A 54773-nucleotide genomic window follows, 5' to 3' on the forward strand; every position below is an offset into this window, starting at 1 on the left:
GCTCCGCCACGAAGCTGCGCAGCGGCGCGACGCTCTTCTCCAGCGACGGGCCGGTGACCAGCGACCCTGCCGCCTCGGGATCGAGACGTGCGCGCAGCTCGTCCCAGAAGCGGTCGTCGCTCCAGTCCTCGACGCGTTCGGTCGACGGCACCTGCAGGTAGTAGCGGCTGCGCGTCGCCGACCGCATGCTGCACAGGCTGAAGCCGCGCGCGTGGCGGCTGTAGATCAGTTCCTCGGACACGGGCGGCGTGTCGCTCAGCAGGCCGAGCCAGCCGAACGGATAGACCTTCTCGTAAAGCTGGATCGCGCCCGCGGGCACGCTGGCGCGGCAGACGCCGTGGAAGCCGTCGCAGCCGGCGATGAAGTCGGCCGTGATCTCCATCGGCTCGCCGCGGACGATGCAATGCGCGCGGGGCGTCGAGGTGTCGAAACCGTCGATGCGGACGTCCGCCGCCTCGTACAACGTGATCAGGCCGGCCGCCGAGCGCGCGCTCATCAAGTCGCGGGTCACCTCGGTCTGCCCGTACACCAACACCGTCCGACCGCCGGCGAGCGCGCGCAGGTCGATGCGATGCCGCACGCCGCCGACCGCCAACTCGAAGCCGTCGTGCACCAGGCCCTCCGCCCGCATCCGTTGACCGACACCGGCCTCGTCCATCAGGTCGGCCGTGCCCTGTTCGAGCACGCCGGCCCGGATGCGCGACAGCACGTGTTCGTCGCTCTGGCGTTCGACGATGACGGTGTCGAGGCCGGCGCGGTGCAGCAATTGGCCGAGCAGCAGTCCCGCCGGTCCGGCGCCGACGATGAGCACCTGGGTGCGTAAGGTCTTCATGGCACGGAGCCTAGGGTTCGAGCGTCCGGCGGTGAATGGACGACTCCGGCTTGCACTTGCACAATCCGAACCCATGGTTACCGACCCCGTGTCTCGTCGATCGTCCCGTCGTCAGGGGCCGACGCCGGTGTACTCCCTCTACGGCGAGGACGGCCGATCGCCGGCCCTGGATGGACTGCATCTGGAGTCGATCGCCGACCGCAGCCGCTTGCACAATTGGGAGATCCAGCCCCATCGCCACGGCGCACTGGTGCAGCTGCTGCTGATCGAACGCGGACGCGTCACCGTCCGCATGGATGACGAGGAGCGCGTGCTGCGTGCGCCGGCGCTGGTCTGGGTACCGGCGTTGGCGGTGCACGGCTTCCGCTTCGCGCCGGAGACGGAAGGTCTGGTGGTCACGCTGGACCAGGGTCGCCTGCGGGACCTGCTCGACCATCTGCCCGAGCTGCTGGAGAGCCTGTCCGAGCCGCGGCTGGTCGCACTCGATCGCGGCGCGACGGTGACGCGCGCGTTGTTCGCCGTGGGCCACGGCCTGCGGGAGGACTACGCGGGCGCCGGTGCCTGGCGGGCTCCGGCGCTGGATCACGCGGTCGCCTTGCTGGCGACGCAGGCCGCGCGCTTCGGAGCGTCGGATGGGGCATCACACGGGAACGCGCACGCGCCCGGAGACGGCCGCGCGCTGCAACACCTGACCCGCTACCGCGACCAGGTGGAGCGCCACTTCCGCCGCCAGCCCGCAGTGGCAGCACTCGCCGAGCCGCTGGGCATCACGCCGACGCAACTCAACCGCCTGTGCCGGCGGCATCTGCAGTGCTCAGCGCTGGCGGTGCTGCACCAGCGTGTCCTGCTCGAGGCCAAACGCGAGCTCGGCTACACCAACCTGATGGTGCGTCAGATCGCCGACGGACTCGGTTTCGCCGACCCGGCGTACTTCACGCGGTTCTTCCTGCGGCACACGGGGAAGTCGCCGAGCGCATGGCGGGAGGCGCGTCCAGGATACTGATCCGGGCGTTACAGCGCCTGGCTCCACCGCACCTGCACGAAGTTCTGTCCCGGGTTCGGCCGCGCGATGTTGCCGTTGGAGAAGTGCTGGAAGCGCAGCGACCATTCGCCGGCCTTCGGTCCGAAGAGCAGTCCGCCGACGGCGAGGTGGTCGCCGAAATTGAACGCGGTGCTGAAGCGTTTCTCGGTCGTGTGGAACACCGGCGAGACGATGTTCAGGCCGATGCCGGCCTCGACGTGGAAGCGGCTCTCGCCGGGCCAGGTCAGCCGCAGCGCGGGCGTGAGCCCCACGTGCCAGTAGGCCTTGTGGTCGTAGCGTGCGTCGCGGTCGAGGTACCAGCGACCGACCTGCGAGGTCGTGACGATGTTCAGCGTCTTGTCGCCCCAGTGGCGTTCGAAGCCGGTCAGCCAGGCCAGGCCGGCGTCGATCGACTGCACCTTGTCATAGGCGCCGACCTGCAGGAAGAAGCGGTTGGGTCGCCACGACGAGTTGTCGGAGGCGTTGTCCTGCGCATGCGCGGACAGCGCGGGCAGGACAGTGAGCGCGGAGATCAGCGCGGCGAGCGCCAGCCGCGGTGCGCGTCGGCGCACCGCGATGAGGGTCAGGTCATTCATGTTGTCGGACTCCTAGAAGTCCGACATCGGCAACGGCCGTGCCTATCCGGCTTGCAGTCGCGATCACCAGGCCCGTTGTGCGGGCCCGGTCAGCGGGTCTGGTTCGCGGGCCGGTTTAAAGGCCGAGCTCGCTCAGGCCCGCATGATCGTCCGGACGCCGTCCCAGCGGCCAATGGAACTTGCGGTCCGCGGCCTTGATCGGCTGGTCGTTGATGCTGGCGTGGCGGTGCGTCATCAGGCCCTGCGCGTCGAACTCCCAGTTCTCGTTGCCGTGGCTGCGGAACCAGTTGCCGGCGTCGTCATGCCACTCGTAGACGAAGCGCACGGCGATGCGGTTGCCTTCGAAAGCCCACAGCTCCTTGATCAGGCGGTAGTCCAGCTCGCGGGTCCACTTGCGTTCCAGCAGCGCCTGCGCTTCGGCCCGGCCTTGCGGGAACTCGGCCCGGTTGCGCCACTTGGTATCCGGGCTGTAGGCCAGCACGATGCGCGCCGGGTCGCGGCTGTTCCAGCCGTCCTCGGCCAGGCGGATCTTCTGGATCGCGGTCTCGCGGGTGAACGGGGGCAGGGGCGGGCGGGTGTCCATGGTCGGGGTCCTTTCGTCGAAGGAAGGTCGGTAAAGACCGGGCTGCCGATCGATCGAGGAATGGAACGGCCGACCGGTACATGTAGACAAGTCTGTCTACTTCGGTCGGATTCTGGCGGATGTAGACAGGTCTGTCTACAATGATCGGATGGACGACACCAACGGCAGCGTGGACATCGGCGAGCTGCCCGCCCGCGAGCGCATCCTGCGCACCGCCCACGACCTGTTCTATGCCGAGGGCATCCGCGCCACCGGCATCGACCGCGTGATCGCCGCATCGGGCGTCACCAAGGTCACCTTCTACCGGCACTTCCCGAGCAAGAACGACCTGATCCTGGCCTACCTCGAACTGCGGCACGGGCGGTGGATGGATTGGTTCAATGGCGCGCTCGAGCGCCATGGCGGCGCTGCGAAGGGCGCTGGCGCGCTGGTGCCGACGATGGCCGAGTGGTTCGGCGGTCAGGCGCTGGGGGAGTTCCGCGGGTGCGCCTTCCTGAACGGCGTCGGCGAGATGGGGCCGGCATTGCCGGAAATCGTCGAGGTCACGCGACGCCACAAGCAGGACATGACCGACGCGATCGCCGGGTTGCTGCCCGCATCGCGGCAGCGCAGGAAGATCGCCGCGGCCTTGTCCGTCGCGGTCGACGGGGCGATCGTGCAGGCGCAGTACGCGCCGGATCCTGCGCCGGTGCTGAAGAGCCTGCAGATGGTGGTGGACCTGGCGGCCGGCAGCGGCGTCTGACCCGGCAGCGTCCGATCCGGCCTCGGCGTGCGGGCCTCGCCCGCCGCGCCCCACTTCGAGGGGAAACGCGGAAGCGTCGAGGCAAACCCGCGCCTACGCTCCATCGGCCGCGGGTGTCCATCAGCTTGCCAGGGGCGCGCCGCGTCGGACAACTCAACCTCGAAGGAGACCGCGATGGACCGACGTTCCCTGCTCAACACTTCGGCCGCGATGGCTGCTGGCGCCGTGGCTGGCTGCGCATTGCCCGGCCAGGCCGACACGACGGCCGCGGCGGCGAAGACGCCGTTCGCCGTCCCCCAGACGACGATCCCCATCGTCGGCAGCGACCAGCGTTTCCCGGTGCGCCGCATCTACTGCATTGGCCGCAACTACGCGGCGCATGCGCGCGAGATGGGCAGCGACCCCACGCGCGAGCCGCCATTCTTCTTCCAGAAGCCGGCCGACGCGATCCAGAACGTCGCGCCGGGCACCGTCGCCGATCACCCCTACCCGACGCTGACGAAGAACTACCACTACGAATGCGAACTGGTGGCCGCGCTGAGCAGGGGCGGCCGGGACATCCCGACGGAGCAGGCGCTCGACCTCGTGTTCGGCTATGCGATCGGCCTGGACACGACGCGCCGCGACCTGCAGCGCGGCATGGGCGACCAGAAGAAGCCGTGGGAGATCGGCAAGAGCTTCGACCAGTCGGCGCCCATCGGTCCGATCCATCCGGTCGCGCGGCTGGGTGGTCATCCGTCCAAGGGGGCGATCTGGCTCAAGGTCAACGGCCAGACCAAGCAGGACGCGGACCTCGGCCAGATGATCTGGAGCGTCGCCGAGCAGATCGCGCAGTTGTCGCGGGCCTTCGAACTCAAGCCGGGCGACATCATCTACAGCGGCACGCCGGAGAACGTGGGCCCGGTCGTCAAGGGCGACGTCATCGACTGCCACATCGACGGCCTGCCCAACCTGGGCCTCCGGATCGTCTGAAGCGCTACCTCCGAGGAGGGGTTGCCTCATTCCGCAGCATTGCAAGCAATTCCCTGCCGCGACAAGCACTTGCAGCATCCTTGCCCGGGCAGCCAACAGACTTGTCCACAGAGGTCGTGGACAGTCTGGCCACCCGGTGCACAACCGGTGGGCACTGTGAGCAACTGCGGGGAGGGAACGAACTTTGCTCACCGTACCTGGCGGCGGCGTCAAGGCCGTCCGGTCGCCAACCGCCCACGCTTCCAGGGTGCCTTGTTTTGGAGCACTGAAAGCTTTTGCTTTATAAAACAACAGCTTGAATCGCCCCTGCAGAGGCAGCCAACAGACTTTTCCACAGTTCGCAGGGACAGTCTGACGGCTCGCGAAACGGGAATCGGATAGCCCGTTCGGATCGATGCCTCATTTCGCGGCACTGAAATGAATTCCGTGAGGAATCAACGGCTTGCAGCATCCCTGCCCGTTGAGCCAACAGAGTTGTCCACAGAAGCCGTGGACAGTGTCAGGGCAGCGAGGCGGGGAGGGTGAGCCGGGCTTCGAGTCCCCCGTCGGTCCTGTTGTGGAGGGACAGGCGTCCCCCCATGGCGGTAGCCAATTGCAACGCGATCGCCAGACCCAGGCCGGTGCCGCCGGTGTCGCGGTTGCGTGAGGTCTCCAGCCGGTGGAACGGTTTGAAGACGGCCTGCAGCTGCGCTTCGGGAATGCCGGGTCCCCGGTCCAGCACCGCGATCGTCAGGCGAGGGGTCGGGTCTTGCGCGCCGCTGCGCGTCACCCGGATCTCCGCCTGGCCGCCGAACGCCAGGGCGTTGTCGACCAGGTTGACCAGGATGCGCCTCAGCGCCTGCGGCTGCGCCATGATCGGCGACCCGGCTTGGCCGGAGAGCGTCACCGCCTCGCCGGCGTCCTCGTAGTCCCCGACGATGCTCGCCAGCAGCGCATCGGCGTCCAGCCGCGCCGGCACCTCCGAGGTGCCGTGCAGCGTGCGCGCGTAGGTCACCCCTTCGCGGACCAGCACATGCATCGCGTTGAGGTCGTGGTGGAACTTGCCGCGCAGCGCCTCGTCGCTCATCAGGTCGGCACGCAGGCGCATGCGGGTGATCGGCGTCTGCAGGTCGTGCGAGATCGCGGCCAGGATCTCCACCCGTTCCGCCGTGTAGCCGGCGATGCGCTGCTGCATCGCGTTGAAGGCGCGCGCGGCGTGGGCGACTTCGGCCGGGCCCTCCTCGGGGATCAGCGTCGGCGACAGGTCCGGACCGAGGTCGTCCGCGGCCGCCGCGAGCGTCTTCAGCGGACGCGTCACCAGTCGCACCACCATCCAGCTGCACACCGCCAGCACGATGAGCTGCGCGCCCAGCACCCACATCACCCACTCGGGGATGGGCATGTCGACGCGTTGCGCGTGCACCGTCACCGCCGAGCCGTCGTTGAGACGCACCAGCAGTTGATAGCGCCTGGCGCCGAGCTGCACGGCGCGTTCGATGCGGAAGGGCTGCATCGCCTGCGTCAGCGCGTCGACGAACGGGCCGTTGAAGTCGTTCCGTTGCACCGGTCCGGCCTGGGGATCGATCTCGTCGGCGAGCGCGAAGCGGTAGTTCGGTCGCTCCAGGCGCTTCAGCCAGGCGCCGCGTTCGGCGACCGGCAATCGGTCCAGCACGGCGATCCCGGTGGCGATGTCGCGCTCCACGCCCGACATCATCAGCGTGCGCAAGGCCATCGAGCGCTCCTGCCGGATCGCGACGTAGGCCATCGCCTGCGCGATCGCGATGCCGAACACCATCAGCCAGAACACGCGCGCGAAGAGCGTGCGCGGCCCGAAGCGACGCGGCGATGCGGACGAGCGGCTCATGCGCCCTCGGCCGCCAGCGCGCGCTGGAGGAAGTCCAGGCGGTCCTGGCCCCAGAACAGCTCACCGTCGATGACGTAGCTCGGCGCGCCGAACAGGGCTGCGTCGATCGCGCGCTGCGTGTTGGCGTCGTACTGCGCGCCGATGTCGTCGGCGGTGGAACGGACCAGGCGCTCGGCAGCCAATCCTTGTTCGCCGAGGATCGCGGTCAGCGTGGCGTCGTCGGCGATGTCGCGCTGCTGCTCCCAGACTGCGCGCAGCAGCGCGCCGGTCAGGCGCATCGCCGCTTCCGCGCCGTCGGCCTGGTCGACCGCGATGATCAAGCGCGCGGCCTTGTGCGGCTGGACCGGGAAGCAGGCCGGCTCGACGTTCATCGGCAGCCCGAGGTGCTGCGAGAAGCGCCGCAGCTCCAGCAGGCGATAGGCCTGACGCTGCGGGGGACGCTGCGCCAGGGGCAGCCCGCCGGAGACGGCGAACAGCTTGATCAGGTCGATCGGGATCAGCCGCACGGTGGCGCCGGCCTCGCGCGCGATGGCGTCGAAGCGCTCGTGGCCGAGATAGGTCCAGGGGCTGATCGGGGCGAAGAAGTAATCGATGACGCGGCTCACGAGGGTCTCCGAAGCGGGGGAGGGCGGCGAAGGCCGCAGGCCGGTTTATAGGTCCGGGCGCCGCGCTTGTGGGCGCCTTTGTATTGGCGTGTATCCGTGTCCCGCACCGGAGACACAACATTGCCTGTCCGTAACCCTGGCGGGGGCGTCGCCGGTACATTGCGCCCATGCAGACCACCGCGCCCACCCAGGATCATGTGCTGATCGTCGACGACGACCGCGAGATCCGCGAATTGCTCTCCACCTACCTGACCCGCAACGGCCTGAAGGTGACGGCCGTGCCGACCGGGCGGCACATGCGCATCGCGATGGAGACCGGCACGCCGGTGGACCTGGTCATCCTGGACCTGATGCTGCCGGGCGAGGACGGCCTGTCGCTGTGCCGCGACCTGCGGGCGGGCAAGCACAAGGCGACGCCGGTGATCATGCTGACGGCGCGCGGCGATGAAGCCGATCGCATCCTCGGCCTGGAGATGGGCGCCGACGACTACCTGGCCAAGCCGTTCGCGGCGCGCGAACTGCTGGCGCGGATCAAGTCGGTGCTGCGGCGCGCGCGCATGCTGCCGCCCAACATGCGCTCGACCGACGAGTCGCCGCGGCTGGCCTTCGGCGAGTGGGTGCTCGACACCATCGAGCGTCATCTGGTCGACCAGCAGGGGACGGTGGTGCCGCTCAGCGGCGCGGAGTACCGGCTGCTGCGCGTGTTCCTCGACCATCCGCAGCGGGTGCTGAGCCGCGATCAGCTGCTCAGTCTCACGCAGGGCCGCGAGGCCGAGCTCTTCGAGCGCTCGATCGACCTGCTGGTCAGCCGCATCCGGCAGCGGCTGCGCGACGACGCGCGCGAGCCGAAGTACCTCAAGACCGTGCGCAGCGAAGGCTACGTCCTGTCGATGGCAGTAGAGGGCCGCGACTGAGCGTCGCGCCCTCACCATCGATCAACCCTGCTGCTTCAGCAACGCCTGGATCTGCGCTTCGGTCTGCTGGTACGCACCTTCTCCGAAGTGCGTGTAGACGATCTTCCCCTGCTTGTCGACGAGGTACAGCGCCGGCCAGTAGCGGTTGCTGTAGCTCTTCCAGGTCTTGAAGTCGTTGTCCTGCGCGACGGCGTGGCGGATGCCCAGACGGGCGATCGCGTCCTTGAGTCCGGCGGTGGAACGCTCCTCGTCGTACTCCGGCGAATGCACGCCGACGACCACCAGGCCCTGGTCCTTGTACTTCTCGTGCCAGGCCTTCACGTAGGGCAGCTGGTTCAGACAGTTGACGCAGGTGTAGGTCCAGAAGTCCACCAGCACGACCTTGCCGCGCAGCTCGTCGATCTTCAGCGGCGGGCTGTTGATCCAGTGGTCGATGCCAGTGAACGCCGGTGCCGGTTTCCCGGCCATGCCGGTGCTGCCGAAGAGCGAGGCCGCCGCCGCGTCCGAGGCCATCGGCGGCAGCGCGAGCACCACGGCCGCCACGGCGGAAGCGCCGGCGATCAGCAGCGGGAAGAGGGCGCGTCGGGTGGTCGGTGACATCGGGGATCCTTTCCATTCCTGCAGCGGTCTGCTGCGATGGAACGGATTCTTCGAGGACCGGCCGATCCGCGATACGGGTTTCGTATGCCTGTGTATCCCGCCTGGGAAGGAAAGACGATCCGATGCTCAGCGCAACAGGTGCAGCGTGATGCCCGTCAGCTCGCGCTTGAACCGCGCCGGATCGTCCGGCAGCGTCGAGACCGTGCGCATCACATGCGCATAGGCCACCGTCTTGCTGATGCCGTTCATCAGCACCGAGAACAGCAGCGCCGGCTCGCAGCGGTGCAGCTCGCCGGCGTCCATCGCATCGCTGAACAGCGGCAGGCAGACATCGTGGAAGGGTCGCACGATCGCGTCGACCAGCACGTTGAGCCGCTCGCCTTCCTCGGTCGCGGCGGTCGAGAAGAAGATGCCGATGTCCGGGTGCTCGAACACGCGGTCGATGAACGACAGCATGCACTGCTCGACGCGCTGCCGCGGCCCCAGCGCGACGTCGGTGCGCAAGGCGAGGGCCGTCTGCAGCATCGGGTCCATCAGCACCTTGATCTGCTCGACCACCGCCAGCCACAGCGCTTCCTTCGATCCGAAGTGATGCGCGATCAGCGCCGGGTCCACGTCGGCCTGGCGCGCGATCTCGCGCACGCTGGCGGCTTCGTAGCCGCGCAGCGCGAAGATCCGCCGGGCCGTGCGCAGCAGGTTGTCCGCGCCTTGTGCACAGTCCGCGCTCGGCCGCCCGCGCCTTCGCGGCGCCCCGCCCGCCTTCGGGGTTTTGTTCATCGAGCGCCCCGCCTTTGCTATATTCATCACGCGTTGAATTATTTCAGGCTTTGACCCGGGATTGTCCGGCGGATGAGAAAGGCGGTATCGCATGTACAGGGATCTCGCAAGCGATCCGTCCCGGGACGGCTGGCTGCGCACGGTGGCGTGGCTGGGGAACGGCGGCGTGCCCGATGCGCCCCGGCCCGCCGCCCCCCGGCAGCTCAAGGCCGCGCCCACCATCCACGTGCTCGATCGACCGACGCCGCGGACGGCGGCCATCTCCTGGTCCGACCCGGGCGCCTGCCACTACGGTTATCAGATCTGGGACATGGTGCCGTCCAAGCGCGACGGTGTCTGCGTGCTCACCGGTTCCACCATCCGCATCGGTGAAATGATCTACACGCCGCGCGTCGATGAACCGTCGCCCATCAATGCCGGCGAGATGATCGCGGCCGCATACGTCGACGCCTGAAGCCGACGCCGGAAGGAGCGCCCACGCCGTGCGTCTCAGGCGGCGCAGCGACCGATCCACGCCAGCACGCCGTCGAGCGTGCGGAACTCGTCGGCGGAGCGCGCCGGAATCGCCGGATGGCGCTGCTGCCAGAGCTTCGCGAGCGCCTGGCCGCCGCCGATCTCCAGCACACAGGACGGCCCGCGCGCGGCGAGCTGATCCATGACCTCATCCCATCGCACCGTGTGGTCGATCTGATGCGCGAGCCCGGTGCGCGCCTGGTCGGCGGACCAGACGCGATTGCCGTCGCTGTCGAAGAGGGGCGAGGTCGGCTCGTCCATGGGGGTGCTCGACAGCGCCGACGCGAACGCCTGCGCCGCTGGACGCATCAGCGGCGTATGCGACGCCACGGAGACGGCCAGCCGCGTGCAGCGTGCGCCGCGCGCAGCCAGCGCGGCTTCAACGACCCCGACGGCATCGAGCGACGGGTCGTCCAGCGGTCCGCCGATCACGACGGAGTCGTCCCCGTTGCGGATGGCGATGCTCACGGGCGTTCCGAGCAGGACGGCTTCGACCACCGTTGCGGCCAGGCCCGTCACGCCGAGAAGACCGCCCGGGCGCGAGCGGCTCGCCTCGTCCATGAATGCCGCTCGCTGCGCCGCGAGTCGGATCGTGTGCGCGGCATCGATCACGCCCGCCGCCGCGCACGCGGCGAGCTCGCCGACGCTATAGCCGGCGATGCCGTCGATCTCGATCGAAGCGACGCCCAGGCGTGAGGCGATCTGCGACCACGCGGCCAACGCGGTCGTGGTGATCAGCACCTGCGCATTCGCGTTGGTGCGTGCCCAGGCAGGATCGGCGAGCGCGCTGCGCCAGTCCGGGACGCCGAGGCGATGATTCAAGGTCGACAGCGTCGCGCCGTCGCCCAACCACGGCAGCATCGCGGAATGCTGGTTGCCCTGTCCGCTGAAGACGACGGCGACGCTCACGGCAGTGCGAGGAATGCCTGCCCACTGACGACGCCGCGTTCGTCGCGTTCGCCGGGCGGGACGGACAGGGCGGACGTCTCGATCCCACCGAGCCGATCGATCCGGTCGATTCCTTCGGTCGCCTCGATCGCACCGATCCGCCGCATCCAGCATGTGGCGGCCAGCATGTCGGCGGATCCTCCGGGCGACAGACGACGGGCTTCGAAGTCGACGGCGATCGCCTCGGCGCGGGCGATGGCGTCGGCATCCGCGGCGCCGCCGCGTTCGATGAACTGGCGCGCCGCCCGTTGAGCGAAGCGGAGGCCGTCGAGACCGCCGCGATGCGCGAGGTTGCTGTCGTCCAGCGTGGCCATGAGATGGAACAGGGTGTCGAACTGCGCGCGTTCGAGCGACAGCCCGCGCGCGATCGCCGACCGCATCGCCGGAACCGCTGTCTCGAAGACGGCGGGGAAGCCGTATGCGGCCTCCTCGGACGCGCTGCGCAGGCCCAGCCGGCGTGCGGCGATGCCGCCCGGCAGGGTCGAGGGCCGGGACGCCCGTCGATGGAGCGCCTCACCCCATCGCTCGATGAGCGTCGCGCGCAATGCCTCGGGCGTCGGGCGCCGTCTCCCCGCAGCGATGGCACCGGCGGACGCGCACAGCAACCCCAGCAGGAAGATCGCGCCACGGTGCGTGTTGACGCCGCCCGTGGCCTCGAGCATCCGGGCCTCGGCGGCGATGCCGGCGCGTTCGAGTTCGTGGAACTCCGCCCCGGTCGCACCGAGCTGGGCAATGCGGACGAAGTACGGACGCAGCGACGAGATGCTGCGCAGGAAGGTCTGCGCATCCATGTCGCGGTGACTGCCGTTGCTGGTGAACGTGACCAGGCCGGGTTTGGGCGACAAGGCCAGCTCGTCGTGGAGCGCGGCCGTCGCTGCGCGGCCGATGTCGTGGGCGTTCATGCCGCCGCCTTGACGTCCCGGACGATCTCGCCGAGATCCGTGACGAGCCGACTGCCGCCGATGGACTTCACCAGGATCGAACGCACCCCGCCGGCGCGCCAGGTGAGCCACTCGCGCCACGACACGGCGTTGTCACCTTCGAAGACGAGTTCGCCGTCGAGCCGCAGTCCCGGAATCTCCGCGGCCGCCATCAGCGTGGCGACCTGATCGGCCTGGTCGGCGTCGGTCACGCCGATCCACAGGTCAGCATCGGAATCGGCCCGCACGTGGACCATCGTCGACAGGGCCTGCCAGCCGTAGCTGCCGTAGACGCGCGGCTGGACGCCGCAGGCGGACGCCGCGCGGCACAGGACGTCCCATGCGGCGCGGGCTGGCGCGGGCAGCAGCCTGGACACGGTGCGCGCGGCAGGGAATTCGTCGAAGAACATCACCTCGTGGCGCGCGACGCTCACGCCGATGCGACGCGATTCCCAGCGCAAGGGCGCGGACATTCCCATCGCGATCAGGGCTGGATCGCCGCCTGCGTCGCAGCGCTGCTGCGTCACCACCAGCGGCAGTCCGCGCGAGGCCCACAGCGTGAGGCAGTCGCGCTCGACGGGGTCGCGCGCGATCGTGCGCAGCCGCTCCCACGCCGCAGGCGTCAGGTGCACGAGCTGATGGCGGTGCAGGCGGGCCATGGCGATGTTCCGGTCCGGAGACTCACGCGGCGTCGAGCACGCGCTGCATCACGGCCGCCGCGAGCTGGCGACCGCCGCGTTCGGCGCCGTCGATGGCGCGGCGGTCCTCGGCGGGCGCATCGGCCAGCGCCTGACGCAGGGCCGCCTGCAGATCGCCGGACCAGAGCCGGCGCACACCGCCCATCGCGACGTAGTTGTCGACGCCGGGCGCGAAGACGGGATTCGTCTCGGACAACGCGGTGAGCATCTCTTCCGGCAGCTTCGTCACGCGTGACATCGCCGGGATGCGCATCACGCGGATCTCGGCCTCGGGCAGCGCGTCGCAGGCGTCGGCGATCAGGCCCGAGGTGATGAAGCCGCCCGACAAGGCTTGGTCGTAGACCAGCCCCAGCACGCGATGTCCGCGCCGGCGCGCCAGGTCGATCGTCATGCCCAGGTGCGCCATCGCGCGGTTGATGCCGAGCAGCTCGTCGCGCCGCCGCAGCTGCTGGCCCTGCGTATCGATGAGCAGCAGGATCGGCCGCCCCGGATGGCGGGTGAGCGTGTCCAGCACCACGCGCGCCTGGGCCAGCGCGAGTCGCACGCCGATCGGCGCGTGGCCGGTCGTGCCGACGACGGTCAGCGGCTCGCCATCGAGTTCGACCGTGCCGTGCAGGAAATCGCCCTCCAGCGTCAGCCCGTCGTCGGTGCCGAACAGCGTCGCGGTCAATGTCTTCCAGTCCATCTTCGGAACTCCTTCGAGGCTAGTCGGCCCAGCCGTTCAACGTTCAACCGTTCAACCGATCCACGGTCCGTGGCGCGGCGGCGAGCGTGCGCAGGGGCACGACCTGGTCGACGTCCAGGTCCGGAACCCGCTCGGCCTGCGTCACGCCAAGCCGCGTCCAGAGGGCCTGTGCGTCATCTCCGGTGACGGTGGTGTCGAGCAGCGACAGCCGATGGGCGAGCAGGGCATGCTCGGTCTCCAGGGCATCGATCGTGACGGGACGCGAGGTGGGCAGAGCGTCCATCGCGGCGATGGCGGCGCGGCGGAAGGCAGCGACGTCGTCCTCGACGAGTGCGTCGCAGTCGCCGCTCAGCCAGCGATGCTTGCCGCCGGTGGTGCGCCAGACCAGCGCGCGGTCGCGGGCGTCGAACTCCTCGACGCCGTGGGACGCCTCGATGACCTCGGGACCGGACATCGCGAGCCGGCCGAGGTCGCTCATGACGACGAAGTCGGTGCAGCGCGCCACGATGCCCGTGCCGCCGAAGCAGCCGTTGGCCGCGCCGATCAGCGCGATCACCGGGATGCCGGCGTCGCGGACATCCAGTACCGCGCGCATGACCTCGGACACGGCGATCAGGCCCGCATTGGCCTCATGCAATCGCACGCCGCCGGAATCGAGCAGCAGCAACACGGCGGCGGGACGGTCGCGCAGCGCGCGGTGAAGCAGGCCGACGAGCTTCGCGCCGTGGACTTCGCCGACGCCGCCGCCCATGAAGGCGCCTTCCTGCGCCGCCACGAAGATCGGCCGACCATCGAGCCGGGCCCGGCCGATGGCGACGCCGTCATCGAAGGCGGAGGGCACGCCGAGCTGCGCCAGATGCGGGCTCATGACACGCGCCTGCGGCGGCAGCCATTCGTGGAAGCTGCCCGGGTCGAGCAGCAGCGCCAACCGCTCGCGCGCCGAGCACTCGGCATAGGAGAGGGCGCGTGGATCGACGGCCGCCGCCGGGCTGCCGGCGACGGATCCGGGGGCGGTGGCGCCCGTCATGGCTGCAGCTCCTGCACCGCCTGGTCGAGCCGCAGGCTGACGACCGCCGGCGTGGCGCCCATGTCGTTGATGGAGACGCGCACGCCGGCGAGGTCGTGCCGGCGATGGAAGTCGTCCAGCACGGCCTGCCAGATCGGCGCGAAGCCGCGCGCGGAGGTCTGGACGCGGACCGCGCAGTCGCCGCCGGCCTCCGGCTCGAGCATCACCTCGAGGTTGCCGGAGCCGACGACACCGACCAGCACCGGCGCGAAGGCGCCCGGCGCGTGCGAGCCGGCGAAGCGGAAGTCCAGGGTTTCGAGACCCGGTGGGAGGGGTGTCATGGGGTGTCTCTCGGGTTGTCTTGCGTCGCGCGGCGGCTCACCAGTTGCGGAAGCGCTTCGGCGGCTGGTACAGCCCGCCGGAGGCGCGCACCAGGTCGCGCATGCCGCGGGCGGCCAGCAGGTTGCGGGTGGCGTCGCGGGGGTCGATGCCGAGGTCTTCCGGGCGCCTGATCACGCCGCGGTCGCGCAGGTTCTCCACGGCGCGGCGGTCGCGGCCCAGGCCGACGGCGGTGTAGCCGGCGACACCGCGGATCGCCTGCTCGCGTTCCTCGTCGCTGCGGCACAGCAGCAGGTTGGCGATGCCTTCCTCGGTGAGGACGTGCGTGACGTCGTCGCCGTAGATCATGATCGGCGGCAGGTCCATGCCGGCCTGGCGTTGCAGCTCCCAGGCGTCGAGGCGGTCGACGAAGGCGGGCTGCATGTGCTCGCGGAAGGTCTCGACCATCTGCACGACCAGTTTGCGGCCGCGCGGCGTGGCGGCGGCGCCGGTGAGATGGCCCCGCGCCTCCTCGCCCGCCTTCATCCAGGCGGGGCTGGCGTGGCGGCGGCCGCGCGCGTCGGCGCCCATGTTGGGCGCGCCGCCGAAGCCGGCGATGCGGCCCAGCGTCGCCGTCGAGCTGTTGCCCATCAGGTCCATCTGCAACGTCGAGCCGATGAACAGGTCGCAGGCGTAGTGCCCGGCCGCCTGGCTGAACGCGCGGTTGCTGCGCAGGCTGCCGTCGGGACCGGTGAAGAACACGTCGGAGCGGGCGCGGATGTAGTCCTCCATGCCGAGCTCGGAGCCGAACGAATGGATCGATTCGACCCAGCCCGCCTCGATCGCCGGGATCAGCGCCGGATGCGGGTTCAGCGCCCAGTGGCGGCAGATCTTGCCCTTGAGCCCGAGCGACTCGCCGTAGGTCGGCAGCAGCAGCTCGATCGCGGCGGTGTCGAAGCCGATGCCGTGGTTCAGGCGCTGCACGCCGTACTCGGCATAGATGCCCTTGATGGCCATCATCGCCATCAGCACCTGGATCTCGCTGATCTGCGCGGGGTCGCGGGTGAACAGCGGTTCGATGACATTGGGCGTCGGCGCGCGCACGACGAAGTCGACCCAGTCGGCGGGCACGTCGACACGGGGCAGGGTGGTGCCGTCGGGCACCAGCTCGTTGACCTGCGCGATGACGATGCCGCCGGAGAACGCCGTCGCCTCGACGATCGCGGGCGTGTCCTCGGTGTTGGGGCCGGTGTAGAGGTTGCCGTGGGCGTCGGCGGCGTGCGCGGCGATCAGCGAGACCTTGGGCGTCAGGTCGACGAAGTAGCGCGCGAACAGCTCCAGGTAGGTGTGGATCGCGCCGATCTTCAGCCGGCCGGCGGACAGCAGCTTGGCCAGGCGCGCGCCCTGCGGGCCGGAGAAGCTGAAGTCGAGCAGCCCGGCGATGCCGCGCTCGAAGACGTCCAGGTGTTCGGGCAGCGCGAGCACGGACTGGACCATGTGCAGGTCGTGGACGCGGCCCGGGTCGAGCCGCACCAGCGCCTTGGCCAGGAAGTCGGCCTGCTTCTGGTTGTTGCCTTCGAGGCAGACGCGGTCGCCGGGCTTGAGCACGGCGTGGAGCAGGTCGACGATCGCGTCGGTGTCGACATGCCGGCCGGCCAGGCGCGTGCCGAGCGCGTCGCGGGCCGCGGCGAGCCGGGCGGCGCGGTCGCGGGCCTTGGTGTCCATGGGGATGCGGTCCATGGAGACGGAAGTTACGGGCGAGGCGGCGCCCGATCAATCAACCGGCTCGCGGGACGCTTACGGGGAGCGGAACGGTTGTTCCGTGAAGGTCGGCCGCCGCTCCGGGGATACCCGCAGACGTGGCCGTCGGCTCAGTGGCCGCCGAGCTTCAGCGTCCGGCTGGCCGCCAGCAGCGCGAGCAGGTTGGGGTCGCGCTCCCGGGTGCGCAGGAAACACAACGCGATGGTCTGGCGCACCGCGTAGCGCTCCTGGAGCGGGATGAGCCGCACGCTGGGCGGCAGCACGCCGCGCACGCGCCCGGGGAGCAGGGTGCAGCCGATGCCGCCGCCGACCAGGTTCATCAGCGAGAAGATGTCGTTGGTCTTCATCACGATCTGCGGCTCGAAGCCGGCGATGCGGAAGGCGTCGACGAAGCGGTTGTAGGTGACGAAGCCTTCCTGCAGGCTGACGAAGCGCTCCTCGACGCAGTCGCGCAGGTCGATGCTGTCCAGCCCGGCGTAGGGCGACTGGGCGGGGGCGGCGAAGAAGATGTCGTCCTCGAAGAGGGCGTGGGTCTCGAGTTCCGGCGCGGCCTCGGGCTGGCCCATGACGGCGGCGTCGATGGTGCCGTCGCGCAGGCGTTGGGTGAGGTCGGAGTTGGAGCCGAGGATGAGTTCCGCCTGCACGTCCGGCTTGCGCGCCTTGAGCGCCATGATCATCGACGGCACGGTGCCGCTGGTCAGCGAGTAGAGCGAGCCGATGCGGATGCGTTCCGCGCCGTAGCCGGCGATGGCGCGCGTGGCGTTGATGCCCTCGTCCATGCGCTGGAGGATCTCGCGGGCGACGTCGGCCAGCGCGTGGGCGGCGTCGGTGGGCTGCAGGTTGCGGCCCTCGAGCCGGAAGAGCGCGCAGCGCGTGCCGGCCTCCAGCGAATGCAGCGCGCGGTGCACGCTGACGGCGCTGGTGCCCAGCCGCTCCGCGGCGCGCGCGAGGCTGCCGCTCTCCAGGAACGTGATCAGGATCTCGAGCTTGCGGAAGGTGATCTCTTCGCTGATGCGGGGGAGCATGGAACGCGACGTCGGGAGTCGGAGAAGACATCCATTGTGCGGGCATCGAATGATGACGACAGATTCGCGTAGGGACGGACCGACGAAGATCGCCTGACGGCGATCAACAGTCTCTGCGACGAACGCCACACGGGTCGATTTCTCTGACTGATTAAAGGGGCGGTCCTCGCTCAGATCACGCATCGATGGCGGCGCACCCCTTCATCTGCCGTCGGCGCTGCGCACGCATCTACCAACGAATTGAGGATCGCGTTGCGGGGCGAGGCGCAGTGCAATGAGCCCATGCAGCAAACAATCCTGAAGGGCCCATCGCAGCGGGTGGCCCACGAGCAGCCGATGCACCCGCCGCGACCGTTTTTTGATCCGGAGATCCCGACACCTGTCCAACGGCTCCCGCGTCCCTGGCGCCTGCTGGTTCATCCGTTCGAGGTGCGCCAGGAGTGGTACCAGGAGTATCTGGTAGAGCTCGGCGAGGATCCGCTCCCGGTCGTTGGCAGCGTGACGGTGAACGGGGCTCCGCACATCGCGGCGGCGTCGATCGTGGCGTTCCTTGGAAGTCGCGGAAGGACCCGCCTCTGGCCCGAACCGCGGAATCACCTGGTCGACGTCGTCGTCGACATGGCGGAGGCCGCCGGCATTCTCGTGATGACCAGCCCCTGGGGCAGGGTGGGCGAAGTCGGGCCGCCCGACGTGGGGGAGGTGCTGGGTCTCACGCTCGCTCACCCTCTGGCACCCGTGATCGTTCTCAGCGAGCGGCAGGGCAAGGACGATCAACTCGTGACGCTCGCCAGGCACCTCGCCCTGGTGTGGCTCGGGCAGTCGGGTGTCAGCGCCGCGGCTTCTCCCGTCGGCGGCGACGACAGCGTGCTGCGCTTCTGCGACCTGGTCGCAAGGGAGGTGGTCGCCGGGCTTCGTCGTCATGGGGCCATGAACAAACTGGTCGTCCCCTCGATGCCATCCATCGAGGGCTGGCTGGCCGTGGCCACCCGGTCCAGCCGCACCTTCACCCGGGCGCTGATCTGCAACACCGGGGGAACGTCGACGACCTTCATGTCGGCGTTCCGGATGCTCGGCATCCATTCCGCCGACGTGTTCGACGCGATCGGCCGATCCCTTGATCTGGAGGTCTGAGATGGCCTATCTGCTGGATGCGAATGTATTCCTGGAAGCCAGGAAAACCTACTATGGAATGGATTTCTGTCCTGCCTTCTGGCGATGGCTGACGGTCAGCCAGGCGGATGGCCAAGTGTTCAGCGTCACCCAGGTGCGCGACGAGTTGACGGATGACGGCATCGTGCCGTGGGTTGCCGCGCAGTCCCCCGGCTTCTTCTTGTCCGAGGATGAGTCCGTGGCCATGGCCATTCATGTGGTCACGCAATGGGCCAACAGGCAGCCGCTGCTCGATCCTGTGATCCTCGAGTTCATGGACTCGGCGGACATGTATCTCGTGGTCCACGGGCTCGCACATGGACACACGGTCGTGACATTGGAAAAGTCGGCCAAGGACTCCAAGAAGAGGATCAAGATCCCCGACGTCTGCGACGCCCTTGGCGTGCGCTGCATCGAACCGCACGTGATGCTGCGCGAACTTCAGGCCCGCTTCGTCCTCGGCGCGATCCACGAGCCCTACGAAGGCGCGAACCTCGCGAGGATCTCGAGGGACGAACCGCCGAGACCCGCAGCCGCGGACGTTCAGGAATCGCTGCTGCGGTCGGTGCCCACCGGCACGGCGTGATTCGAGCAGGCCGCCAATGCTTCATCCAGGTGGGCTTGCCAGATCGCGGTCCACGAACGCGGTGCGGACCGGGAGAGCGTCTGCAGCGGCTCGATCAGACGCGGATCGGCGAGCGCCTCTGCGGCGTCCAGTTCGTACAGGTGGCACTCCGGCGTGAGCTGCGTGATCAGTACCTCGACGATGTCGTGATCACCCCGACGAGCGAGCCCCACCAAAGCCTCTCCACGGACATCCTCGTCCCGGTCCCGCAGGTTCCGACGCAAGGCCTCGCGGATCTCCGGCGTGTCGTCGTCGCGCAGCGTGCCGAGGCCGAAGGTGGCCCAGTCCCGCACTTCGTCGGACGGGTCCGAGGCCAGGCGGATGAGCCCCTCGATCGCCTCCGGCTCCTCGTAGGACCCGAGCGCCACCGCGACCTGCCACCGCATCTTGCTGTCCGGATGCGTCGACAGGCGGAGCAGTCCCTGGACGCTCGCGCCATGCGGCCGTTGCCCGAGGCCTGCGACCGCGGCACGGACCACGTCGTGATGCGGATCGGACAAGCCTCGCAGCAGGAGCTGCTGCGTCTCCTGTTCGGCGAAGAGGACGTCGCGGCCATGCTCCCGCCGCGTCAGCTGCGCGGCGATCGACAGCGCGACCGCGCGCCGGCGGACTCGCGGGCTGTCGCTCAGCGCCGCGATGCGGGCCAGCAGCGCCGGAGATCCTCGCCGCTGCAGGACCTCGACTGCGCGCCATCCTTCCTGCGCGTGCCAATGCCGCAGCGCATGGCGCAGCAGACGCTCGACGCTGTAGGACTTCAACCGGTTGCGGGCGATGCGTTTCATCGGAGTCGGACTCGTGGACGCGAACACGCGAAGTCCCGACTCTACCCATTGCGCCGCGATCGACGTGGGTCGTCCTCAGACCTTCATCTCGAGGAGTACCGTCAAGGTGGGCGCCGTGTCCCTGCGCGTCCACACGCTACCGTCCTGGCGCGCCCCGACGCCGAAGACATCGGCCCGATCGGCATCCCGCGCCAGCAGGTTGCTGGCGCCGAGCCGGAACTTGGCGGTCGGACTGATCGTCCAGGAGGCCTGCGCCGACAGATCCTGGCGACGCCCTTGATACAGGCGCCGATCCACGGCGGTCCGATACCAGAGCCCGGGCGTCCAGCTCGCGTCCACCGACAGCTCCATCGGCATCGAGCGCAACTTGTACTTGCCGCCGAGTTTCGCGGACCAGGGCGACTGGTCCGCCATGCGGTTGTCCGGTCCGGGCACCGTGTCCAGCCGCGACCGCGCGACCGTCACGCCGGCGCGCAGCTCCACCTTGGGGAGCGCCTCCGACACGTCCGCCAAGGCGATCCGGGCGTCCAGGCCGACGCCGGACGTGCGCGCCGTGCCCAGGTTCTCCGGACGGATGAGGTACCGCGGCACGGCGGCCCAGGGCACCGCCTGCAGGCCGACCACTTCGCCCATCACGTCCTTCAGCCGCCGCTCGAAGACGTCGAGGCTGATCAGCGTGTCCTTGCCGACGGACTGCTCATAGGTCGCGGTGACGCCGACGGACCGCTCGGGACGCAGGTCGGGATTGCCCGAGAGGTCCGCATGCGTCACCTCGTTCGGTCCGCAGGCGACGGGCGAGCACGGCGCGAGTGGATGGATCGTCGGGCGCTGCGTGAGCTGCTCGACCTCCGGCGCGCGGAAGGAGCGGGCCAGGGAGAGGCGCAGACGCCTGGCACCGGCATCGTCGAGCTTGTGCGCGACATGCAGCGACGGCGACGCCACGCGATAGGTCGAGATCGACGACAGGGGGCCCTCCTCGATGCGGAGGCGGCGCCATTCGGCGCTGACGCCGGCGGTCGCCGCCCATCGACGGGAGATCGTCCATTCATCCTGGATGAAGGCGCTGTGCCGGGGACCGCGCAGGTCCTGCGTGGCCCCGAAAGGCGTGGACGCCGGATCGGGCGCCCCGTCGATGGTCGCGACCAGGTCGTTGCGGTAGACCAGTCGTCCCAGGTTCACGCCGAGCTTCAATGCATGGGCGTCGCCGACGTTGGGCGTCAGGTCGACGCGCAGCACGTCGACGTCCTGCCGGTCGAGCCGGGCCGCGTCACGGAGCAGGGCTGCGCCGGCAGCCGGCTCCAGGAGATCGAGCCGCGACGACTGGCGCCGGACCCGGTTGCGGGATGGCGATGCATCGATTTCCAGCTGGCTGCCGCAGGCCGTCTCGTGTCGCCAGTTGAGCGGGAGGGAGACCAGGGTCATGCGTGCCCGCGCGCGCTCCCGCGCATCGGGCAGGCGTCCGGATCCGGCACCCGGCTCGTGGCGCTCGTCGGCGTCCGAGGAGGTGCGCCAGGACAGGACCGAGGGGGACACGGTGAACTGGTCCGACGCCGACAGCTTGTAGACCAGCGTGCTGCCCAGCGTGAGCTGGGTGCGCCCATCGTCGCGACGGGTGTCCGCCGCATCGGACGTCGCCAGCGGCCCGCCGTCCGACGCGGCGATGCGCGTGACGGTCCGCTGATGGAGGTCTTCATCCCGCTTGCGCAGCGAGGAGACGGCTGGAGAGGGTCCAGGACGCCTCCGGCGGGCGCCAGGTGTCGGACCAGGCGACGTTCGCATCGGCCACCGCGGGGCCGAGCACGCCGCCGAGCCGGACGGCGGCGCTCGGCTTGCGGTCCACGCGGCGGCTGACGATGTTGATCGTGCCGGCGATGCCGAAGGGGCCGAATTCGGCCAGGGATCCCTTCACGATCTCGATGCGCTCGACATGGACGAGGTCGGTCTCCATCGGGCTGCGGCCGGGCAGCGGCGGCTTCCCATCGATCAGCACCTGGGTGTAGCCGGGCAGGCCGAGCAGGCCGAGCTGACCGTTCGCGCCGATCGTCACCGAAGGCTCGCGTTTGAGGAGGTCCTGGACTGAGGTCTGTCCGCTGTCCTCGATCGTGCGTCGCGAGATCACGATCTTGCCGGCGACGAAGTCGCGGCGGCGCTGCGTGTCCGTCGCCGCGGCACCGTCCACCTCCACCCGTTCAAGCGTCGCGGCGGCCGGTCGCGCTTGCGCCAAAGCCTGACCTTGCGACACCAGAAGGGCGCCGACAGCGATCGCGGTCGAGGAGAAAGACGGGGCGGCGAAGTACGTCTTGGGCATGCGTCGACGGAGACTCGTCCAAGGGGAACGGAAACGCAAATGGGGCACGGAGAGTCCGTGCCCCGCAGCGGGCGAGCAGCCCGGGATGCTCAGTCCGAGCAGATCTCGGCGCAGTCGTCGCTGGCGATCTTCTTGCCGAGGCAGCGCGCCATGCAGCCGATGGCGTCCGCGTACGTCGCGGTGGCGATGGCCGAGAACGCGAACATGACGATGATTTTCTTGATCATGATTTCCCTGTTTGATTGGCTTTTGGTTTATCGGGAGCGTGCGAGACGTTCACTCGTTCACTTCTTGTACTGGCAGACGTACTCGCACTTCTCTCGATCTTTCACTCGCTCCATGCACTTCTCGAAGCACACTTTCGGATCGAATTCTGCACAGGCCAGTCCGAATGAACTGGCCAGGGTGATGAAGGTCGTCGCCAAGACGACCTTTCTGAATCCTGGAATCATTGCGTTGTCCTTTCAATGAATCGCGGCGACCAGATCGTCCAGGCGCTGCTGCTTGTAGCCGACGATCAAGGTGTCGCGGGTCACGAAGACAGGCACGCTGTCCTGGCGCAGGCGCTCCCACTCGGCGCGGGCCTCCGCGGACTGGTCGATGATCAGGTCGTTGAAGGGTATGCCCCGTTCACGCAGGTGTTCACGCGCCGACCGGCAGGCGGGACAGGTGGAGGAGCCATACAGGGACAGTGGCTGCGGCTTGGCGCGCAAGTACTCGCTGTAGTCGCCGGAGACGGGGCGGTTGAGGTACTCGCGATAGGCGAATGCGGCCAGCTTGCCGGCCGGAACGGCAAGCGCCAGGATGACGCCGATCAGCAATAGCTCCGCCAGCAGCCGGACCCATTTCGGTCGGCTCTTCATTGACAAGTTCATTGCACTCCCTGAATCGATTCAAGAATGACATCGATGTCGATCGAGTCATTCGTTTGATCATTCGTTCTGCTTTTTTCGAATCTGAAGTTCGAATGAAGTGCAGTATAGAAACTATTCGCGCGATGTCCGGATCAAATGAGTGGCGGATGTGCGCTCAGCGCGCGAGTTCCTCGTCGCCTGTGGGCAAGCGCAGCGCCCCGGTGTTGTAGTCGTACTCGAACACCTCGCCGTGCCGTGCCCAGGTCACCGCCGTCTGCAGCACCGCATCGGCCTCGGTGTCGTCGAGGTGCTCGCTCAACAGTCTCAGCACCGGCTTGTCCGGCATCTCCCCGCTGGGCTCCTGCTCCAGGCTGTGCCGGATGTGCGCGATCAGCGGCACGTGGGCCATCAGCTGCTGGCCGAAGAGGTCGCGCCGCAGCCCGTGCGTGCCCTCGACGTAGCGCCGCCCCAGCGGCGTCAGCTGCAGGTCGCCGCTGTCGAGCTGCGCCAGCCCCAGCAGCGCCAGCGCGTGCGCGACCGGCAGCAGTTCCGAGTCCGGCAGCCCGGCCTCCTCGCACAGCTGCGGCAGGTCCGCCCGGCCGTCGAAGGGCGGTTCCGTGAGCAGCTCCAGCAGGCCGTCCATCCGCGCCACGTCCGCCGCGGGCAGGCGCTCGGCCAGCGGCGCCGGCGCCGTCGCGGCGTCGACGGTGCCCGCGGCGCGCGGCGGCCTGGCCGCGCCCGCCGTCATCAGCGCATAGACCTCGTCGATCAGCGCGCGCACGTCGGCGCTCTCCGGATCGCGCGGCCGAGGCAGCTGCACCGCCAGCTGGCAGCGGATCCGACCCGGATCGCTCGCGAAGATCAGCACGCGGTCGGCCATCATCACGGCCTCCTCGATGTTGTGCGACACCACCAGCATCGCCCGCGTCGGCATGTGCCCGCCGTCCCACAGCTCGAGGATGTCCTCGCGCAGCCGCTCGCCGGTGAGCACGTCCAGGGCCGAGAACGCCTCGTCCATCAGCAGCACGTCCGGCTCGGTCACCAGCGCCCGCGCGATGCCGACCCGCTGACGCATGCCACCGGACAGCTCGCGCGGGAGCGCGCCCTCGAAGCCGCTCAGCCCGATCAGCGCGATCGCCGCCTCGGCCTTGGCCTCGCGCTCGGCCTTGGCCACGCCGCGTGCCTCCAGGCCGAGTTCGACGTTCTGCTGCACCGTCAGCCACGGGAACAGCGCGAAGGACTGGAACACCATGCTGATGCCCCGCGCCGGCCCGGACAGCGGCTGCCCGCGATAGCGGACCTGGCCCGCGTCGGCCGGCACCAGCCCGGCCATGATCCGCAGCAGCGTGCTCTTGCCCGAGCCCGACTGGCCCAGCAGCGCGACGATCTCGCCTTCGCGCAGGTTGAAGTCGACGTCCGCCAGCACGGGACGCGGATGACCGTCGGCCGAGCGGAAACGCTTGCCCACGCCGTGGAGTTCGATGATGGATGCGGTCATGCCGGTCTCCTCACAGATCGCAGTTCAAAGATCACCGTTCACAGGTGCATGCGGTCTTCGGCCAGCCGGTACAGCCGGCGCCAGACGAAGTGGTTCAGGCCCATCACGAAGATGCACATCACGCCGATGCCCAGCGCGATCCGCGGGAAATCGCCCCGGGCGGTCATCTCCGCGATGTAGCTGCCCAGGCCGTGGGCCTTGAGCGTGGTGTCGCCCCAGGAGACGTACTCGGCCACGATGCTCGCGTTCCACGAGCCGCCGCTGGCGGTGATCGCGCCGGTGACGAAGCTCGGGAACACCGCCGGCAGCAGGTAGCGTCGCCATTTGAGCCAGCCGCTCAGGCCCAGGTTGCGGGCGGCGTGACGCAGCTCCGCGGGGATGTTGGATGCGCCCGCGATGACGTTGAACAGCAGGTACCACTGCGTGCCGAAGATCATCAGCGGCGACAGCCACACGTCCGGGTTGAGCTTCCAGCGCACGATCAGCACGACGGCCACCGGGAACAGCAGGTTCGCCGGGAACGCCGCCAGGAACTGCGCCACCGCCTGCAGCCGGCCGGACCAGCGCGGATTCATGCCGATCCAGATGCCGACCGGCACCCACACCAGCGCGGCCAGCGCGATCAGCACGAGCACGCGGACCAGCGTCAGCAGGCCCAGCCCGAAGACATGGCCGGCTTCGGACCAGCCGACCTCGGTGTGGACGAAGCGGATCAGGTGATACAGCGCCACCATCACCGCGGCGGCGACCACCGCGTCCCAGGCGCGTGTCCAGGTGGCGCTGGCGATGCGCGGGCGGGCGCGGATCGAGGTGCCGTCGTGATGCCGCCGGAACCACACCAGGCTGCCTTCGAGCCGATCGACCAGCCAGGCCGCCGAACGCCGTGTCAGCGAGGTGCGGCGCAGCCAGTTCAGCATCCACGAGTTGGGCGCCGTGTCGGTGCCGCTGTCCTCGAAGCGGAACTTGTCCGCCCACGCGACCAGCGGCCGGAACACCAGCTGGTCGTAGAGCAGGATGCCCACGAGCATCGCGACGATCGCCCAGCCGATCGCGCCCAGGTCGCGGGCCTCGATCGCCATCGCGATGTAGGAGCCGACGCCGGGCAGCTTGATGCTCTGGTCGGAGACCGAGATCGCCTCCGACGCGACGACGAAGAACCAGCCGCCGGACATCGACATCATCATGTTCCACAGCAGGCCCGGCATCGCGTAGGGCAGCTCCAGCCGCCAGAAACGCTGCCAGCCCGAGAGCTGGAACACGCGCGCCGCCTCGTCGAGTTCCGACGGCACCGTGCGAAGCGACTGGTACAGGCTGAAGGCCATGTTCCAGGCCTGCGAGGTGAAGATCGCGAAGATCGCCGCGCACTCGACACCAAGCAGGTTGCCGGGGAACAGCGCGATGAAGCCGGTCACCGTGATCGACAGGAAACCCAGGATCGGGATCGACTGGAGGATGTCGAGCATCGGCACCAGCACCTTCTCGGCGGCCCGCACCTTCGCGGCGAGCACCGCGAAAACCGCGCTGAAGAGCAGCGCCAGCACCATCGCCGCCAGCATCCGCAGGTTGGTGCGCAGCAGGTAGTAAGGCAGGTGGGACGGATCCAGCGACAACGGCAGCGGATCGCCCAGCGCGAACGGACGCGCCATCTGCGCGGCGCCGTAGGCCAGCAGCACCAGCATCGCCAGCACCAGCGGCAGCAGCGCCCAGTCCCAGCGGTTGGTGCCCGCCTCGACGACAGGACGGGGGAAGAATTGGCGGCGGTCCATGAGCTTGCCTTCTTTTTCTGCATGGATTCCAGAGGACAGACGGCCTCCAAGGCCCCCCGCGCGAAGGTGCGCAGGATGCCTGTGACGCCCTTCAGAAACCTGTCCGGTTTCTGAGGGGAATCTGTCCTCGGGAGACCGCCCACCTGAGTCGGGTGAGCGTTGGCCGCGAGGTCGCAGGGCCCCGGAGTCAGGCTCCGAAACCCTGCGACCTCCCGTCCCCCATCGTCGCCCTACTGCAGCGGATTTGCTACCGAGGACCGTGGGACATTCTTGAGGGCCGTGGCAGTGTCGAAGAAGGACGTGAGCAGCAAGCTGTCCCGACGCTCCTTGAGGCAGTAGATGTGCGTCTCGGTGCAGGCCGGGTCGCCATCGATGCGCACCGGACGGAAACGGGCGTCGGGAATGAACTCCGCCTCGGAGACGACACCGATGCCGATGCCGCGCGCGGCCGCCTCCCGCAACGCCTCGCGGCTGCCGATCTCCATCGCGACCCGCGGCGCGATGCCGGCCTGCCGCAGCGCCGATTCGAGCGCGCGGCGCGTGCTCGATCCGTCCTCGCGTTGCAGCAGCGGCTGGTTCTCCAAGGCCTGCAACGGCACGCTCTCATGCCGCGCGAACGGATGATCGAGATGCACGAACAGGATGATCGCGTGCCGCGCGTAGGCCATCGTCTCGAAGCCCGGCGCGTCATGGAATCGCGCCAGCACGCCGACGTCGATCACATAGTTCTCCAGGTCCCCGAACACCTGCGCCGAGTTGCCCAGCCGGATCGACACGTCCACCTTCGGATACCGCTGGCGGTACGCGTCCACCATCTCGATGACGTGGAACGGACCGACCGCACCGAGCTTGAGCTGGCCGCGCGTGAGTTCGCCGCAGTCGTGCAGCAGGTTGTAGGCCTCGACCTCGAGCGCGGCCAGCTGCCGCGCAATGGGCAGCAACTGGTGGCCGACGCTGGTCAGCTCGATGCGGTGACCGCGCCGATGGAAGAGCTCCACCTTGTGCTGCTGCTCCAGTCCCTGGACCTGGGTGGTCAAAGTCGGTTGCGACAGCCCGAGCGCCCGCGCCGCGGCGCTGAAGCTGCCGTGGCGGGCGACGGCGAGGAAGGCGCGGAGCTTGGCAGCGGACATATAGAGGCTCTCGATGGCTGGGAGCGATCCGCGCATCGTCGATCAATGGAATGACGGTCCTGTGACCGTGGTGGGCGGATCAACCATAGATCGCATCGATGGTTGGCCAATGAATTCCATATCGAATCGATGAATCGGGTGTCACATTGAACTTCCAGAATCCTTCCGCATGAACACGCTCATTCCGCCTCCCGCCGTGATACACCACCACCTCGTGCCTCTGCGGGTCCGGCATCTCCAGGCGGTCATCTTCGACTGGGCCGGCACGCTGGTCGATCACGGCTCGCTGGCCCCGACGCAGATCTTCGTCGACGCGTTCGCGACCTTCGGCATCACGCTGACGCTGGCCGAGGCGCGCGGCCCGATGGGCCTGTCCAAGCGCGACCACATCCGCACGCTGCTCGAGGACGCGTCGCTGCAGGCGCAATGGCAGGCGCGCTTCGGTCGTCCGTCGACTGCCGCCGACATCGACGCGATCTACGAGTGCTTCATGCCGATGCAGATCGAGAAGGTCGGACGTTACTCGCAGCCGATTCCTGGCGCGGTCGAACTGCTGGCCGCGCTGCGTCGCGCGGGGCTGAAGATCGGCTCGTGCTCCGGGTATCCGCGCCAGGTGCTGGACGTCCTGCTGCCTCAGGCATTGGCCGACGGGATCGAGGCGGACCACGTCGTCGCCGGCGACGAACTGGCGGCCGGCGGGCGGCCGGGCCCGTTCATGGCGCTCGCGAACGTGCTGGCGCTCGGCATCGGCGACGTGCGCGCCTGCGTGAAGGTCGACGACACGACGCCTGGCATCGAGGAAGGCCGCCGCGCCGGCATGTGGACGGTCGGGTTGAGCCTGTCGGGCAACGAGACCGGACTGACCTTGACGCAGCTGCAGGCGCTGTCGGATGCGGAAGTCGTGGCCAAGCGCGACTTCGCCGCGCAGCGTCTGACCGCCGCCGGTGCGCATCTGGTGATCGACTCGGTCGCGCAACTGTCCCAGGCACTCGTCGAGATCGACGCGCGGATGGCGCGCGGCGAGCGGCCTTGAACTGCACGCATTGACGCTCCCGGAGGCTTGCCCTCCAATGTGCGCTTCCTTCTTCGGGACGCAGGACATGGGTTGGACTCTCTTCGGATCGGCTGCCTCCGGCTCGACGGCGGTGGAGGCGGCGTTGACCTTGCTCGGCATCGAGGTCGATCTCATTGAGGGCGCGACCTGGGAGGCGGAGGCCGCCCGGGTGCGCGTCGGCGCGGCCAACCCGATGCGGCAGATCCCGACGCTGGTCGACGACGACGGCCGCGTGATGACCGAGAGCGCCGCCATCCTGATCCATCTGGCCGACACGCATCCGCAGGCGCGGCTCGCGCCGGCGGTCGACGATCCGCAGCGCGCGGAGTTCCTGCGCTGGATGGTGTTCGTGTCGTCGGCGATCTACTCGCTGCACTGGATCAAGCCGGACGTGACCCGCATCGGCGCCCGGCCCGATCAGCGCGACCAGGTCGTGGACGCGGTCCACGATCGCATCGCGTTCTGCTGGGGCGTCATGGACGCGCAGATGAAGCCGGGGCGATACCTGCTCGGGGACGAGCTTTCCGTCCTCGACCTGTATGTGGCGGTGGTGTCGCGCTTCGGCCCGTGGCGCGAGCGCTTCTACGAGGTCGCGCCGACGATGTCGACGGTCGTCCGCAGGGTCGACGCCGATCCTCGGCTGCAGGACTTCTGGGCGGCGCGCTTTCCGCCCGACGGCGAGGACTGACGCCGCGCCCCGTGCGAAGCGCGTGCGCGCCCTCGCGGCCATGCGGGATGTCGCTCCTATCATCGACGGCGAACTCCCTGACTCCATGAGGTCGCCGTGTCCGCCAACCCTTCGTCCGCCAGTCCCTCGTCCGGATCTCCCCGCCGACTGCTCGTCCTGATGCCGACGGCGGAAGAACACCTGTCGCAGTTCCGCGCGCGTTATGACGTGATCTACGCGCCGACGCCGGAGACGCGAGCGAAGGCCGTCGCCGAACACGGCGCCGACATCGAGATCGTCCTCACCATCGGCGCCGTCGGCCTGCGCGCCGACGAGATCGACGCGATGCCCAAGCTCCGCGCCGCCGCGGCGCAGGGCGCCGGCTATGAGGCCATCGACCTCGCGGCCGCCAAGGCCCGCGGCCTCACGCTGTGGAACGGCGCGGGCACCAACGATTCATGCGTCGCCGACCATGCGATGGCGCTGCTGCTCGCTTCCGTGCGCGCGCTGCCGCAGCAGGAGCAGGCGCTGCGCGCCGGTCTGTGGCGCGACGTGCTGCCGCTGCGTCCCAGCGTCAACGGCCGCAGGCTCGGCATCCTCGGCATGGGCACGATCGGGCTGCGCATCGCCAGGCGCGCGCTGGCCTTCGACATGGAAGTCGGTTATCACAACCGCCGCGAGCGCAACGATTCGCAGGGCTGCCAGTACTTCGGCTCGGCGCTCGACCTGGCGCAGTGGGCGGACTTCCTCATCGTGGCGGCGCCCGGCGGTCCGACCACCAGGCACATCGTCAACGCCGAGGTGCTGAAGGCGCTTGGTCCGCAAGGCCACGTTGTCAACATCGCCCGCGGTAGCCTGGTCGACACCGCCGCACTGGCCGCGGCACTGTCCGCCGGCGAACTCGGCGGTGCCGCGCTCGATGTCTACGAGTCGGAGCCCAAGCCGCCGGAGGCGCTGCTCGGCTTCCCGAACGTGATCCTCACGCCGCACATCGCCGGCTGGTCGCCCGAGTCCGTGCAGGCCACGGTCGACCTGTTCCTGGAGAACGCCCGCCGCTGGGAAGCCGGTGAGCCGGTGCTCACCCCGCTGTGATCGTCATCGCATCGAGCCGGCGCACGGCGTCGGCGGGCAGCGTCAGCGAAGCGGCTTGAAGGTTCTGCCGCAGGTGGTCGAGCGACGAGGTGCCCGGGATGAGCACCAGGTTGGGCGAGCGCTGAAGCAGCCAGGCCAGCGCCACCTGCATCGACGTGGCGCCGAGCTCGGCGGCGACGGCCGACAGCGTTTCCGACTGCAGCGGCGAGAAGCCGCCAAGCGGGAAGAACGGGACGAAGGCCACGCCTTCCCCGGCCAGCTGATCGAGCAGTGCATCGTCGTTGCGGTGCGCCAGGTTGTACTGGTTCTGCACGCAGACGATGTCGACGATCTTGCGGGCGTCCGCGACCTGACGCGCCGTCACGTTGCTCAGTCCGATGTGGCGGATCAGGCCCTGCCGCTGAAGCTCGGCCAGCGCGGTCACCTGAGGTTCCAGCGAGCCTTCCGCCGGACCATGCACGTCCAGCATGCTGCGCAGGTTCACGACGTCGAGCGCGTCCAGGCCCAGGTGGCGGAGGTTGTCGTGGACCTGCTGCGTCAGCGCCTCGGCCGACTGCGCGGGCTGCCAGGAGGCATCCTCGCCGCGTCGGGCACCGACCTTGGTGACGATCGTGAGGTCGTCGCGATACGGATGGAGCGCTTCTCGAATGATCTGGTTGGTGACGTGCGGGCCGTAGAAGTCGCTGGTGTCGATGTGATCGACACCCAGCGCGATGGCCTCGCGCAACACGGCGACGGCCGCCGCGCGGTCCTTGGGCGGACCGAAGACGCCGGGACCGGCCAGTTGCATCGCGCCATAGCCGACGCGCGCGACCGTGCGGCTGCCGAGCTTGAACGCGCCGGCCTGATCGCGGAGGAGGGAAGTGCTGCTCATGGGGTGTCCTTCAATGCTTGGGTTGGGAGTGCGGGGACCTTCTGGAGGTTGGCGACGTCGTGGAAGGACTGTAGGCAACGGGCCGTCGTACGATAAGGGGACCAAATCCGCACGGGCTGTGCGGAATCAAGGACAGTGAGATGGAACTTGGCGATCTCTCGGCGTTCCTCGCCGTGGCGCGGTCCGGAGGCTTCCGGGAGGCCTCGCGGCGCTCTGGCCTGAGCCCGTCCGGGCTGAGCGAGGCGGTGCGGCGACTGGAGACGAAGCTTGGCGTCCGGCTGTTGCATCGGAGCACCCGCAGCGTGGCGACGACCGAGGCCGGTGCGCGCCTGCTGGACCGTCTCGGCCCCGCGCTGGGGGAGGTCGAGGCCGCGCTGGACGTCGTCAACGGTTTCCGCGAACGGCCGGCCGGCACCCTGCGGCTCAACGTGCCGGCGAGCGCCGCGCGACTCGTGCTGCCGACCATCGTTCCCGCCTTCCTGAAGGCCTACCCGGACATCAAGCTCGACGTCACCGTCGACGAGAGCTTCGTCGACGTGCTGGCGGCCGGTTGCGATGCCGGCATCCGCTACGAAGAGCGCCTGGAGCAGGACATGATCGCCGTCCCCATCGGCCCGCGGAGGCAGCGCATGGCGACGGCGGCGTCGCCGGCCTATCTGGCCGAGCAGGGTCGACCGACACACCCGCGCGACCTGCTCGCCCATCGCTGCCTGCGGGGCCGCTTCCCCAGCGGCACGGTGCCGGTCTACGAATTCGAGCGCGACGGCGAGGTCGTCACCGTCGATCCCGACGGGCCGATGATCGTGCGCCTGGGCGGCGGTCTGGACCTCGCGATCGAGACCGCGGTCGCCGGCTGCGGCGTCATCCAGACCTTCGAGGACTGGGTGCGGCCCCACCTGGACAGCGGCGCGCTCGTCCCGGTGCTCGAGGACTGGTGGGGGTCCTTCAGCGGCCCGTTCCTCTACTATCCGGGCCGGCGCCACCTGCCGGCACCGCTGCGCGCCTTCGTCGACTTCGTGAAGGACGGACACGACGGCAGCGGACAAAAAGTCCGCCGCTTGAGCAGCACCCGGATCGAAGAAGGATCGGGGCGTTGCTCAAGTCCAGCGGACGAAGAGGTGTGAGAACTGAAAGTGGCCCCTCGAAGCAGGGGCCGTGGCTCCGCGAACGGAACGCTGGAGGCGACAGGTCGCGCTAGGATCTCAACCCAGCAGACCGGTCGCCAGTCCGAGGCAGGACATGACGCCGATGCAGACCACCCAGGCATCCGCGTTGTTCAATGAAGACCAGACCGTTTGCTTGAGCATCTGCATGACCATCTCCTGCTGCAGCCGGGCTGGCTGCGATGGATGGAAATGTACTGTATGCCCATACAGTATTCAACAGGGAAGTGCCGGATTGTGCGCGATCCGCCGCGGTCTCCCGCCCCGGTGCTTCGGATTCACCGATGGCGCTTCGCCCGGCACTCCGGGTTGGAGCACAGGCCGTACAGCGCGAGGGCATGCTCGACCAGCTCGTAGCCGCGTTCCTCGGCGATCTCGCGCTGGCGCTGCTCGATGCCGGCGTCGTAGAACTCTTCCACCCGGCCGCAGGCCAGGCACACCATGTGGTCATGGTGCTGTTCGGAATTGAGCTCGAACACGGCCTTGCCGGACTCGAAGTGCTGCCGTGCCAGCAGCCCCGCCTCGACGAACTGCATCAGCACCCGGTACACCGTCGCCAGGCCGATGTCCGCGCCCTCCAGCAGCAGCTGGCGATAGACGTCTTCCGCGCTGAGGTGGCGCTGGTCCGACTGCTCGAAGATCTGCAGCACCTTGATGCGGGGCAGGGTGGCCTTCAGGCCGCTGGATTGCAGGCTCTCGATCTGGTGTTTGGGGGAGTCGGGCTTGTGCGAGTCAGGCATGTGCGGTGGAGGTGATCGTGCGGACTGGCGATCAGGCGGCCGCGGTTTCGGGATTCTTGGCGTCGTCCAGGTCGTCGGCGGCCAGGGCCGCCGCGCCCTTCCTGCCCTTGCGGGCGCCCTGCGGCTTGCGCAGCCACAGGTAGAGGCCGCTGCCGAGGACGACGATGGTCGCCACGTCCAGCAGCGCCCACAGGATCTTCATCGGCATGCCGCCGTAGTCGCCGAAGTGCAGCGGCTGCGACACCAGCAGCGCCGTCAGGTACCACGGCAGTTCCGGCGCGGCCGTCAGCTGCGAGGTCTTCGCGTCGATCAGCAGCGGCTGCAGCAGCTTGGAGGTCAGCGGCGTCGTCCCCTTCAGGAAGAAGGTGTTGTGGTGCGGGCTGGAGAACGAGGTGCCGGGGAAGGCGATGAACGAGACCTTGCGCTTGTCGCCGACCTTCATCGCCGTGTCCATCGAGGCCTGCAGCGGCGCCCGTTCGTCGGCCTTGAGCAGCGGCTGGTCCTTGTACGGCGCCAGCAGCGCGATGACCTTGTCGTACTGCCAATACTGCACCAGCAGCTCCGCCCAGGTGTTGATCATCCCGGTCGCGCCGACGACGAAGCACCACACCAGCGTCACGATGCCGATCAGGTTGTGCAGGTCCAGCCACTTGACGCGCGTCGAGCGGTCCTTGCGCACCGCGCCGAAGTCGAGCTTGCGCATGAACGGCGCATACAGCACCACGCCGCTGACCAGCGCGATCAAGAGCAGCAGCCCCATCAGGCCGAGGAAGAGCTTGCCCGGCAGCCCCGCGAACAGGTCCACGTGCAGCCGGAACATCAGGTCCATGAAACCTTCGCCGATGCGGTACTCGCGCACCGCCAGGCCGGTCCGGGCATCGACGGCGACCGACTTGAACTGGTCGGTGGGGGCCGGTGTCGGCGCCAGCGTGAACCACCACAGGCGCGGGTCGTCCTCGTTCTCGCCGGCGAACTGGATCACCATCGTCGGGTGCACCGCGTTGGCCGCCTTCGCCATCACGTCCAGCGACACGCGCTGCCTGTCCATCGCGGCGGGCAGCTCGGGCGCCTCGATCTCGTCGCCGAGCAGGTGACCGATCTCGTGGTGGAAGATCAGCGGCAGGCCGGTCAGGCACAGCAGCAGCATGAACAGCGTGCAGACCAGGCTGGTCCACTTGTGGAGCCAGGTCCAGACGCGGATGGCGCGCGAGCTCATCATCGTCGTGTCCTCAGGAAGCGCGTCCGGCGCGCTGCGGGCGCCAGGCAAACCAGGCGATGACGGCGACCGGCACACCCAGGCCCACCCACGACCAGATGTCGCCCAGGTCGTCGGACACCAGCGCCGTCAGCAGGCCGGAGGCGCTCAGCAGGCCCAGCGCGATCGGCCAGGCCCAGAGACGACGGGATTCGGGAGAGAGCATCGGACGCGCCAAGTCTGCAAATAACAATTATTCGCATTCTATGGCGAAGCGGGGCGCCGGGTGTCGGCGCGCCGCGCTCAGACCGGGACGCGGGCCACGGCGGCAGGGCTGAGGCGTTCCGCGCGCGCGGCGTCCTGGCGGGCCAGGTACTGGTGGATGCTGGCGACGACCTGCGCGCCTTCGCCGATCGCGCCACCGACGCGCTTCACCGAGCCCGAGCGCACGTCGCCGACCGCGAACACGCCGGGGATGCTCGATTCCAGCGGCTCCGGCTTGTAGTCGGACAGCGGGCAGGCGCAGGCGCGGCCCGTGATGATGAAGCCGGCCTGGTCGAGCTCCAGTCCGCACTCGGCGATCACGCCGGTCTCCGGCTCGGCGCCGATGAACATGAACAGGTGCTGCAGCGCGAGCCGTCTTTCCTGGCCGTTGCGGCGGTCGCGCCAGCTCACCGCTTCAAGCGAGTCGCCGCCCTCGAGCGCCTTGAGTTCCTGGTGCGGCTGCAGTTCGATGTTGGCCGTGCCCTGGATGCGGTCGATCAGGTAGCGCGACATCGTCGCCGCCAGGCCCGGACCGCGGATCAGCATGATGACCTTGGCCGCGTGGTTGGAGAGGAACACCGCCGCCTGTCCCGCCGAGTTGCCGCCACCGACGATGACCACCGTCTGCCGGCTGCAGATGCGGGCCTCGATCGGCGAGGCCCAGTACCAGACGCCGCGACCCTCGAAGCGGGTCAGCGCGTCGATCTCCGGCCGGCGGTAGCGCGCGCCGGTGGCGATCACCGCGGTGCGGGCGCGCACCTTGCGGCCGTCCTCGAGCGACAGGTGGAGTTCGTCCTCCATGCCTTGGCGCTCGCAGCTCATCTGCGTGACCTTGGCGGGGATCAGCATGTCCGCGCCGAATTTCTGGGCCTGGACGAAGGCCCGGCCCGCCAGCGCCTGGCCGGAGATGCCGGTCGGGAAGCCGAGGTAGTTCTCGATGCGCGAACTCGCGCCGGCCTGGCCGCCGAACGAGCGGCAGTCCAGCACCAGCACCGACAGGCCCTCGGACGCCGCGTACACGGCGGACGACAGCCCCGCGGGACCGGCGCCGATGATGGCGACGTCGAACAGCTCGGTGCGCTCGCGCATGTCGACGATGCCCATGCAGCGCGCGACTTCGTCGTCCGTCGGATCGACCAGCACCTCGCCGCCGGGGCAGATGACCAGCATCTGCACGCCGTCGCTCATGTACTGGTCGGCGAGCGCCTTGGCGTCCTCGTTCTGGTCGGGCTCCAGCTGCTGGTGCGGGTAGCCGTTGCGGCCCAGGAAGCTGCGCAGCCGCATCACCGGCGCGGACTTGCCGCGGCCGATCAGCGTCGCGCCGCTGGCGCCGGCCTCGATCAGGCCGACGCGGCGCAGGATGAAGGCGCGGGTCAGGCGCTCGCCCAGGTCGGCCTCGCCGATCAGCAGCGCGCGCAGCTGCGGCGGGCTGACGTCGACGGCCTCGACCTCGGTCTCGGCGATCGCATCGATGAAGGAGGGCCGGCCGCTGAGCTGGCCGACCTCGCCCAGGAAGCCGCCGGGCCCGTGCCGGTGGATCGGCGTCACGTGGCCGAGGCTGTCGCGCTGCGACACGGTGATCTCGCCGCTCAGGATGAGGATCATGCCCATGCCGCTGTCGCCGGCACGCACGACCCACTCGCCTTGGGAATACCGCCGGAACCGGCCGAATCGCGCGACGCGCGCGATGTCGGCGACCCCGAGCGCGGGGAACATCTGGGCACCGCGCGTGTCGACGATGCTGGGCTGCTGGACCTGGACCATGGAACCTCCTGCCGCGCACCCTAACCGACGCCCGTGTCAGCGGCAAGCGCCAGAAGGGGCAAGCGCGGGTCCCCCGGACTCTGGCACCATGGCGGCCACTCCCCCACTCCACGATCCGACGCCGGATCCCGCGCCATGGACCTGCCTTCCCACCAACTCACGATGACGGTGCTGATGACGCCGGACATGGCCAACTTCTCCGGCAACGTGCACGGCGGCACCATCCTGAAGCTGCTCGACCAGGTCGCCTACGCCTGCGCCAGCCGGTACGCGGGCCGCTACACGGTGACGCTGTCGGTGGACCAGGTGATGTTCCGCCAGCCGATCCATGTCGGGGAACTGGTCAGCTTCCTGGCGACGGTGAACTACGCCGGCACCTCATCGATGGAGATCGGCATCAAGGTCGTCACCGAGAACATCCGCGACCAGGTGGTGCGGCACGCCAACAGCTGCTTCTTCACGATGGTGGCGGTGGGCGAGGATGGCCGACCGGTGCCGGTCCCCCGCGCACCCCAACGACGCCCGATGAGAAGCGCCGTTGGGAGGCGGCGCTGGAGCGCAAGAAGCTGCGTCAGGAACTGCAGCAGCGCCACGACGAGCTGCGCAGCTCGTCGCTGCCGGGCTGAGCCGGCCGGGGACCCGGGCGGGCCCGATCAAGCTCAAGCGCGACTGAACCCGCTCATCCGCGCAGTTGCGCGGGATCGAGGTACTGCTGCCGGAAGGTCTCGAAGTCGACCGTGTCCGCCGCCTCGATGGCAGCCTGTGCTTCCAGCGAGGCGCGCGCCGACTGGTCGAAGCGGGTCATCAGGCCGTCGGGCAGCGGCTGTTCCAGCACATGCCGGCGGGAGACTTCGGACTGCGCCGCGACGAAGGCCAGGTGCGACGACTCGTGCTGCGCGCGCATCGCCGCCAGCACGCGGGCCGACGGCAGTTGGTCCGGATCGTCCCAGCGTTCGACCGCCTGTGCGAGCGCCTCGCGGTACAGCGAGCCGCCCAGCGTCGCGTCCACCTTGTCCGCGATCGGCGCGAATTCGGCCAGCAGTTCGCGACCCCAGTCGCGCAGCGATACCTCGCCGCCGCGACGCTCCAGGGTCAGGCCGGGTTCACGGCCGGCCGAGGCGGTGCGGTGCTGGTTGCGCGCCAGCGCGCCGAGTTCGTCCGGCGTGTCGTTCGGACTGTCCGTCAGCCAGCAATGCAGCAGGAAGAGGTCGAGGAAACGCATCGTGCCCGCGGCGATGCCGACCGGCTCGAACGGGTCCAGGTCCATGCAGCGGACCTCGATGTACTCGACGCCGCGCTCGCGCAGCGCGTGCAGCGGACGTTCGCCCGAGCGGATCGTGCGCTTGGGACGGATCGTGCCGTAGAACTCGTTCTCGATCTGCAGCAGCGTCGTCGACAGCTGGTTGTATTCGCCGCCCGGATTGACGACGCCGACCTTCTCGTAGGCGGCATACGGCCGCGTCAGCGCGTCCTGCAGCGAGGCGGCATACCCGTCGATGCTGTTGTAGCTGACCGCCAGCGAGGCCTGCGCATCGCTCTGGTAACCGAGCCGGCCCATGCGCAGCGAGGTGCCGTAGGGCATGTGCAGCGTGCCGTCGACCAGCGGTTGCAGGCCGTGCTCGCGGCCGGCGACGAAGCTCGCGCACAGCGCCGGCGACGCGCCGAACAGCGTCAGCAGCAGGAAGGAGTGGCGGCGGAAGTTGCGGATCAGCGCGAAGTGGTCCGCGTTGTCCAGGCCCGGCATCGACCAGTTGTAGTGGATGCCGGAGATCGTCTGCATGCGCCGCCCGTAGCGGTGGCCCAGGCCCATGCGGTAGACGCTCTTGGCGCGGCCGATGTTGGACGCACCATAGCGGCCGATCGGGATGGTCTCGTCGGCGGGCAGCAGGCACGGCATGCTCGACGCCCACATCAGTTCATTCCCCAGGCAGCGGTAGACCGCCTGGTGGATCTCGGTGAGCTGGCGTTCGCAATCCTCGGCGGTCGCATGCACGCCGGTGATCAGCTCGAGCTGCGATTCGCTGAAGTCGGTGGTGACGGTCTCGTGCGTCAGCGCGGACCCGAGCGCCGTCGGATGCGGCGTCAGCGCCAGGGAGCCGCCGCTCGGTTGCGCGCGCAGGCTTTCCTTCTCCACGCCGCGGCGCATGCCCGCCAGACGGGCCGGATCCAGGGCCTCCAGTCGCTTCAACCAATCGTTCAAATGCCGCTCCTCGTTCACTGTGGGCGCGCAAGTTACCAGAAGTGCACGAAACCCGCTTGACTTGGATTTATGCAGTTTGTGCTAAGTCGGTAGGCGCTGGGCGGCGCGGGGCAATCGCCGGGCCAGGCCCCGGGCTGCCTTCGCAAGGAGCACAGACGGCGGAGCCGGTGCCCCTCTTCTCTCACAGTCTTCGCTTCGCTCAGGGTTCGTTCAGAGGGGCACCGGCTCCGCCGTCTCGATGGACTTCGACCGTTGCTCCGTGGCTGGCGGCTTGGGGCGTCATGCGTCATGCGTCAGCGCTCAGGCGACGGCGGGTGCGGCGGAGTTGCTGGTCCGAACTGAAACCGGCGGCGAGGGCCGCCTGGGCCGGGCGCGCGCCGCGCTGGAGTTCCCGTCGCGCCAGCTCCAGCCGGATCGCGCGCAGGTAGTCCAGCGGCGTCGTGCCGCCGTGCTGGGTGAAGAGCCGGGTGAGGTGCCTCGGCGTGACGTGAGCGACCTCCGCCATGCGGGCCAGGCTCCAGTCGGCGCGCGGATCGCCACAGACGGCGTCCTGGACGCGATGCAGCCCGGGGTGCAGGTGGTGCCGGTTCGCCAGCATCGGCGAGAGTTCCGGATCCTGCGCGCCGCGGCGCAGGTAGACCACCATCACCTGCGCGACCGAGGCGGCGATCGCCTCGCCGCAGTGCTCCGCGATCAGCGCCAGCACCAGGTCGATGCCGGCGGTGATGCCGGCGCTGCTGGCCAGTGGGCCGTCGAGCACGAACACGCGGTTGGCCTGCACGTCGGCGCGCGGGGCGGCATCCCGCAGCGCGTCCAGCGCCTCGTGGTGCGTGGTGCAGCGGCGGCCGTCGAGCAGCCCGGCCCGCGCCGCCAGCAGGGCGCCGGCGCAGATGCTCAGCAGGCGGCCCTGGCCGCCTGCCAGCAGCGCGGTGCCTTCGCGATGGAGCCAGCGCTCGATTCGAAGTTCCTCTTCCCGATCTGCCGTGTCGGTCGGCGGGTCGTCAGGATGCGGGTGTCGACGTCCGCTCAGGATCAGCCAATCCCGCTCGCCGAGCTCGGGCAGCGGCTCGAGCGCGGCCAGCGTCAGTCCCACCGAGGTCGGCGCCGACTCGCTCGCGGCGCAGTAGCGCAAGCGGAATGCCTCCGGTCCGCCGCGCCGGCGTAGCGCCTGGTTGGCGAGCCGCAGTGCCTCGGCCGCGCCGGCCAGGTCGAGCAGCAGGGTGTGGCGCTCGACCAGGATCCAGACGTCGACGAGCGCCGTCCGTGCACCGGCATCGGAGCCGGAGCTGCGATCAAGGGCGGAAAGGGACATCGCCGCAGTATGCGCTCAGACGGCGCGCGCGAGCGCCTGCTCGACGGTCACGATGTCGGCGAAGCGGCCTTGCAGCGTGACCTCGGTGCGCAGCTTCAGGTCGTCGACGCCGACCACGACGCCGCTGGCGTGCGGAATCGGGAAGGTGTGCGTCGCCTCGGTAACGTAGTCGACCGTCCAGCCTTCGTCGCTGGCGTGGCGGGTGGTGGTCTCGCAGCACTGCTCGGTGCGGATGCCGGCGACGATCAGGCGGCGGATGCCGTGCTCGGTCAGCCACACCGACAGCCCGGTGCCGACCAGCGCGCTGTGGCGGCGCTTGAGGAACTCGGCGGCGATGGGCACCTGCGCCAGGCCGTCCAGCGGGCGGACGTGGCCGCTGACCAGCGAGAACGGGTTGTCCGCCGTCTCCGGGCCGTCGCTGTGGAGGATGCGGATGATCGGCAGGCCGCGGGCGGCGGCACCGTCGAGCAGGGCGTTGGTGCGTTCCAGGTAGGTCGGCCAGGTGGTCTCGTCCCAGTACGGGCGATGGCGGAACGACTCCTGCACGTCGATCAGCAGGACGGCGGTCGTGGGGGTGGCGGCAGCAGCGTTCGAGGCGTTGGTCATCGAGGACTCCATCGGGTGGTTGATGGGAGTCATCGTGCCGGCGAAGGTCTCCGGCGTCGCGCCGCCGCCGGACCAGTCGCGGTCAAATCAGGACATCGGTCCTTCAGTCCTCGCGCGTGGTGCGCTGGGCCAGCGGCAGCTTGGCCTCGACGTCCAGCGCGTCCCAGCCCTTGCGGCCGATGCGGCGCAGCGTCTCGATGTTGGCTTCGTAGATGGCGTCGGTGTCGGGCATCGTCTCGACGGCGCGTTCGATGCTCTCCTCGCGCAGCAGATGCAGCGTCGGGTAGGGCGACCGGTTGCTGAGGTTGTCGACGTCGTCCGCGTCCGTCCCGTCGAACTGGTAGTCCGGGTGGAAGCTCGCGACCTGCAGCACGCCGTCCAGGTCCAGGTCCTCGACCAGCGCGTCGGCGGCGCCGAGGAAGTCGTTGAAGTCCAGGAAGTCGTTCAGTACCCACGGATGGACCAGCAAGGTGGTCTCCGTCTCGTCCGGATCGGCGCGGTTGAGCGACAGCAGCTCGTGCGCCAGGTCCTTGAGCAGGTCCTCGGGCGTGCGCGCCGCGCTGACCACCGTGCGCAGCCGCTGGTTGACCTCGACGCTCTTGGCGAAGGGGCACAGGTTCAGGCCGATCACCGCCCGCTGCAGCCAGCGATGGGTGTCGTCGAGGACGGTCTTTTCCTGGTCGGGCGCAATCGGGGCGGTCATCGGGCGGAGGCTGGACGTTGTCTGGCTGAAATGGAAGGAGGTTTCTGGCGTCGGGTCGTTGGCGCGTGGCTCATGGCGCCTGATTGATTGCGCCCGACACTCAGGCCTTGGCGGGCCGGGGCTGCTTGAACCAGGCGTCGACCAGCCGCGACCACATCGAGCCGCCCAGCGGGATCAGCTCGTCGTTGAAGTCATAGCTCGGGTTGTGCAGCATGCAGGGCCCCAGGCCGTGGCCGCCCTCGCGGTGGCTGCCGTCGCCGTTGCCGATCAGGAAGTAGCAGCCCGGCACCTCCTGCAGGTAGTAGCTGAAGTCCTCGGCGCCCATCGTCGGCTCGAACTCCTGCACGTTGGGCGCCCCCAGCATCTCGGTCAGCACGCCGCGGACGAACTCGGTCTCGGCGGGGTGGTTGATCGTCGGCGGGTAGTTGCGGTGGAAGGAGAACTCGCACTGGACCTCGAAGGCGTCGCCCGTGGCCTCGGTGATCTGCTTCATGCGGCGCTCGATCAGGTCCAGCGTCTCCAGCGTGAAGGTGCGGACGGTGCCCTGCAGCTCGCAGCTTTCGGGGATGACGTTGGTGGCCTCGCCGGCATGGATCATCGTCACCGAGATCACGCCCGCGTCGATCGGCCGCTTGTTGCGGGTGATGATGGTCTGGTAGGCCTGCACCAGCTGCGCGGCGACGACCACCGGGTCCGTGCCCAGGTGCGGCATCGCGCCGTGCGCGCCCTTGCCCTTGATGGTGACCTTGAACTCGTTGCTCGAGGCGAAGACCGGTCCGCTCTTGAGCGCGAACTGGCCGGCTGCCATGCCCGGCCAGTTGTGGATGCCGAACATGGCTTCCATCGGGAACTTGGTGAACAGGCCGTCCTTGATCATCTCGCGGGCGCCGCCGCCGCCTTCCTCCGCCGGCTGGAAGACGACGTAGACGGTGCCGTCGAAGTCGCGCTGCGCCGCCAGGTGCTTGGCGCCCGCCAGCAGCATCGCGGTATGACCGTCGTGGCCGCACGCGTGCATCTTGCCGGGGTGCCTGCTGGCGTGGGCGAAGGTGTTGTGCTCCGTGATCGGGAGTGCGTCGATGTCGGCGCGCAGGCCCAGCGTGCGGCCGGAGGCGCCGCCGTCGCGGCCCTGGATGATGCCGACCACGCCGGTCTTGCCCAGGCCGCGGTGGATCTCGATGCCCCAGTCGGTCAGGGCCTTGGCCACCACGTCCGCGGTGCGGTCCTCGTGGAAGCAGAGCTCCGGATGCGCGTGCAGGTCGCGTCGCAGCTTGGCGATGGCCGGGGCGTCGGCCAGGATGGGTTCGATCAGCTTCATGGGCGGGCACTCCGATGTCGTCGCGACAGCGTGTCGGGCTTGCCGCGGGCCAGAAAGGCCGCGGCGCCGCTCAGGGCGGCGCCGCTGTGGTCGGACCAGTGTACCCGTCAGCGCTTCACGCGCCCGTCGTTGGTCAGCATCGTCATCTCGACGAAGCTCGAGCCGACATGCTTGTTGGGCTTGAAGTTCACGCTGAAGCCGCCGACGTTGTAGTTCGACAGGGTGTCGAGCGCCGCGGTCAGGCCCTCGCGGGTCTGGCGGGTCATGCGGCGGATGCCTTCGCTGATGACCTTGGCGCCGATGTAGCCCTCGATGGCGGTGTAGTTGAACTTCTGGCCGGCCTTGGTGGCGGCCTGCTGGTACTCGTGGACCACGCCGACCTGCGAGCCGAACGGGTAGGGCATGACCTGGCTGACGACCACGCCCATCGCGTCCTTGCCGAGCTCGTCCAGCAGCGACTGGGTGCCGACGAAGGACACGTTGTAGAACACGCCGCCGTAGCCGGCCTTGCGCGCGGCGCGGATGAAGGCGGCGCAGCTCTTGTAGGCGCTGATCATGACGATGGCTTCGGGCGGCGAGCCGCTCTGCACCAGGTCCTTGACGGCCTTGGCGACGTCGACGCTGTTGCGTTCGACGGTGGACATGGCCAGCGGCTGGAGCGCCAGCGGCTTCATCGCGCGCAGCACGCCGTCCAGGCCAGCCTTGCCATACGCGTCGTTCTGGTGGAAGACCGAGATGCGCATCAGACCCAGCTGGGTCAGCTGCTTCACGATCAGGGCGGTCTCGTCGTAGTACGAGGCACGCACGTGGTAGACCCACGGGCTGAACGGGTCGCGCAGCACTTCGGCGCCGGTGAAGGGCGCGACGAAGGGGATCTTGGCCTGGTTGACCAGCGGCAGCGCGGCCACCGAGGTCGGCGTGCCGACGTAGCCGAACAGCGCGAACACGTCGTCGGCGATCAGCTTCTCGGTGTTGGCCTTGCAGCGGTCGGGCTCGTAGCCGTCGTCCAGCGTGCGCAGTTCGATGGTGGTGCCGTTGATGCCGCCGGCGGCGTTCTGGGCATCGAAGAACAGCTTGGCGCCGGCCTGCATCTGGATGCCCAGCTGGGCGGCGGCGCCGGTCAGCGGCGCCGACTGGCCCAGCACCAGGCGTTTGCCTTGCGCGCGGACGGCCGACGGGATGGGCAGGGTGGCGAGCGCGCCCAGGGCGCTGGCGGAGGCGAGAAGTTGGCGGCGATCCAAAGGGGACTCCCAGAGGGGTTCGAATTGATATTGTGGCGTCCGCCGGAGGAGGGCAAGCGCGCCAGGAGACTCGACACGACCTATTTCGGCCTCCTGGTCTGCGAGCTTAGCGGTTCGTGTGTCCAGCGTTGTCGCTCTCTCGGGTAAGAAATCGCAAGGGTGTGGCGCCTGTGCAATAGTTGACGCATGTCGTCCGTGCTCTCTGAACCCCTCGTGAACCTCCCGCCACAGGCCGCCGACCGCGGCACGCGAATCGTCAAGGGCGCCTGCCCGCACGACTGTCCCGACACCTGCGCGTTGCGCATCACGGTCGAGGACGGCAAGGTGGTGAAGGTCCAGGGCCAGCCCGAACACCCGAGCACCCACGGCGCGCTGTGCACGAAGGTGTCGCGGTATCCCGAGCGGACCTATCACGCGGAGCGGGTGCTGCACCCGCTCAAGCGCGTCAGCGCCAAGCACGAGCCGCCGCGTTTCGAGCGCATCGGCTGGGACCAGGCGATCGCCGAGATCGCCGGCCGGCTGAGCGCCATCGCGGCGCGCGATCCGCAGGCCATCCTGCCCTACAGCTACGCCGGCACGATGGGCATGCTGCAGGGCGAGGCGATGGCGGGGCGCTTCTTCAACCGGCTGGGCGCGTCCTGCCTGGACCGCACGATCTGCGCGTCGGCGGGCGGCGCGGGCCTGGCGGCGACTTACGGGCACAAGGTCGGCATGCACCTGCCGCACTTCGCGGAATCGAAGCTGATCGTGATCTGGGGCAGCAATTCGATCGCGTCCAACCTGCATTTCTGGACCTTCGCGAACCAGGCCAAGCGCAACGGCGCGAAGCTGGTCTGCATCGATCCGCGCAAGACCGAGACCGCCGACAAGTGCCACCAGCACCTGGCGCTGTTGCCGGGCACGGACGGCGCGCTGGCGCTGGGGCTGATGCACGAGCTGATCGCCAACGACTGGCTCGACCATGACTACCTCTTCCGGTACGTCGACGGCTGGGATGAGTTGCGCAGCAGGGCGCAAGCCTGGACGCCCGAGCGCACCGCCGCCGAATGCGGGATCACGGCGGACGAGGTCCGCGGCCTGGCCCGGGACTACGGCACGCTGGCGCCGGCGGCGATCCGGCTGAACTACGGCATGCAGCGGGTGCGCGGCGGCGGCAACGCGGTGCGGCTGATCGCGCTGCTGCCCTGCCTGACCGGGGCCTGGCGCCAGCGCGCGGGCGGATTGCTGCTGTCGAGTTCGGGCTGGTTCGCGCCGTTCAAGAATCCCGCGCTGGAACGCCCCGACCTGCGCGCCGGCCGGCCGTCGCGGACGATCAACATGAGCACGATCGGCGACGACCTGTTGCGCGACTCGTCCGCCGCGTTCGGCCCGAAGGTCGAGGCACTGATCGTCTACAACAGCAACCCGGTCGCGGTGGCGCCGGAGTCGCCGAAGGTGGTGGCGGGCTTCGAGCGCGGGGACCTGCTGACGGTGGTGCTGGAGCACTTCATGACGGACACGGCCGACCTGGCCGACTACGTGCTCCCGGCGACGACGCAACTGGAGCACCTCGACATCCACACCAGCTACGGCCACACCGATGTGCTGGTCAACGAGCCGGCGATCGCGCCGGTCGGTGAGGCGCGTCCGAACACGGAGATCTTCCGGGACCTCGCGGCGGCGATGGGATTCGACGAGCCCGCCTTCCACGACGACGACGAGGCGTTGCTGCGACAGGCCTTCCGCGACGATGTCGATCTCGCCGAACTGCGCGGACGTGGCTGGTTCAAGCTGCCGCTGGCGGAGGCGCCGTTCGCCGAGGGCGGCTTCCCGTCGCCGAGCGGCAAGGCCGACGCGCGCGGTGCGGACTATGTGCCGAACTACGAGAGCCGCACGAGCGACCCGGCGCTGGCCGCGCGGTATCCGCTGGCGATGATCTCGCCGCCGGCGCGCAACCACCTGAACAGCACCTTCGTGAACGTGAAGAGCCTGCGCGACATCGAGGGCGAGCAGGTGCTCGAGATGAGCGCCGGCGACGCCGCGGCGCGCGGACTCGCCGATGGGCAGCTGGTGCGCGTGTTCAACGATCGCGGCAGCTACGCCTGCCGGCTGGACGTGAGCGCGCGGGCGCGCGAGGGCGTCGTGCACGGGCTGGGCATCTGGTGGCGCAAGCTGGGCGCGGACGGACGCAACGTCAACGAGGTCACGCACCAGCGCCTGACCGACCTGGGCCGCGCGCCGTGCTTCTACGACTGCCTGGTCGAGGTGTCCGCGGGATGACGAAGCGCGCACGACGACTGCTGCTGGCCCTGCTGGCCGCGCCGCTGCTGCTGGCGATGACGGCGCTCGGCGGCTGCGCCCAGCTGTCGTACTACGGGCAGTCGCTGTCGGGGCACCTGTCGCTGGTGCGCTCGGCCAAGCCGGTCGACGAGTGGCTGGGGCAGCAGGATCTGGATCCCGAAGTGCGCAAGCAGCTCGAGCTGTCCAAGTCGCTGCGGGACTACGCGTCCGCGGAGTTGAAACTGCCGGACAACGACAGCTACCGGCGCTACGCCGACCTGAAGCGCGGCTCGGCGGTGTGGAACGTCGTCGCGACGCCGGAGCTGAGCCTGCAGCTCAAGACCTGGTGCTATCCGATCATGGGCTGCGCGGGATACCGCGGCTACTTCGACCCGCACGACGCGCGCGAGCTGGCGCAGGAACTCCGCAAGGAGGGCCTCGAGCCCTACGTGTACGGCGTGCCGGCGTATTCGTCGCTGGGCTGGAGCAATTGGCTGGGCGGCGATCCGCTGCTGAACACCTTCATCCGCTACCCCGAGGCGCAACTGGCGCGGATGATCTTCCACGAGCTGGCCCACCAGGTGGCATACGCCAACGACGACACCGCATTCAACGAGAGTTTCGCGACGGCCGTCGAGCAGATCGGCGTGGGCCGTTGGCTGAAGGACCGGCCCGAGGCCCTGCGCGACGACGAACAGTCGCGGCGCCGGCAGGAGGAGGTCCAGGTCTTGCTCAAGGCGACGCGGGACCAGTTGCAGGACGTGTTCCGCAGCACGGCCAGCGACGACGAGAAGCGCGCCGGCAAGGCAGCGGCTTTCGCGAAGCTGCGCGCGGACTACGAGGCGATCAAGCGCGACCGCTGGAACGGCGATACGCGCTTCGACCGCTGGGTGTTGGGCCTGAACACGCCGGCGCTGGCGATCCAGGGCAGCTACACGGACCTGGTGCCGGACTTCATCCGCCTGTTCGAGCGCCAGGGTGCGGACTGGCCGCGCTTCTATGCCGAGGTGCAGCGGCTGGCGAAGTTGCCGAAGGACGAGCGTCGGGCGGAACTGGCGCGCTGAAGCGGCGGGGCGCCGCACTCCGGGGCGTCGCCGCCGGAAACGACGAGGCCGCCCTCGCGGGGCGGCCTCCTGGCAGGACCGGCGCGGGCGCCGTTCCTGGAGGGCTTACTTCAAGCCTTCGACCAGATCGATGTAGTCCTGCATCGCCTCGTCGTTGGTCTTGCCCTCGAGGGTCTTCCAGGCGTCCCACTTGGCGCGGTTGACGAAGTCCGTCATGCCGGGGCGGTCGCCCTCGACGTCGCCGGCGGTCGCCTGCTTGAACAGCGCGTACAGCTTCAGCAGCGTCTGGTTGTCCGGGCGCTCGGGCAGATTCTTGGAATCGGCGACGGCGGCGTCGAATTGGTCCTTCAGGCTCATGGTGTGTCTCCCGTGGCGGTGAGCTGGGCGTCCCGTTGGCGACAATCGGGACGGATGGCCGCGATGTTACCCATCCCACCCCCACGTTCGGACTGGGGCCGCCTCTCTAGATGACGGATGATCCAGGCTCGACCGCCTCGTCCGTCGCCTCGTCCGTCGCCTCGTCCGTCGCCTCGTCCGTCGCCTCGTACCCTGCCCCGTCCGTCCAGGAGACCGCATTGCCCACCGCCGCGTCCAGCCCCTCCCCCGCGGGAACGCCAAGTCCAAGCCGACGAAGGCCGAGCCCGCGCAGCGCAAGCCGCGTGTCGCCGCCGGCAAGACGACGGGGAAGGGCGCGGGCCAGGGCCTGCCGAACGGCAACGGGGGCATCGTCCGTCCCGACGGCTTGCCGGAGGGGGCCGAACCGATGTCCAAGGTCGACACGGCCTGGCTGCGGCTGGACACCGAAGCCAACCGCATGATCATCCACGGCGTGCTGCTGCTGAAGCCCCACGTGTCGCTGGACGACCTGCGCACGCGTGTCGCTGAACGGTTGCTCCGCTTCCCCTGCTTCAGACAGCGCGTCATCGAGACCCGCGACAGCGCCTGGTGGGTCGAGGACGCCGAGGTCGACATCACGCGGCACGTGATCCCCGAGACGCTGAACCGACGGCGCGGCCGTCCGCTCGAAGGGGCGCTGCAGGACCGCCTCGCCGATCTCGCCGCGGAGCCGCTCGACCCGTCGCGCCCGCTCTGGCAGCTGCACCTGATCGAACATTACGACGGCAGCAGCGCGCTCATCGCGCGCGTGCACCATTGCATCGCCGACGGTATCGCGCTGATCGCGGTGCTGCTGTCGATCACCGATGGCGGTGCCGTGCCGCCGACCTTGCCCGCGGCAAAGGCGGGCAAGGGCACCCGGGGGCGAAGGCCGCAAACGCCGTGGTCGATGACGCGGCCGAACCCGAATGGCTGGCCGACGCGATGGTCAGGCCGATCAACGCCTGGACCGTCCGTGAGATCCAGGAGCACGCCGGATCCGGGGCGCCGGACGCATCCCCGGCGGAACGTCTGGGCAAGCAGGTCCTCCACGACGCCGCCGCGCTCACCGAAGCGCCTGACGACGCGAAGACCCGGCTCAAGGGCAAGGCGGGTCGTGCCAAGCGCGTGGCCTGGGGCGCGCCGCTGCCGCTGGACGCCGTCAAGGCGGTCGGCAAGTCGATGAATGTCTCGGTGAACGACGTGCTGCTGAACTGCGTCGCCGGGGCGCTGGGGCTCTACCTGCGCGAGCACGGCGACGACACGCAGGGTCAGGAGATCCGTGCGCTGGTGCCGGTGAACCTGCGCCCGCTGGAGACCGCGTGGCAGTTGGGCAACCGCTTCGGCATGGTGCCGCTGCCGCTGCCCATTGGCATCACGAACCCGGTCAAGCGGCTCTATGCCGTGCACGCGCAGACGCAGGCGCTGAAGAACAGCCTGCAGCCTGCCTTGGCGATGGGCCTGATGGCGACATCGGGGTCGGTCGAGAAGGCCGCCCAGCGGGCGATGCTGAAAACGCTCTCGCGCAAGGCGACGGCGTTGATGACCCATGTGCCGGGGCCGGCGCAAGCGCTGCAGCTGTGCGGCTCGGCCGTGGAGCGGGTGATGTTCTGGGCGCCGCAGGCGGGCGACATGAGCCTGGGCATCAGCATCCTGACCTACGCCGGGCAGGTGCAGTTCGGACTGATCGCCGATGCCGGCCTGTGTCCCGATCCGGAACGGATCGTGGCCCACTTCGAGCCGGAATTCCAGCAACTGCTCACACTGGCGCTGATGCTGCCGTGGGAAGTCAAGGCCTGACCCCCGGCGACGGGTGGGGCCTGCCGCCATGGAAAACGCCGCCCGAGGGCGGCGTTCGTCATTCCGGAAGCCGGCGTGTCAGCCGACGTTTCGACGACAGCGGTGAGCTGCCGGATCTCCGAAACCGGATCCGGTCACTTGGCGGCGGAGGCCTTCTTGGCCGGCTGCGGGCGGCCCGCGGCGGTCGGGTAGGCAGACATCACGCGGACCGGGTCGGCGCTGGCCAGGTACTCGGCGTACTGCGTCTGGCCGCAGGAGACGGCCTGGCCGCTGGTGGCTTCGCCGCGGTACTCGCCGCGGTTGTAGACGAAGCGGTACTCGTTGGCGGCGGCGGCCTCGTCGAACTTCACGGCGTGCTGGCTGGCGCACTCGGCGCGCAGGGCCTTGGCATCGGCGTTCTCGGCGGTGGCGGCGTGGGCCATCGGGGCGATCAGGGCCAGCAGGGCGGCGGTGGTCAGGAGGCGCTTCATGGAATCGGTCCCTTGATGTCGGTGAATACGATATCCCTAATTTATAGGGTGTCGTTTTCCGCCGCCAACCGCGACCAGGGGGTCCGGCTTCGCACGAATCCAGGGTTTGTTCGGAGGACCGCGACCGGTCTCGGTGTTAGCGGGTGCCTTCTTCGGCGGGTACCTTGGCGGGTACTTCGGCGGGTTCGCCAGCCGAGGTCAGGCCGTGCCGCCGCCCGCCTGCGGCTGATACTTCCCCGCCAGCTGGAACAGGTGGTCGCGCGAGGCCGGTTCCAGATACGGCAGCAGCAGCCCCAGCACGTGGAAGGCGCCGCGCATCAGCGCCTCGCCGGCGCGGTCGGGCTCGAGCGCGTTGCGCGGATCGCGCACGTACTCATAGCTCAGCCAGTAGCTCAGCAGCACCACCATCGCGTTGGCCGTCGGCACCGCCTCGCGGACCTGCATCGTCAGCGCGCCGCTGGCCTGCAGCCCGCCCAGCATCCCCACCATCGCCTGCGTCTTCTGCTCCAGCACATGCTGGAAGTGCGTCTCCAGCTTGCGGTTCTTCGACAGCAGGTCGTTGAGGTCGCGGTACAGGAAGCGGTGCTGCCAGATCAGCTCGAACAGCATGTGGAAGAACAGCCAGGCGTCCTCCACGTTGCGCACGTTGCCCACCGCGCCCAGCAGCTCCGACAAGGCCTTGTCGTAGCGGTTGAAGAGCGCGTTGATCAGCTCGTCCTTGGCCGGGTAGTGGTAGTACAGGTTGCCGGGCGAGATGCCGAGCTCCGCCGAGATCAGCGTCGTGGAGACGTTCGGCTCGCCGAAGCGGTTGAACAGGTCCAGCGTGACTTCGAGGATGCGTTCGGCAGTGCGGCGCGGCTTCTTGGTGGCCATGGGCCCGGGGGCGGTGAGGGGTGGGGGAGGTGGTCGCATTCTGTCATGACCCCAGGCCAGCGCGGGATGGACCCCCTGCCTACAATCGCCGCCCATGCCCGCAAGCCCCCCACAACAGTCGGCCGCCATGTCCGTGCCGGCCGGCGGTCCGCCCGCCCTGCGTTTCAGCAATGTCAGCAAGACCTACCGCGACGGCCAGTTCCGCGCGCTGGACGGCGTCAGCTTCGACATCCAGCCCGGCGAGTTCTTCGGCCTGCTGGGCCCCAACGGCGCCGGCAAGACCAGCCTGATCAGCATCCTCGCCGGCCTGTCCCGCGCCAGCGGGGGCAGGTGTCGGTGCTCGGCCATGATGTCGTCGACGACTACGCCGAGGCCCGCAAGAAGCTCGGCATCGTGCCGCAGGAACTGGTCTTCGACCCGTTCTTCAGCGTGCGCGAGACGCTGCGCATCCAGTCCGGCTACTTCGGCGTGCGCAACAACGACGACTGGATCGACGAGCTGCTGCTCAACCTCGGCCTGGCCGACAAGGCCCACAACAACATGCGCCAGCTGTCGGGCGGCATGAAGCGCCGGGTGCTGGTCGCGCAGGCGCTGGTGCACCGCCCGCCGGTCATCGTGCTGGACGAGCCCACCGCCGGCGTCGACGTGGAACTGCGCCAGACGCTGTGGCAGTTCATCGCGCGCCTGAACCGCGAAGGCCACACCGTCCTGCTGACCACGCACTACCTGGAAGAGGCCGAGGCGCTCTGCCACCGCATCGCGATGCTGAAGCAGGGGAAGATCGTCGCGCTCAACCGCACGTCGGAGCTGCTCGCGGGCACCGCGTCCACGATGCTGCAGTTCAAGACCGACTCGGCGCTGCCGCTGGCCCTGTCCGAGCGCGCCCGCATCACCGGCCGCATCGTCCAGCTCACCGCGCACGACGCGGCCGAGGTCGAACAGATCCTCGCCACGCTGCGCGAGGCCGCCGTCCCCATCGAAGACCTGGAGATCGGCCGCGCCGACCTCGAGGACGTCTTCATCGAAATCATGCAGGGAAACCGCACATGAGCGCGAGTCATTTCCCCATCCGCCTCGAAGGCGCGCGTACGCTGTTCTACAAGGAAGTGCTGCGCTTCTGGAAGGTCGGCTTCCAGACCGTCGGCGCCCCGGTGCTGACCGCCGTGCTCTACCTGCTGGTCTTCGGCCATGTGCTGGAGGACCACGTGAAGGTCTACGGCACCGTCGGCTACACCAGCTTCCTGATCCCGGGCCTGGTGATGATGAGCGTGCTGCAGAACGCCTTCGCCAACAGCTCCTCGTCGCTGATCCAGAGCAAGATCACCGGCAACCTGGTGTTCCTGCTGGTCACGCCGCTGTCGCACTGGGCCTGGTTCCTGGCCTACGCCGGCGCGTCCATCCTGCGCGGGCTGATGGTGGGCGCCGGCGTCTTCATCGCGACCGTGTGGTTCGCGCCGCCGGGCATGGCCAACCCGCTGTGGGTGCTGGCCTTCGCCATCCTGGGCGCCGGACTGATGGGCTCGCTGGGCCTGATCGCCGGCCTGTGGGCGGAGAAGTTCGACCAGATGGCAGCCTTCCAGAACTTCATCGTCATGCCGATGACCTTCCTGTCGGGCGTCTTCTATTCGGTGCACTCGCTGCCGCCGTTCTGGCAGGGCGTCAGCCACCTGAACCCGTTCTTCTACATGATCGACGGCTTCCGCCACGGCTTCTTCGGCGTCAGCGATGTCTCGCCGTGGGTCAGCCTGGGCGTTGTCGCGATCGCGTTCGCGGCGGTCGCGGCCATCGCGCTGGAACTGCTGCGTCGCGGCTACAAGATCCGCCACTGACCGTTCCCCGGCCGGACCGCGCAAGCCCGGCCTCTCGAATCACGAAGCCGGGCGCTGGCAGCGCCTGGATCACCTCCGGGAAGCACCCGGGTAGAATCCCGCTCCATCATGGCCGATCCGACCCCCGCAGAAGTCCAGAGCTACATCGCCCAGGGACTCGCTTGCAGCGAGCTCCAGGTCGAGGGCGACGGACGCCATTTCTTCGCGACGATCGTGTCGGCCGAGTTCGAGGGCCTGAGCCGGATCAAGCGCCACCAGCGCGTGTACCAGGCGCTGGGCGATCGCATGCGCGAGCAGATCCACGCGCTGTCGATGAAGACGCTGACCCCCGACGAATTCGCGCAGCAAGGCACCGCGCACCACCATCACTGACAGCCACCCGGCCTGCAGGCGGGTGGCGGTGTGTCCCCGTCCGGTGAACCCGCTGCCGTCCTCCTGAACCCCCGAGGCCACCGCCCGAGGCGCTTCCCCGCGAAGCGCGCGTTCACCGAGGACCCCGCATGATCACCCTGGCACTTTCCAAGGGCCGCATCTTCGAAGAGACCCTGCCGCTGCTGGCCGCCGCCGGCATCCAGGTGCTCGAGGACCCGGACAGCTCCCGCAAGCTGATCCTCCCGACCAACCAGGCCGACGTCCGCGTCGTGCTCGTGCGCGCGACCGACGTGCCGACCTACGTCGAGTACGGCGGCGCCGACATCGGCGTGGCCGGCCGCGACGTGCTGATCGAGCACGGCGGCGCGGGCCTGTACCAGCCGCTGGACCTGCGCATCGCGGCCTGCCGCATGAGCGTCGCCGTGCGCGACGACTTCGACTACGACCACGCCGTCCGCCAAGGCTCGCGGCTGCGCGTGGCGACCAAGTACACGACCATCGCGCGCCAGCATTTCGCCGACAAGGGCGTGCACGTGGACCTGATCAAGCTCTACGGTTCGATGGAGCTGGCGCCGCTGACGGGTCTGGCCGACGCGATCGTCGACCTGGTCTCCACCGGCAGCACGCTGAAGGCGAACCGCCTGGTCGAGGTCGAGCGGATCATGGAGATCTCCTCGCGCCTGGTCGTGAACCAGGCGGCGCTCAAGCTCAAGCGCGAGGCGCTCAAGCCGCTGATCGACGCGATCGCTTCCGCCATCCCCTCCGCTTGATCCGCTGCTTGCCGGCCGCGTGAGGCGCGGCCCGACTGCTGCCTGATCGCCGACTGATTCCGGAGTCCGCCATGACGACGACCCTTCGCACCCTCAACACCACCGACGCCGATTTCGAGGTCCAGTTCCAGCGCGTGTTGCACTGGTCGGCCGAGACCGACGCCGCCATCGAGACGCGCGTCGCCGAGATCCTGGCCGACGTGCGCGCACGCGGCGATGCGGCGGTGCTCGACTACACCGCCCGCTTCGACGGGCTGCAGGCCGGGTCGCTGGCCTCGCTGGAGCTGACCCGCGAAGAACTGAAGGCCGCCTTCGACGGCCTGCCCGCCGAACAGGCGAGGGCGCTGACGCAGGCCGCGGCGCGGGTGCGCAGCTACCACGAGCGCCAGAAGCAGGCCTGCGGCGAGAGCTGGAGCTACCGCGACGAGGACGGCACGCTGCTGGGCCAGAAGGTCACACCGCTGGACCGGGTCGGCATCTACGTGCCGGGCGGCAAGGCCGCCTACCCGTCGAGCGTGCTGATGAACGCCATCCCGGCGCAGGTCGCCGGCGTGCCGGAGATCGTCATGGTCGTGCCGACGCCGCGCGGCGAGAAGAACCCGCTGGTGCTGGCCGCGGCCTACGTCGCCGGCGTGCATCGCGCGTTCACCATCGGCGGCGCGCAGGCGGTGGCCGCGCTGGCCTACGGCACCGCGACGGTGCCGCGCGTCGACAAGATCACCGGCCCGGGCAACGCCTACGTCGCCAGCGCCAAGAAGCACGTCTTCGGCCAGGTCGGCATCGACATGATCGCGGGCCCGAGCGAGATCCTCGTGCTCGCCGACGGCACCACGCCGCCGGACTGGGTCGCGATGGACCTGTTCAGCCAGGCCGAGCACGACGAGATGGCGCAGAGCATCCTGCTGTGCCCGGACGCCGGCTACATCGCCCAGGTCCGCGAGGCCATCGAGCGCCTGCTGCCCGGCATGCCGCGCAAGGACGTCATCCGCGCGTCGCTGGAAGGGCGGGGCGCGCTGATCCAGACGCGGTCGATGGAAGAAGCCTGCGAGATCAGCAACCGCATCGCGCCGGAACACCTGGAAGTCTCCAGCGCCGATCCGCACCGCTGGGAGCCGCTGCTGCGCCATGCCGGTGCGATCTTCCTCGGGGCCTATACGAGCGAGTCGCTCGGCGACTACTGCGCCGGCCCGAACCACGTGCTGCCGACCTCAGGCACGGCCCGCTTCTCCTCGCCGCTGGGCGTCTACGACTTCCAGAAGCGCTCCAGCCTGATCGAGGTCAGCGAGGCCGGCGCGCAGGT

Annotated in this window: 56 protein-coding genes and 3 pseudogenes (2 of these 59 running past the window's edge); 21 read left to right on the forward strand and 38 right to left on the reverse strand. The window is 69.1% G+C overall.

Going from position 1 to position 54773, the window contains the following annotated elements:
- On the reverse strand, positions 1-832 hold the 5' portion of the coding sequence (gene pobA / locus ACQ86G_RS11860) for a 4-hydroxybenzoate 3-monooxygenase (RefSeq protein WP_431260739.1). The gene continues 350 nt to the left of window position 1, outside the view; the window shows 832 of its 1182 coding nt (coding positions 1-832); its start codon is at positions 830-832; its stop codon lies beyond the left edge, outside the window.
- A gap of 73 nt (positions 833-905) precedes the next feature.
- On the opposite strand from pobA, the gene ACQ86G_RS11865 reads away from it, so the two are divergent.
- Complete coding sequence (locus tag ACQ86G_RS11865; RefSeq protein WP_431260740.1) at positions 906-1835, forward strand: helix-turn-helix domain-containing protein; 930 nt, start codon at positions 906-908, stop codon at positions 1833-1835.
- 8 nt (positions 1836-1843) lie between these two features.
- Here ACQ86G_RS11865 and ACQ86G_RS11870 read toward each other — a convergent pair whose 3' ends face one another.
- Together ACQ86G_RS11870 and ACQ86G_RS11875 are read right to left on the reverse strand one after the other, a co-directional pair.
- On the reverse strand, positions 1844-2449 hold the full coding sequence (locus ACQ86G_RS11870) for an acyloxyacyl hydrolase (RefSeq protein ID WP_431260741.1): 606 nt from the start codon (positions 2447-2449) through the stop codon (positions 1844-1846).
- 115 nt (positions 2450-2564) lie between these two features.
- Positions 2565-3032, reverse strand: a complete 468-nt coding sequence (locus tag ACQ86G_RS11875) for a DUF1348 family protein (protein ID WP_431260742.1) — start codon at positions 3030-3032, stop codon at positions 2565-2567.
- Between the two features lie 148 nt (positions 3033-3180).
- On the opposite strand from ACQ86G_RS11875, the gene ACQ86G_RS11880 reads away from it, so the two are divergent.
- Positions 3181-3774 carry a TetR/AcrR family transcriptional regulator gene (locus tag ACQ86G_RS11880; protein WP_431260743.1) on the forward strand — a complete coding sequence of 198 codons (594 nt, stop codon included), beginning with the start codon at positions 3181-3183 and terminating at the stop codon, positions 3772-3774.
- Between the two features lie 174 nt (positions 3775-3948).
- The gene (locus tag ACQ86G_RS11885; RefSeq protein ID WP_431260744.1) at positions 3949-4746 is read left to right on the forward strand and encodes a fumarylacetoacetate hydrolase family protein; all 798 of its coding nucleotides are present in this window, start codon (positions 3949-3951) and stop codon (positions 4744-4746) included.
- Between the two features lie 499 nt (positions 4747-5245).
- Here ACQ86G_RS11885 and ACQ86G_RS11890 read toward each other — a convergent pair whose 3' ends face one another.
- Both ACQ86G_RS11890 and ACQ86G_RS11895 read right to left on the reverse strand, forming a co-directional pair.
- Positions 5246-6589: an ATP-binding protein gene (locus ACQ86G_RS11890; RefSeq protein WP_431260745.1), complete on the reverse strand. Its 1344-nt coding sequence runs from the start codon at positions 6587-6589 to the stop codon at positions 5246-5248.
- On the reverse strand, positions 6586-7194 hold the full coding sequence (locus tag ACQ86G_RS11895) for a 2-hydroxychromene-2-carboxylate isomerase (protein ID WP_431260746.1): 609 nt from the start codon (positions 7192-7194) through the stop codon (positions 6586-6588). Before ACQ86G_RS11895 ends, ACQ86G_RS11890 begins: the two co-directional genes overlap by 4 nt.
- Before the next feature lie 167 nt (positions 7195-7361).
- Here ACQ86G_RS11895 and ACQ86G_RS11900 point away from each other — a divergent pair, with 167 nt between their 5' ends.
- On the forward strand, positions 7362-8108 hold the full coding sequence (locus ACQ86G_RS11900) for a response regulator (RefSeq protein WP_431260747.1): 747 nt from the start codon (positions 7362-7364) through the stop codon (positions 8106-8108).
- Positions 8109-8129: 21 nt separating this feature from the next.
- Here ACQ86G_RS11900 and ACQ86G_RS11905 read toward each other — a convergent pair whose 3' ends face one another.
- Positions 8130-8708, reverse strand: a complete 579-nt coding sequence (locus ACQ86G_RS11905) for a thioredoxin family protein (protein ID WP_431260748.1) — start codon at positions 8706-8708, stop codon at positions 8130-8132.
- Positions 8709-8834: 126 nt separating this feature from the next.
- Positions 8835-9485 carry a TetR/AcrR family transcriptional regulator gene (locus ACQ86G_RS11910; protein WP_431260749.1) on the reverse strand — a complete coding sequence of 217 codons (651 nt, stop codon included), beginning with the start codon at positions 9483-9485 and terminating at the stop codon, positions 8835-8837.
- Positions 9486-9576: 91 nt separating this feature from the next.
- On the opposite strand from ACQ86G_RS11910, the gene ACQ86G_RS11915 reads away from it, so the two are divergent.
- Complete coding sequence (locus ACQ86G_RS11915; RefSeq protein WP_431260750.1) at positions 9577-9939, forward strand: DUF3331 domain-containing protein; 363 nt, start codon at positions 9577-9579, stop codon at positions 9937-9939.
- A gap of 35 nt (positions 9940-9974) precedes the next feature.
- Here the strand turns inward: ACQ86G_RS11915 and ACQ86G_RS11920 are convergent, their stop codons facing one another.
- The 8 genes from ACQ86G_RS11920 to ACQ86G_RS11955 all read right to left on the reverse strand — a co-directional run bounded on the left by ACQ86G_RS11920 (position 9975) and on the right by ACQ86G_RS11955 (position 17359).
- Complete coding sequence (locus ACQ86G_RS11920) at positions 9975-10907, reverse strand: ACP S-malonyltransferase (protein ID WP_431260751.1); 933 nt, start codon at positions 10905-10907, stop codon at positions 9975-9977.
- Positions 10904-11848: a triphosphoribosyl-dephospho-CoA synthase MdcB gene (gene mdcB / locus ACQ86G_RS11925; protein ID WP_431260752.1), complete on the reverse strand. Its 945-nt coding sequence runs from the start codon at positions 11846-11848 to the stop codon at positions 10904-10906. Before mdcB ends, ACQ86G_RS11920 begins: the two co-directional genes overlap by 4 nt.
- A complete protein-coding gene (gene mdcG / locus ACQ86G_RS11930) occupies positions 11845-12525 on the reverse strand; it encodes a malonate decarboxylase holo-[acyl-carrier-protein] synthase (RefSeq protein WP_431260753.1) in 681 nt (226 codons plus the stop codon). Before mdcG ends, mdcB begins: the two co-directional genes overlap by 4 nt.
- Positions 12526-12547: 22 nt before the next feature.
- On the reverse strand, positions 12548-13249 hold the full coding sequence (locus ACQ86G_RS11935; RefSeq protein WP_431260754.1) for a biotin-independent malonate decarboxylase subunit gamma: 702 nt from the start codon (positions 13247-13249) through the stop codon (positions 12548-12550).
- Between the two features lie 43 nt (positions 13250-13292).
- Positions 13293-14276 (reverse strand): biotin-independent malonate decarboxylase subunit beta, encoded by a 984-nt coding sequence (locus ACQ86G_RS11940; RefSeq protein WP_431260755.1) that lies wholly within the window; start codon positions 14274-14276, stop codon positions 13293-13295.
- Positions 14273-14596, reverse strand: a complete 324-nt coding sequence (mdcC, locus tag ACQ86G_RS11945; protein ID WP_431260756.1) for a malonate decarboxylase acyl carrier protein — start codon at positions 14594-14596, stop codon at positions 14273-14275. The genes ACQ86G_RS11940 and mdcC overlap by 4 nt, the downstream gene beginning before the upstream one ends.
- Before the next feature lie 37 nt (positions 14597-14633).
- The gene (gene mdcA / locus ACQ86G_RS11950; protein WP_431260757.1) at positions 14634-16313 is read right to left on the reverse strand and encodes a malonate decarboxylase subunit alpha; all 1680 of its coding nucleotides are present in this window, start codon (positions 16311-16313) and stop codon (positions 14634-14636) included.
- 131 nt (positions 16314-16444) lie between these two features.
- Positions 16445-17359: a LysR substrate-binding domain-containing protein gene (locus ACQ86G_RS11955; RefSeq protein WP_431260758.1), complete on the reverse strand. Its 915-nt coding sequence runs from the start codon at positions 17357-17359 to the stop codon at positions 16445-16447.
- A gap of 282 nt (positions 17360-17641) precedes the next feature.
- On the opposite strand from ACQ86G_RS11955, the gene ACQ86G_RS11960 reads away from it, so the two are divergent.
- Positions 17642-18490, forward strand: a complete 849-nt coding sequence (locus tag ACQ86G_RS11960) for a hypothetical protein (RefSeq protein WP_431260759.1) — start codon at positions 17642-17644, stop codon at positions 18488-18490.
- A gap of 1 nt (position 18491) precedes the next feature.
- Positions 18492-19094 carry a DUF4411 family protein gene (locus ACQ86G_RS11965; protein ID WP_431260760.1) on the forward strand — a complete coding sequence of 201 codons (603 nt, stop codon included), beginning with the start codon at positions 18492-18494 and terminating at the stop codon, positions 19092-19094.
- On the opposite strand, the gene ACQ86G_RS11970 is transcribed toward ACQ86G_RS11965, so the two are convergent.
- From ACQ86G_RS11970 to ACQ86G_RS12010, 9 genes are all read right to left on the reverse strand, one after another.
- Complete coding sequence (locus ACQ86G_RS11970; RefSeq protein WP_431260761.1) at positions 19052-19915, reverse strand: HEAT repeat domain-containing protein; 864 nt, start codon at positions 19913-19915, stop codon at positions 19052-19054. The genes ACQ86G_RS11965 and ACQ86G_RS11970 overlap by 43 nt on opposite strands.
- A 75-nt stretch (positions 19916-19990) precedes the next feature.
- Positions 19991-21694 carry a TonB-dependent receptor plug domain-containing protein gene (locus tag ACQ86G_RS11975; protein WP_431260762.1) on the reverse strand — a complete coding sequence of 568 codons (1704 nt, stop codon included), beginning with the start codon at positions 21692-21694 and terminating at the stop codon, positions 19991-19993.
- The gene (locus tag ACQ86G_RS11980) at positions 21606-22223 is read right to left on the reverse strand and encodes a TonB-dependent receptor plug domain-containing protein (RefSeq protein ID WP_431260763.1); all 618 of its coding nucleotides are present in this window, start codon (positions 22221-22223) and stop codon (positions 21606-21608) included. The genes ACQ86G_RS11975 and ACQ86G_RS11980 overlap by 89 nt, the downstream gene beginning before the upstream one ends.
- An 89-nt stretch (positions 22224-22312) precedes the next feature.
- Positions 22313-22450: a hypothetical protein gene (locus tag ACQ86G_RS11985; RefSeq protein ID WP_431260764.1), complete on the reverse strand. Its 138-nt coding sequence runs from the start codon at positions 22448-22450 to the stop codon at positions 22313-22315.
- A gap of 57 nt (positions 22451-22507) precedes the next feature.
- Positions 22508-22675 carry a hypothetical protein gene (locus ACQ86G_RS11990; RefSeq protein WP_431260765.1) on the reverse strand — a complete coding sequence of 56 codons (168 nt, stop codon included), beginning with the start codon at positions 22673-22675 and terminating at the stop codon, positions 22508-22510.
- Between the two features lie 12 nt (positions 22676-22687).
- On the reverse strand, positions 22688-23086 hold the full coding sequence (locus ACQ86G_RS11995) for a glutaredoxin family protein (RefSeq protein ID WP_431260766.1): 399 nt from the start codon (positions 23084-23086) through the stop codon (positions 22688-22690).
- 166 nt (positions 23087-23252) lie between these two features.
- On the reverse strand, positions 23253-24575 hold the full coding sequence (locus ACQ86G_RS12000; protein WP_431260767.1) for a nitrate/sulfonate/bicarbonate ABC transporter ATP-binding protein: 1323 nt from the start codon (positions 24573-24575) through the stop codon (positions 23253-23255).
- A 38-nt stretch (positions 24576-24613) separates the two neighbouring features.
- Positions 24614-26341 (reverse strand): ABC transporter permease, encoded by a 1728-nt coding sequence (locus ACQ86G_RS12005; protein WP_431260768.1) that lies wholly within the window; start codon positions 26339-26341, stop codon positions 24614-24616.
- A 230-nt stretch (positions 26342-26571) separates the two neighbouring features.
- Positions 26572-27471 (reverse strand): LysR substrate-binding domain-containing protein, encoded by a 900-nt coding sequence (locus ACQ86G_RS12010; RefSeq protein WP_431260769.1) that lies wholly within the window; start codon positions 27469-27471, stop codon positions 26572-26574.
- 169 nt (positions 27472-27640) lie between these two features.
- Between ACQ86G_RS12010 and phnX the strand changes: the two genes are divergently transcribed.
- From phnX to ACQ86G_RS12025, 3 genes are all read left to right on the forward strand, one after another.
- Positions 27641-28504 carry a phosphonoacetaldehyde hydrolase gene (gene phnX, locus ACQ86G_RS12015; protein WP_431260770.1) on the forward strand — a complete coding sequence of 288 codons (864 nt, stop codon included), beginning with the start codon at positions 27641-27643 and terminating at the stop codon, positions 28502-28504.
- A gap of 67 nt (positions 28505-28571) precedes the next feature.
- A complete protein-coding gene (locus tag ACQ86G_RS12020; protein WP_431260771.1) occupies positions 28572-29213 on the forward strand; it encodes a glutathione S-transferase family protein in 642 nt (213 codons plus the stop codon).
- 159 nt (positions 29214-29372) lie between these two features.
- Complete coding sequence (locus tag ACQ86G_RS12025) at positions 29373-30284, forward strand: 2-hydroxyacid dehydrogenase (RefSeq protein WP_431261388.1); 912 nt, start codon at positions 29373-29375, stop codon at positions 30282-30284.
- On the opposite strand, the gene ACQ86G_RS12030 is transcribed toward ACQ86G_RS12025, so the two are convergent.
- Positions 30271-31158 (reverse strand): aldo/keto reductase family oxidoreductase, encoded by an 888-nt coding sequence (locus tag ACQ86G_RS12030; RefSeq protein WP_431260772.1) that lies wholly within the window; start codon positions 31156-31158, stop codon positions 30271-30273. The two genes, ACQ86G_RS12025 and ACQ86G_RS12030, sit on opposite strands and share 14 nt — an antisense overlap.
- Before the next feature lie 140 nt (positions 31159-31298).
- On the opposite strand from ACQ86G_RS12030, the gene ACQ86G_RS12035 reads away from it, so the two are divergent.
- On the forward strand, positions 31299-32282 hold the full coding sequence (locus ACQ86G_RS12035) for a LysR family transcriptional regulator (protein WP_431260773.1): 984 nt from the start codon (positions 31299-31301) through the stop codon (positions 32280-32282).
- 317 nt (positions 32283-32599) lie between these two features.
- On the opposite strand, the gene fur is transcribed toward ACQ86G_RS12035, so the two are convergent.
- The 4 genes from fur to ACQ86G_RS12055 all read right to left on the reverse strand — a co-directional run bounded on the left by fur (position 32600) and on the right by ACQ86G_RS12055 (position 36284).
- A complete protein-coding gene (gene fur, locus ACQ86G_RS12040; protein ID WP_431260774.1) occupies positions 32600-33061 on the reverse strand; it encodes a ferric iron uptake transcriptional regulator in 462 nt (153 codons plus the stop codon).
- A 31-nt stretch (positions 33062-33092) separates the two neighbouring features.
- Complete coding sequence (locus ACQ86G_RS12045) at positions 33093-34277, reverse strand: PepSY-associated TM helix domain-containing protein (protein WP_431261389.1); 1185 nt, start codon at positions 34275-34277, stop codon at positions 33093-33095.
- 13 nt (positions 34278-34290) lie between these two features.
- A complete protein-coding gene (locus ACQ86G_RS12050; RefSeq protein ID WP_431260775.1) occupies positions 34291-34482 on the reverse strand; it encodes a hypothetical protein in 192 nt (63 codons plus the stop codon).
- Positions 34483-34559: 77 nt separating this feature from the next.
- Positions 34560-36284, reverse strand: a complete 1725-nt coding sequence (locus ACQ86G_RS12055; protein WP_431260776.1) for an FAD-dependent oxidoreductase — start codon at positions 36282-36284, stop codon at positions 34560-34562.
- A 135-nt stretch (positions 36285-36419) separates the two neighbouring features.
- Here ACQ86G_RS12055 and ACQ86G_RS12060 point away from each other — a divergent pair.
- A pseudogene (locus ACQ86G_RS12060) lies at positions 36420-36910 on the forward strand (acyl-CoA thioesterase).
- 53 nt (positions 36911-36963) lie between these two features.
- Here the strand turns inward: ACQ86G_RS12060 and gshA are convergent.
- The 6 genes from gshA to ACQ86G_RS12090 form a co-directional block, all read right to left on the reverse strand.
- Positions 36964-38484: a glutamate--cysteine ligase gene (gshA, locus tag ACQ86G_RS12065; RefSeq protein WP_431260777.1), complete on the reverse strand. Its 1521-nt coding sequence runs from the start codon at positions 38482-38484 to the stop codon at positions 36964-36966.
- 286 nt (positions 38485-38770) lie between these two features.
- Complete coding sequence (locus ACQ86G_RS12070; protein WP_431260778.1) at positions 38771-39796, reverse strand: GlxA family transcriptional regulator; 1026 nt, start codon at positions 39794-39796, stop codon at positions 38771-38773.
- Between the two features lie 15 nt (positions 39797-39811).
- Positions 39812-40402, reverse strand: coding sequence for a cysteine hydrolase family protein (locus ACQ86G_RS12075; protein ID WP_431260779.1), 591 nt, complete (start codon positions 40400-40402; stop codon positions 39812-39814).
- 103 nt (positions 40403-40505) lie between these two features.
- Complete coding sequence (locus ACQ86G_RS12080; protein WP_431260780.1) at positions 40506-41105, reverse strand: DUF1415 domain-containing protein; 600 nt, start codon at positions 41103-41105, stop codon at positions 40506-40508.
- A gap of 100 nt (positions 41106-41205) precedes the next feature.
- Positions 41206-42420, reverse strand: coding sequence for a M20 aminoacylase family protein (locus tag ACQ86G_RS12085; RefSeq protein WP_431260781.1), 1215 nt, complete (start codon positions 42418-42420; stop codon positions 41206-41208).
- A 107-nt stretch (positions 42421-42527) separates the two neighbouring features.
- Complete coding sequence (locus ACQ86G_RS12090; protein WP_431260782.1) at positions 42528-43661, reverse strand: ABC transporter substrate-binding protein; 1134 nt, start codon at positions 43659-43661, stop codon at positions 42528-42530.
- Between the two features lie 186 nt (positions 43662-43847).
- Here ACQ86G_RS12090 and ACQ86G_RS12095 point away from each other — a divergent pair, with 186 nt between their 5' ends.
- Both ACQ86G_RS12095 and ACQ86G_RS12100 read left to right on the forward strand, forming a co-directional pair.
- Entirely contained in the window at positions 43848-45920 is a 2073-nt protein-coding gene (locus tag ACQ86G_RS12095) for a molybdopterin-containing oxidoreductase family protein (protein ID WP_431260783.1), read from the forward strand.
- Positions 45917-46984 carry an aminopeptidase gene (locus ACQ86G_RS12100; RefSeq protein ID WP_431260784.1) on the forward strand — a complete coding sequence of 356 codons (1068 nt, stop codon included), beginning with the start codon at positions 45917-45919 and terminating at the stop codon, positions 46982-46984. The genes ACQ86G_RS12095 and ACQ86G_RS12100 overlap by 4 nt, the downstream gene beginning before the upstream one ends.
- 105 nt (positions 46985-47089) lie before the next feature.
- Here the strand turns inward: ACQ86G_RS12100 and ACQ86G_RS12105 are convergent, their stop codons facing one another.
- Complete coding sequence (locus ACQ86G_RS12105; protein ID WP_431260785.1) at positions 47090-47341, reverse strand: acyl-CoA-binding protein; 252 nt, start codon at positions 47339-47341, stop codon at positions 47090-47092.
- 457 nt (positions 47342-47798) lie between these two features.
- Between ACQ86G_RS12105 and ACQ86G_RS12110 the strand changes: the two are divergent.
- Together ACQ86G_RS12110 and ACQ86G_RS12115 are read left to right on the forward strand one after the other, a co-directional pair.
- Positions 47799-48167: pseudogene (locus ACQ86G_RS12110) on the forward strand (wax ester/triacylglycerol synthase domain-containing protein); the annotation flags it as partial.
- A 95-nt stretch (positions 48168-48262) separates the two neighbouring features.
- Entirely contained in the window at positions 48263-49159 is an 897-nt protein-coding gene (locus ACQ86G_RS12115) for a WSD1 family O-acyltransferase (protein ID WP_431260786.1), read from the forward strand.
- A gap of 134 nt (positions 49160-49293) precedes the next feature.
- On the opposite strand, the gene ACQ86G_RS12120 is transcribed toward ACQ86G_RS12115, so the two are convergent.
- Both ACQ86G_RS12120 and ACQ86G_RS12125 read right to left on the reverse strand, forming a co-directional pair.
- Positions 49294-49629, reverse strand: coding sequence for a hypothetical protein (locus tag ACQ86G_RS12120; protein ID WP_431260787.1), 336 nt, complete (start codon positions 49627-49629; stop codon positions 49294-49296).
- A gap of 198 nt (positions 49630-49827) precedes the next feature.
- Entirely contained in the window at positions 49828-50502 is a 675-nt protein-coding gene (locus tag ACQ86G_RS12125) for a TetR/AcrR family transcriptional regulator (RefSeq protein ID WP_431260788.1), read from the reverse strand.
- 127 nt (positions 50503-50629) lie between these two features.
- On the opposite strand from ACQ86G_RS12125, the pseudogene ACQ86G_RS12130 reads away from it, so the two are divergent.
- The 5 genes and pseudogenes from ACQ86G_RS12130 to hisD all read left to right on the forward strand — a co-directional run.
- A pseudogene (locus ACQ86G_RS12130) lies at positions 50630-51552 on the forward strand (ABC transporter ATP-binding protein).
- On the forward strand, positions 51549-52331 hold the full coding sequence (locus tag ACQ86G_RS12135) for an ABC transporter permease (RefSeq protein WP_331616653.1): 783 nt from the start codon (positions 51549-51551) through the stop codon (positions 52329-52331). Before ACQ86G_RS12130 ends, ACQ86G_RS12135 begins: the two are co-directional and overlap by 4 nt.
- Positions 52332-52439: 108 nt before the next feature.
- A complete protein-coding gene (locus ACQ86G_RS12140; protein WP_088408428.1) occupies positions 52440-52703 on the forward strand; it encodes a BolA family protein in 264 nt (87 codons plus the stop codon).
- Positions 52704-52831: 128 nt separating this feature from the next.
- A complete protein-coding gene (hisG, locus tag ACQ86G_RS12145; protein ID WP_431260789.1) occupies positions 52832-53473 on the forward strand; it encodes an ATP phosphoribosyltransferase in 642 nt (213 codons plus the stop codon).
- A gap of 71 nt (positions 53474-53544) precedes the next feature.
- Positions 53545-54773, forward strand: partial view of a histidinol dehydrogenase gene (gene hisD / locus ACQ86G_RS12150; protein ID WP_431260790.1) — the 5' portion only. The gene runs 85 nt beyond the window's last position; 1229 of the gene's 1314 nt are visible here — the first part of the coding sequence; the start codon lies at positions 53545-53547; its stop codon lies beyond the right edge, outside the window.

Source organism: Roseateles chitinivorans, assembly GCF_050632145.1.
Lineage (GTDB): Bacteria > Pseudomonadota > Gammaproteobacteria > Burkholderiales > Burkholderiaceae_C > Roseateles > Roseateles chitinivorans_B.

Bases quoted from the DNA above. Each gene is read 5' to 3' on its own strand.
- ACQ86G_RS11865 (WP_431260740.1), top strand. From the start codon at position 906: ATGGTTACCGACCCCGTGTCTCGTCGATCGTCCCGTCGTCAGGGGCCG.
- ACQ86G_RS11870 (WP_431260741.1), bottom strand. From the start codon at position 2,449: ATGAATGACCTGACCCTCATCGCGGTGCGCCGACGCGCACCGCGGCTG.
- ACQ86G_RS11875 (WP_431260742.1), bottom strand. From the start codon at position 3,032: ATGGACACCCGCCCGCCCCTGCCCCCGTTCACCCGCGAGACCGCGATC.
- ACQ86G_RS11880 (WP_431260743.1), top strand. From the start codon at position 3,181: ATGGACGACACCAACGGCAGCGTGGACATCGGCGAGCTGCCCGCCCGC.
- ACQ86G_RS11885 (WP_431260744.1), top strand. From the start codon at position 3,949: ATGGACCGACGTTCCCTGCTCAACACTTCGGCCGCGATGGCTGCTGGC.
- ACQ86G_RS11890 (WP_431260745.1), bottom strand. From the start codon at position 6,589: ATGAGCCGCTCGTCCGCATCGCCGCGTCGCTTCGGGCCGCGCACGCTC.
- ACQ86G_RS11900 (WP_431260747.1), top strand. From the start codon at position 7,362: ATGCAGACCACCGCGCCCACCCAGGATCATGTGCTGATCGTCGACGAC.
- ACQ86G_RS11905 (WP_431260748.1), bottom strand. From the start codon at position 8,708: ATGTCACCGACCACCCGACGCGCCCTCTTCCCGCTGCTGATCGCCGGC.
- ACQ86G_RS11910 (WP_431260749.1), bottom strand. From the start codon at position 9,485: ATGAACAAAACCCCGAAGGCGGGCGGGGCGCCGCGAAGGCGCGGGCGG.
- ACQ86G_RS11915 (WP_431260750.1), top strand. From the start codon at position 9,577: ATGTACAGGGATCTCGCAAGCGATCCGTCCCGGGACGGCTGGCTGCGC.
- mdcB (WP_431260752.1), bottom strand. From the start codon at position 11,848: ATGAACGCCCACGACATCGGCCGCGCAGCGACGGCCGCGCTCCACGAC.
- mdcG (WP_431260753.1), bottom strand. From the start codon at position 12,525: ATGGCCCGCCTGCACCGCCATCAGCTCGTGCACCTGACGCCTGCGGCG.
- ACQ86G_RS11935 (WP_431260754.1), bottom strand. From the start codon at position 13,249: ATGGACTGGAAGACATTGACCGCGACGCTGTTCGGCACCGACGACGGG.
- ACQ86G_RS11940 (WP_431260755.1), bottom strand. From the start codon at position 14,276: ATGACGGGCGCCACCGCCCCCGGATCCGTCGCCGGCAGCCCGGCGGCG.
- mdcC (WP_431260756.1), bottom strand. From the start codon at position 14,596: ATGACACCCCTCCCACCGGGTCTCGAAACCCTGGACTTCCGCTTCGCC.
- mdcA (WP_431260757.1), bottom strand. From the start codon at position 16,313: ATGGACCGCATCCCCATGGACACCAAGGCCCGCGACCGCGCCGCCCGG.
- ACQ86G_RS11955 (WP_431260758.1), bottom strand. From the start codon at position 17,359: ATGCTCCCCCGCATCAGCGAAGAGATCACCTTCCGCAAGCTCGAGATC.
- ACQ86G_RS11960 (WP_431260759.1), top strand. From the start codon at position 17,642: ATGCAGCAAACAATCCTGAAGGGCCCATCGCAGCGGGTGGCCCACGAG.
- ACQ86G_RS11965 (WP_431260760.1), top strand. From the start codon at position 18,492: ATGGCCTATCTGCTGGATGCGAATGTATTCCTGGAAGCCAGGAAAACC.
- ACQ86G_RS11970 (WP_431260761.1), bottom strand. From the start codon at position 19,915: ATGAAACGCATCGCCCGCAACCGGTTGAAGTCCTACAGCGTCGAGCGT.
- ACQ86G_RS11975 (WP_431260762.1), bottom strand. From the start codon at position 21,694: ATGCGAACGTCGCCTGGTCCGACACCTGGCGCCCGCCGGAGGCGTCCT.
- ACQ86G_RS11980 (WP_431260763.1), bottom strand. From the start codon at position 22,223: ATGCCCAAGACGTACTTCGCCGCCCCGTCTTTCTCCTCGACCGCGATC.
- ACQ86G_RS11985 (WP_431260764.1), bottom strand. From the start codon at position 22,450: ATGATCAAGAAAATCATCGTCATGTTCGCGTTCTCGGCCATCGCCACC.
- ACQ86G_RS11990 (WP_431260765.1), bottom strand. From the start codon at position 22,675: ATGATTCCAGGATTCAGAAAGGTCGTCTTGGCGACGACCTTCATCACC.
- ACQ86G_RS11995 (WP_431260766.1), bottom strand. From the start codon at position 23,086: ATGAAGAGCCGACCGAAATGGGTCCGGCTGCTGGCGGAGCTATTGCTG.
- ACQ86G_RS12000 (WP_431260767.1), bottom strand. From the start codon at position 24,575: ATGACCGCATCCATCATCGAACTCCACGGCGTGGGCAAGCGTTTCCGC.
- ACQ86G_RS12005 (WP_431260768.1), bottom strand. From the start codon at position 26,341: ATGGACCGCCGCCAATTCTTCCCCCGTCCTGTCGTCGAGGCGGGCACC.
- ACQ86G_RS12010 (WP_431260769.1), bottom strand. From the start codon at position 27,471: ATGTCCGCTGCCAAGCTCCGCGCCTTCCTCGCCGTCGCCCGCCACGGC.
- phnX (WP_431260770.1), top strand. From the start codon at position 27,641: ATGAACACGCTCATTCCGCCTCCCGCCGTGATACACCACCACCTCGTG.
- ACQ86G_RS12020 (WP_431260771.1), top strand. From the start codon at position 28,572: ATGGGTTGGACTCTCTTCGGATCGGCTGCCTCCGGCTCGACGGCGGTG.
- ACQ86G_RS12025 (WP_431261388.1), top strand. From the start codon at position 29,373: ATGCCGACGGCGGAAGAACACCTGTCGCAGTTCCGCGCGCGTTATGAC.
- ACQ86G_RS12030 (WP_431260772.1), bottom strand. From the start codon at position 31,158: ATGAGCAGCACTTCCCTCCTCCGCGATCAGGCCGGCGCGTTCAAGCTC.
- ACQ86G_RS12035 (WP_431260773.1), top strand. From the start codon at position 31,299: ATGGAACTTGGCGATCTCTCGGCGTTCCTCGCCGTGGCGCGGTCCGGA.
- fur (WP_431260774.1), bottom strand. From the start codon at position 33,061: ATGCCTGACTCGCACAAGCCCGACTCCCCCAAACACCAGATCGAGAGC.
- ACQ86G_RS12045 (WP_431261389.1), bottom strand. From the start codon at position 34,277: ATGAGCTCGCGCGCCATCCGCGTCTGGACCTGGCTCCACAAGTGGACC.
- ACQ86G_RS12050 (WP_431260775.1), bottom strand. From the start codon at position 34,482: ATGCTCTCTCCCGAATCCCGTCGTCTCTGGGCCTGGCCGATCGCGCTG.
- ACQ86G_RS12055 (WP_431260776.1), bottom strand. From the start codon at position 36,284: ATGGTCCAGGTCCAGCAGCCCAGCATCGTCGACACGCGCGGTGCCCAG.
- ACQ86G_RS12070 (WP_431260778.1), bottom strand. From the start codon at position 39,796: ATGTCCCTTTCCGCCCTTGATCGCAGCTCCGGCTCCGATGCCGGTGCA.
- ACQ86G_RS12075 (WP_431260779.1), bottom strand. From the start codon at position 40,402: ATGACCAACGCCTCGAACGCTGCTGCCGCCACCCCCACGACCGCCGTC.
- ACQ86G_RS12080 (WP_431260780.1), bottom strand. From the start codon at position 41,105: ATGACCGCCCCGATTGCGCCCGACCAGGAAAAGACCGTCCTCGACGAC.
- ACQ86G_RS12085 (WP_431260781.1), bottom strand. From the start codon at position 42,420: ATGAAGCTGATCGAACCCATCCTGGCCGACGCCCCGGCCATCGCCAAG.
- ACQ86G_RS12095 (WP_431260783.1), top strand. From the start codon at position 43,848: ATGTCGTCCGTGCTCTCTGAACCCCTCGTGAACCTCCCGCCACAGGCC.
- ACQ86G_RS12100 (WP_431260784.1), top strand. From the start codon at position 45,917: ATGACGAAGCGCGCACGACGACTGCTGCTGGCCCTGCTGGCCGCGCCG.
- ACQ86G_RS12105 (WP_431260785.1), bottom strand. From the start codon at position 47,341: ATGAGCCTGAAGGACCAATTCGACGCCGCCGTCGCCGATTCCAAGAAT.
- ACQ86G_RS12120 (WP_431260787.1), bottom strand. From the start codon at position 49,629: ATGAAGCGCCTCCTGACCACCGCCGCCCTGCTGGCCCTGATCGCCCCG.
- ACQ86G_RS12125 (WP_431260788.1), bottom strand. From the start codon at position 50,502: ATGGCCACCAAGAAGCCGCGCCGCACTGCCGAACGCATCCTCGAAGTC.
- ACQ86G_RS12135 (WP_331616653.1), top strand. From the start codon at position 51,549: ATGAGCGCGAGTCATTTCCCCATCCGCCTCGAAGGCGCGCGTACGCTG.
- ACQ86G_RS12140 (WP_088408428.1), top strand. From the start codon at position 52,440: ATGGCCGATCCGACCCCCGCAGAAGTCCAGAGCTACATCGCCCAGGGA.
- hisG (WP_431260789.1), top strand. From the start codon at position 52,832: ATGATCACCCTGGCACTTTCCAAGGGCCGCATCTTCGAAGAGACCCTG.